Origin of the sequence: Gordonia neofelifaecis NRRL B-59395, assembly GCF_000192435.1 — a bacterium.
Lineage (GTDB): Bacteria > Actinomycetota > Actinomycetes > Mycobacteriales > Mycobacteriaceae > Gordonia > Gordonia neofelifaecis.
Window position 1 is genome coordinate 1 of record NZ_AEUD01000003.1, and the last position, 57,671, is coordinate 57,671.

Annotated in this window: 54 protein-coding genes and 1 tRNA gene (1 of these 55 running past the window's edge); 46 read left to right on the top strand and 9 right to left on the bottom strand. The window is 68.4% G+C overall.

All coding sequences use genetic code 11. The annotated features are described in order from the left end of the window. Positions 1-57: 57 nt before the first annotated feature. The 4 genes from SCNU_RS04110 to SCNU_RS04125 form a co-directional block, all read right to left on the bottom strand. Positions 58-130: transfer RNA gene (locus tag SCNU_RS04110), tRNA-Gly, on the bottom strand. A 452-nt stretch (positions 131-582) separates the two neighbouring features. Further along, positions 583-1,545, bottom strand: a complete 963-nt coding sequence (locus tag SCNU_RS04115; protein ID WP_009678096.1) for an alpha/beta hydrolase — start codon at positions 1,543-1,545, stop codon at positions 583-585. A gap of 205 nt (positions 1,546-1,750) precedes the next feature. Continuing rightward, positions 1,751-3,610, bottom strand: a complete 1,860-nt coding sequence (locus SCNU_RS04120; RefSeq protein WP_009678097.1) for an ABC transporter ATP-binding protein — start codon at positions 3,608-3,610, stop codon at positions 1,751-1,753. Then, on the bottom strand, positions 3,607-5,367 hold the full coding sequence (locus tag SCNU_RS04125; RefSeq protein ID WP_040517605.1) for an ABC transporter ATP-binding protein: 1,761 nt from the start codon (positions 5,365-5,367) through the stop codon (positions 3,607-3,609). Before SCNU_RS04125 ends, SCNU_RS04120 begins: the two co-directional genes overlap by 4 nt. Before the next feature lie 187 nt (positions 5,368-5,554). On the opposite strand from SCNU_RS04125, the gene SCNU_RS04130 reads away from it, so the two are divergent. From SCNU_RS04130 to pdxS, 8 genes are all read left to right on the top strand, one after another. After that, complete coding sequence (locus SCNU_RS04130) at positions 5,555-6,916, top strand: glycosyltransferase 87 family protein (protein WP_238526319.1); 1,362 nt, start codon at positions 5,555-5,557, stop codon at positions 6,914-6,916. Between the two features lie 97 nt (positions 6,917-7,013). After that, positions 7,014-9,032 (top strand): threonine--tRNA ligase, encoded by a 2,019-nt coding sequence (gene thrS, locus SCNU_RS04135; RefSeq protein WP_420795017.1) that lies wholly within the window; start codon positions 7,014-7,016, stop codon positions 9,030-9,032. Positions 9,033-9,045: 13 nt separating this feature from the next. Then, positions 9,046-9,573: an ATP adenylyltransferase gene (locus SCNU_RS04140; protein WP_009678101.1), complete on the top strand. Its 528-nt coding sequence runs from the start codon at positions 9,046-9,048 to the stop codon at positions 9,571-9,573. A gap of 8 nt (positions 9,574-9,581) precedes the next feature. After that, a complete protein-coding gene (pgsA, locus tag SCNU_RS04145; RefSeq protein WP_009678102.1) occupies positions 9,582-10,286 on the top strand; it encodes a phosphatidylinositol phosphate synthase in 705 nt (234 codons plus the stop codon). 2 nt (positions 10,287-10,288) lie between these two features. Further along, positions 10,289-11,224, top strand: coding sequence for a phosphatidylinositol mannoside acyltransferase (locus SCNU_RS04150; RefSeq protein ID WP_009678103.1), 936 nt, complete (start codon positions 10,289-10,291; stop codon positions 11,222-11,224). Positions 11,225-11,228: 4 nt separating this feature from the next. Beyond that, positions 11,229-12,353: a glycosyltransferase family 4 protein gene (locus SCNU_RS04155; RefSeq protein WP_009678104.1), complete on the top strand. Its 1,125-nt coding sequence runs from the start codon at positions 11,229-11,231 to the stop codon at positions 12,351-12,353. 39 nt (positions 12,354-12,392) lie between these two features. Beyond that, positions 12,393-12,908 carry a LemA family protein gene (locus tag SCNU_RS04160; RefSeq protein ID WP_009678105.1) on the top strand — a complete coding sequence of 172 codons (516 nt, stop codon included), beginning with the start codon at positions 12,393-12,395 and terminating at the stop codon, positions 12,906-12,908. A 92-nt stretch (positions 12,909-13,000) separates the two neighbouring features. Beyond that, on the top strand, positions 13,001-13,906 hold the full coding sequence (gene pdxS, locus SCNU_RS04165) for a pyridoxal 5'-phosphate synthase lyase subunit PdxS (RefSeq protein ID WP_009678106.1): 906 nt from the start codon (positions 13,001-13,003) through the stop codon (positions 13,904-13,906). Positions 13,907-14,033: 127 nt separating this feature from the next. Here the strand turns inward: pdxS and SCNU_RS20560 are convergent, their stop codons facing one another. Then, the gene (locus tag SCNU_RS20560) at positions 14,034-14,186 is read right to left on the bottom strand and encodes a hypothetical protein (protein WP_175284066.1); all 153 of its coding nucleotides are present in this window, start codon (positions 14,184-14,186) and stop codon (positions 14,034-14,036) included. Positions 14,187-14,591: 405 nt separating this feature from the next. Here SCNU_RS20560 and SCNU_RS04180 point away from each other — a divergent pair, with 405 nt between their 5' ends. The 3 genes from SCNU_RS04180 (at position 14,592) to SCNU_RS04190 (ending at position 16,714) form a co-directional block, all read left to right on the top strand. Further along, positions 14,592-15,413, top strand: a complete 822-nt coding sequence (locus tag SCNU_RS04180) for a PP2C family protein-serine/threonine phosphatase (protein WP_009678108.1) — start codon at positions 14,592-14,594, stop codon at positions 15,411-15,413. After that, complete coding sequence (locus SCNU_RS04185; protein ID WP_009678109.1) at positions 15,410-16,144, top strand: hypothetical protein; 735 nt, start codon at positions 15,410-15,412, stop codon at positions 16,142-16,144. The genes SCNU_RS04180 and SCNU_RS04185 overlap by 4 nt, the downstream gene beginning before the upstream one ends. Before the next feature lie 105 nt (positions 16,145-16,249). Further along, positions 16,250-16,714: a response regulator transcription factor gene (locus tag SCNU_RS04190; RefSeq protein ID WP_009678110.1), complete on the top strand. Its 465-nt coding sequence runs from the start codon at positions 16,250-16,252 to the stop codon at positions 16,712-16,714. Between the two features lie 13 nt (positions 16,715-16,727). Here the strand turns inward: SCNU_RS04190 and SCNU_RS04195 are convergent, their stop codons facing one another. Continuing rightward, complete coding sequence (locus SCNU_RS04195) at positions 16,728-18,695, bottom strand: acyl-CoA dehydrogenase family protein (RefSeq protein WP_009678111.1); 1,968 nt, start codon at positions 18,693-18,695, stop codon at positions 16,728-16,730. A 53-nt stretch (positions 18,696-18,748) separates the two neighbouring features. Here SCNU_RS04195 and SCNU_RS04200 point away from each other — a divergent pair, with 53 nt between their 5' ends. The 12 genes from SCNU_RS04200 (at position 18,749) to SCNU_RS04255 (ending at position 31,241) form a co-directional block, all read left to right on the top strand. Further along, positions 18,749-19,603, top strand: coding sequence for an acyl-CoA thioesterase (locus SCNU_RS04200; protein WP_009678112.1), 855 nt, complete (start codon positions 18,749-18,751; stop codon positions 19,601-19,603). Next, a complete protein-coding gene (gene pdxT, locus SCNU_RS04205) occupies positions 19,600-20,211 on the top strand; it encodes a pyridoxal 5'-phosphate synthase glutaminase subunit PdxT (RefSeq protein WP_009678113.1) in 612 nt (203 codons plus the stop codon). The genes SCNU_RS04200 and pdxT overlap by 4 nt, the downstream gene beginning before the upstream one ends. Before the next feature lie 53 nt (positions 20,212-20,264). Beyond that, positions 20,265-21,020, top strand: a complete 756-nt coding sequence (locus SCNU_RS04210) for a YebC/PmpR family DNA-binding transcriptional regulator (protein ID WP_009678114.1) — start codon at positions 20,265-20,267, stop codon at positions 21,018-21,020. A gap of 103 nt (positions 21,021-21,123) precedes the next feature. Continuing rightward, positions 21,124-21,714, top strand: a complete 591-nt coding sequence (gene ruvC / locus SCNU_RS04215) for a crossover junction endodeoxyribonuclease RuvC (RefSeq protein ID WP_040517616.1) — start codon at positions 21,124-21,126, stop codon at positions 21,712-21,714. Between the two features lie 43 nt (positions 21,715-21,757). Beyond that, positions 21,758-22,351 (top strand): Holliday junction branch migration protein RuvA, encoded by a 594-nt coding sequence (gene ruvA, locus SCNU_RS04220; protein ID WP_040517717.1) that lies wholly within the window; start codon positions 21,758-21,760, stop codon positions 22,349-22,351. Then, a complete protein-coding gene (gene ruvB / locus SCNU_RS04225; protein WP_009678117.1) occupies positions 22,348-23,442 on the top strand; it encodes a Holliday junction branch migration DNA helicase RuvB in 1,095 nt (364 codons plus the stop codon). The genes ruvA and ruvB overlap by 4 nt, the downstream gene beginning before the upstream one ends. Before the next feature lie 76 nt (positions 23,443-23,518). Next, positions 23,519-23,941, top strand: coding sequence for a preprotein translocase subunit YajC (yajC, locus tag SCNU_RS04230; RefSeq protein ID WP_009678118.1), 423 nt, complete (start codon positions 23,519-23,521; stop codon positions 23,939-23,941). 9 nt (positions 23,942-23,950) lie between these two features. After that, positions 23,951-25,585, top strand: coding sequence for a protein translocase subunit SecD (secD, locus tag SCNU_RS04235; protein WP_009678119.1), 1,635 nt, complete (start codon positions 23,951-23,953; stop codon positions 25,583-25,585). Then, positions 25,582-26,670, top strand: coding sequence for a protein translocase subunit SecF (gene secF / locus SCNU_RS04240; protein ID WP_009678120.1), 1,089 nt, complete (start codon positions 25,582-25,584; stop codon positions 26,668-26,670). The genes secD and secF overlap by 4 nt, the downstream gene beginning before the upstream one ends. Beyond that, complete coding sequence (locus tag SCNU_RS04245) at positions 26,667-28,367, top strand: ABC transporter substrate-binding protein (RefSeq protein ID WP_009678121.1); 1,701 nt, start codon at positions 26,667-26,669, stop codon at positions 28,365-28,367. The genes secF and SCNU_RS04245 overlap by 4 nt, the downstream gene beginning before the upstream one ends. Beyond that, positions 28,364-28,933, top strand: coding sequence for an adenine phosphoribosyltransferase (locus SCNU_RS04250; protein WP_009678122.1), 570 nt, complete (start codon positions 28,364-28,366; stop codon positions 28,931-28,933). Before SCNU_RS04245 ends, SCNU_RS04250 begins: the two co-directional genes overlap by 4 nt. Before the next feature lie 13 nt (positions 28,934-28,946). After that, entirely contained in the window at positions 28,947-31,241 is a 2,295-nt protein-coding gene (locus SCNU_RS04255) for a RelA/SpoT family protein (protein WP_040517619.1), read from the top strand. Between the two features lie 439 nt (positions 31,242-31,680). Here SCNU_RS04255 and SCNU_RS04260 read toward each other — a convergent pair whose 3' ends face one another. Next, positions 31,681-32,349, bottom strand: coding sequence for a peptidylprolyl isomerase (locus SCNU_RS04260; protein WP_009678124.1), 669 nt, complete (start codon positions 32,347-32,349; stop codon positions 31,681-31,683). Here SCNU_RS04260 and SCNU_RS20745 point away from each other — a divergent pair. Genes SCNU_RS20745 through hisS form a run of 3 tightly spaced genes read left to right on the top strand, consistent with a single transcriptional unit; the run spans position 32,348 to position 34,763 of the window. Next, on the top strand, positions 32,348-32,794 hold the full coding sequence (locus SCNU_RS20745; RefSeq protein ID WP_009678125.1) for a hypothetical protein: 447 nt from the start codon (positions 32,348-32,350) through the stop codon (positions 32,792-32,794). The genes SCNU_RS04260 and SCNU_RS20745 overlap by 2 nt on opposite strands. 17 nt (positions 32,795-32,811) lie before the next feature. Then, a complete protein-coding gene (locus SCNU_RS04265; RefSeq protein WP_009678126.1) occupies positions 32,812-33,495 on the top strand; it encodes an MBL fold metallo-hydrolase in 684 nt (227 codons plus the stop codon). Next, positions 33,492-34,763: a histidine--tRNA ligase gene (hisS, locus tag SCNU_RS04270; protein WP_009678127.1), complete on the top strand. Its 1,272-nt coding sequence runs from the start codon at positions 33,492-33,494 to the stop codon at positions 34,761-34,763. The genes SCNU_RS04265 and hisS overlap by 4 nt, the downstream gene beginning before the upstream one ends. 99 nt (positions 34,764-34,862) lie before the next feature. Here the strand turns inward: hisS and ypfJ are convergent, their stop codons facing one another. Beyond that, positions 34,863-35,744: a KPN_02809 family neutral zinc metallopeptidase gene (ypfJ, locus tag SCNU_RS04275; protein WP_040517621.1), complete on the bottom strand. Its 882-nt coding sequence runs from the start codon at positions 35,742-35,744 to the stop codon at positions 34,863-34,865. 117 nt (positions 35,745-35,861) lie between these two features. Here ypfJ and aspS point away from each other — a divergent pair, with 117 nt between their 5' ends. The 11 genes from aspS (at position 35,862) to aroB (ending at position 49,477) form a co-directional block, all read left to right on the top strand. Then, positions 35,862-37,679 carry an aspartate--tRNA ligase gene (gene aspS / locus SCNU_RS04280; protein ID WP_009678129.1) on the top strand — a complete coding sequence of 606 codons (1,818 nt, stop codon included), beginning with the start codon at positions 35,862-35,864 and terminating at the stop codon, positions 37,677-37,679. 8 nt (positions 37,680-37,687) lie between these two features. Continuing rightward, complete coding sequence (locus SCNU_RS04285; RefSeq protein WP_009678130.1) at positions 37,688-38,833, top strand: phosphotransferase; 1,146 nt, start codon at positions 37,688-37,690, stop codon at positions 38,831-38,833. A 27-nt stretch (positions 38,834-38,860) separates the two neighbouring features. Beyond that, positions 38,861-40,222: a replication-associated recombination protein A gene (locus SCNU_RS04290; RefSeq protein WP_009678131.1), complete on the top strand. Its 1,362-nt coding sequence runs from the start codon at positions 38,861-38,863 to the stop codon at positions 40,220-40,222. A gap of 67 nt (positions 40,223-40,289) precedes the next feature. Next, a complete protein-coding gene (alaS, locus tag SCNU_RS04295; RefSeq protein ID WP_009678132.1) occupies positions 40,290-42,992 on the top strand; it encodes an alanine--tRNA ligase in 2,703 nt (900 codons plus the stop codon). Next, on the top strand, positions 42,989-43,417 hold the full coding sequence (gene ruvX, locus SCNU_RS04300; RefSeq protein WP_009678133.1) for a Holliday junction resolvase RuvX: 429 nt from the start codon (positions 42,989-42,991) through the stop codon (positions 43,415-43,417). The genes alaS and ruvX overlap by 4 nt, the downstream gene beginning before the upstream one ends. Before the next feature lie 30 nt (positions 43,418-43,447). Then, positions 43,448-45,256, top strand: a complete 1,809-nt coding sequence (locus tag SCNU_RS04305; RefSeq protein WP_009678134.1) for an endolytic transglycosylase MltG — start codon at positions 43,448-43,450, stop codon at positions 45,254-45,256. Then, entirely contained in the window at positions 45,247-46,092 is an 846-nt protein-coding gene (locus SCNU_RS04310) for a shikimate dehydrogenase (protein ID WP_009678135.1), read from the top strand. Before SCNU_RS04305 ends, SCNU_RS04310 begins: the two co-directional genes overlap by 10 nt. 72 nt (positions 46,093-46,164) lie before the next feature. Next, positions 46,165-46,566, top strand: a complete 402-nt coding sequence (locus SCNU_RS04315; RefSeq protein WP_009678136.1) for an A24 family peptidase — start codon at positions 46,165-46,167, stop codon at positions 46,564-46,566. A gap of 40 nt (positions 46,567-46,606) precedes the next feature. After that, the gene (gene aroC / locus SCNU_RS04320) at positions 46,607-47,821 is read left to right on the top strand and encodes a chorismate synthase (protein WP_040517625.1); all 1,215 of its coding nucleotides are present in this window, start codon (positions 46,607-46,609) and stop codon (positions 47,819-47,821) included. Then, positions 47,818-48,345 carry a shikimate kinase gene (locus tag SCNU_RS04325; RefSeq protein ID WP_009678138.1) on the top strand — a complete coding sequence of 176 codons (528 nt, stop codon included), beginning with the start codon at positions 47,818-47,820 and terminating at the stop codon, positions 48,343-48,345. Before aroC ends, SCNU_RS04325 begins: the two co-directional genes overlap by 4 nt. Before the next feature lie 22 nt (positions 48,346-48,367). Beyond that, the gene (gene aroB / locus SCNU_RS04330) at positions 48,368-49,477 is read left to right on the top strand and encodes a 3-dehydroquinate synthase (RefSeq protein ID WP_009678139.1); all 1,110 of its coding nucleotides are present in this window, start codon (positions 48,368-48,370) and stop codon (positions 49,475-49,477) included. A 91-nt stretch (positions 49,478-49,568) separates the two neighbouring features. Here aroB and SCNU_RS04335 read toward each other — a convergent pair whose 3' ends face one another. After that, positions 49,569-50,060: a B-4DMT family transporter gene (locus tag SCNU_RS04335; protein WP_009678140.1), complete on the bottom strand. Its 492-nt coding sequence runs from the start codon at positions 50,058-50,060 to the stop codon at positions 49,569-49,571. 24 nt (positions 50,061-50,084) lie between these two features. On the opposite strand from SCNU_RS04335, the gene SCNU_RS04340 reads away from it, so the two are divergent. The 9 genes from SCNU_RS04340 to carB all read left to right on the top strand — a co-directional run. Then, a complete protein-coding gene (locus SCNU_RS04340) occupies positions 50,085-51,248 on the top strand; it encodes a M24 family metallopeptidase (RefSeq protein ID WP_009678141.1) in 1,164 nt (387 codons plus the stop codon). Positions 51,249-51,269: 21 nt separating this feature from the next. Beyond that, positions 51,270-51,836, top strand: a complete 567-nt coding sequence (gene efp, locus SCNU_RS04345) for an elongation factor P (RefSeq protein ID WP_009678142.1) — start codon at positions 51,270-51,272, stop codon at positions 51,834-51,836. Positions 51,837-51,855: 19 nt separating this feature from the next. Then, entirely contained in the window at positions 51,856-52,305 is a 450-nt protein-coding gene (gene nusB, locus SCNU_RS04350) for a transcription antitermination factor NusB (RefSeq protein WP_009678143.1), read from the top strand. Between the two features lie 84 nt (positions 52,306-52,389). Continuing rightward, positions 52,390-52,953: a bifunctional pyr operon transcriptional regulator/uracil phosphoribosyltransferase PyrR gene (pyrR, locus tag SCNU_RS04355; protein ID WP_040517627.1), complete on the top strand. Its 564-nt coding sequence runs from the start codon at positions 52,390-52,392 to the stop codon at positions 52,951-52,953. Further along, positions 52,950-53,945, top strand: a complete 996-nt coding sequence (locus SCNU_RS04360; protein ID WP_009678145.1) for an aspartate carbamoyltransferase catalytic subunit — start codon at positions 52,950-52,952, stop codon at positions 53,943-53,945. Before pyrR ends, SCNU_RS04360 begins: the two co-directional genes overlap by 4 nt. Next, positions 53,945-55,282 (top strand): dihydroorotase, encoded by a 1,338-nt coding sequence (locus SCNU_RS04365; protein WP_009678146.1) that lies wholly within the window; start codon positions 53,945-53,947, stop codon positions 55,280-55,282. The genes SCNU_RS04360 and SCNU_RS04365 overlap by 1 nt, the downstream gene beginning before the upstream one ends. Then, on the top strand, positions 55,279-55,857 hold the full coding sequence (locus tag SCNU_RS04370) for a PH-like domain-containing protein (RefSeq protein ID WP_009678147.1): 579 nt from the start codon (positions 55,279-55,281) through the stop codon (positions 55,855-55,857). Before SCNU_RS04365 ends, SCNU_RS04370 begins: the two co-directional genes overlap by 4 nt. Next, positions 55,857-57,050 carry a glutamine-hydrolyzing carbamoyl-phosphate synthase small subunit gene (gene carA / locus SCNU_RS04375; RefSeq protein WP_009678148.1) on the top strand — a complete coding sequence of 398 codons (1,194 nt, stop codon included), beginning with the start codon at positions 55,857-55,859 and terminating at the stop codon, positions 57,048-57,050. Before SCNU_RS04370 ends, carA begins: the two co-directional genes overlap by 1 nt. Beyond that, on the top strand, positions 57,050-57,671 hold the beginning of the coding sequence (gene carB / locus SCNU_RS04380; protein ID WP_009678149.1) for a carbamoyl-phosphate synthase large subunit. The gene runs 2,729 nt beyond the window's last position; only the first 622 of its 3,351 coding nucleotides appear in the window; it begins with the start codon at positions 57,050-57,052; its stop codon lies off the right edge, out of view. The genes carA and carB overlap by 1 nt, the downstream gene beginning before the upstream one ends.

Consider the following 57,671-nt stretch of genomic DNA (forward strand, 5'->3'; position numbering starts at 1 on the left):
GCACGGCTTTGCAGGCCGTTGCCTCACCACTCGGCCACGCCACCAAGTGAAACTCAGAGCGGATGACGGGATTCGAACCCGCGACCCTCACCTTGGCAAGGTGATGCGCTACCAGCTGCGCTACATCCGCATACCGGCGAGCTGCCTTGTGGGCGTTGCTCACCAGCGAGAAGAACATTAGCCGGATGAGTGTGGAGATGACAAATCGGCAGGTCATCGAGTTACAAGCATGTGATTCCGCTGGTAGGGCGGTGATCGCCGGCCCACGGGTGCAGTGAACGACTGGGTGGAAGGGCTGCGAATCGGGCGGGGAACCGCCGGATCGAACAGTCAGGCAGGGGATTTGGTGCGACCGCCGATCGGTGTGTAATCTGTTTTCTCGTGCGACTGACGCAGTCGTTCATAACTGCATACGGTCCCGTGGCTCAGTGGAAGAGCGTGTCGGCGCGAGTCGTCCGCGGCGGAGGCGGCGCGAGCCGCGCGCGCATCGACCGCCGCACACCGCGCCGGGACCACAACAAGAATCCGGCGCCTGCATCTGCAGGCGCCGGATTCTTTCGTTCTACTCAGTGAGCCGGCGGCTCACGCTCCGATGCCGCGCGCGATCTGCGGCCACGACTTGTGGAGCTGATCCTGCCAGTAGCGCCACGAGTGCGTGCCGGCCGGAACGCGGTCGTACGTGGCCGGGATGTGGAGTGCGGCCAGCTTGGAGGCGAGCTGATCGGTGCACTGGCGCGTCGCCGCCTCGATGACGCCGCCGACGACGACCTGATCGGCGAGCACGGCAGGCTTGGAGACGGCCTGCGGGTTGTCGTACTGGCCGGGCAGGCCGGTCGCGGCGCTCAAGTAGAGCGAGACGCCGCGCAGCTTGGCGGCGTTCACCAGCGGATCGTTCTGACGCCACAGCGGACCGTTGTACGGGCCCCACATGTTGCGGGCGTCCGCACCGCCGCGGGTCTCGACGACCAGGCGGATGTAGTCCTGGCCCGGCTGCGTCGACGTGGCGGCGCAGCCGCTGTAGGCGGCGACGGTCCGGTACAGGCCCCGGTGGGCGATCGCCAGGTTCAGCACCGACGTCGCCGACGACGAGATGCCCGCGATCGCGTTGCGGCCGTTGGTCGAGTACTTGCCGTTGATCGCTGCGGGCAGTTCCTTGCCGAGGAACGTCGACCACTTGTTGACGCCCAGCTTCTCGTCCCGCTTGATCCAGTCCGCGTAGTAGCTGAATGCGCCCTGGTTGGGGATGACGACGTAGGCGTTCTTATTGGCGAAGAACTTCACCACGTCGGTCTTGCCCTGCCAGTTGGCGTTGTCCTCGCCGCCGCCCGCCCCGTTCAGGAGATAGAAGACGCCCGCGGGCTTAGCGCGGTTCTTGGGGAGGAGGACGGTCACCGGGATGTCGCGGTTCATGGACGCCGAATGCACGACGATCTCGGCGGTGGTGCCGGGAGCGGCGTTCGCCGGCGCGAGCGGGGCGACCGCCGTGCCGACGGCCAACGCCGCCACCGCGGCGACCAGGGCTTTGAGGGAGGGAGTTCGAATCACGATGTGAGGGGTTCCTGTCCTGTGTCAGGCGCACGCCCGAAACGATCGGCTCACCGGAAGCGGCCGTATGGGGGACTACAGGCCTCCCGCCTCCAGCGAATCGGAATCGAAGCGAAACGAGATGAGCCGTCGATGTCGGGATTGCGCTATGTGGCTTGCAACATAGTTGCACATCCAAACGTGTCAGATCATGGCATGTGTGGATTCAGGCCGGATCGGCCGCGCCGTGCGGACTGCCGTACAGCCGCGCGAACTCGCCTCCGGCAGCGAGCAGTTCCCGTGCGGTGCCCTGTTCGATGATCCGGCCGTCGGCGAGGACTGCGATGCTGTCGGCCGTCGCCAGCGTCGAGTAGCGATGCGTCACGATCAGCGTGGTGGTCCGGTTCCGCAACGCCTCCAGACCGCGGCCGATCACGAGCTCGGTGCGCGGGTCGGCGGCACTCGTCGCCTCGTCGAGGATCAGGATGTGCGGATCGGCCGCCAGGGCCCGCGCGACGGTGATCAACTGCTTCTCGCCGTCGCTGAGGAGTCCGGTGTCGCCCGAGACCTCGGTGTCGCGACCACTGGGCAGACCGCTCAGCAGGGACTCGATCATGTCGTCGTCGACTGGCCTGCCGTGCTGGACGCCGTAGTCGATGTTCTCGCCGGCGGTCCCGGTGAACAGCCACGGGTCCTGGGCGACGACCGCCATCTGCGACCGGACCTGCGACCGGCTCATGTCGGCGATGTCCTCGCCGTCGATCAGGATCCGACCGCCGGTCGGATCGACGAATCGCTGCAATAGTCCGGTGAGTGTCGTCTTGCCGGAGCCGGTGGCGCCGACCAGCGCGGTGGTGCGGCCGGCGGGCAGCTCCAGGTCGACGCCGTGCAGGACCGGGGCGCCGTCGTCGTACGCGAAGCGGACCCCACGGAACGACACGGTCGGCGGCAGACGATGACGGGCATGCTCGTCGACCGGGGCGTCGTCGACGGCGGGCGCACTCTCCTCGGTGCTCGCCAGGAACTGCCGGACCCGGCCGAAGGAGATGAATCCGGACTGCAGTTTCGGCATGGTGCTCGTCAGCTCGGACATCGGCGCCGCGAGCTGCTGGGTGTACATCACCACGGCCTGCAGCGTGCCGAGCGTGACGGCACCGTCGAGCATCTTCAGCGCGCCGAGCACCGCGATCACCACGAAGACGATCGCATTGCAGAAGGTCAGCACCGGCGTGATGGAGCCGCTCCACGCCTGTCCGCTCCGTGTGGCCTTCTCGAGTCGCCGGTTGAGTTCGTCGAATTGACGCGTCGTCTGACGGTGGCCGTCGTAGGCGGCGATCATGTCGTGTGCCCCGTAGACGTCTTCCACGTGTGCGGTGATCGACGCGGTGGTCCGCCACTGGCGTTCCATGTGCGGTTTGGCATAGCGCAGCACGACCACTGCCACCCCGGCGGTCACGGGGATCGTCGCGAAAGCGATCAGCGCGAAGAAGGGGGAGAGCAGCAACAGGGCGACCGCCACCGCGATCACGGTGAGGAACAGCACCGGCAACTGCACGAAGAGCGGCCCGATCACCGTCGCGAGATTGTCCACGTCGACGGTCATCGCGTTCAGGACCTCGCCGCGCCGACGGCCCTCCAGCCGGGTCAGCGGGAGTCGATGGATCTTGCGCTCGACGCGTTCGCGGATTCCGCGGATGGCGCGCTGCACCGCGGTGTTGACCAGCAGTCCGCTGCTGATCCGGCTGACCGCCACGACGACGATTGCCACGACCGCGACGGCGGGCGCGGGCCCCAGCTGGGACCAGTCGATACCGGTCCCCGGCACCGCGCCGGACGTCTGAGCGATGTTGGCGAGATCCTCCTGTCCGGTCGCCCGCAACTGTTCGACGGCCTGCTCGTGCGTGATCCCGGCGGGCAGCTTGGCGCTGACCACCCCCGCGAAGATCACATCGGTGATCCGCGCGAGGAAGTACGGCACCGACACCGTGGCGAGCGCTGCGACGACGGCGAGCAGCAGGGCGAACACGAGACGGCGGTCGGCACCGAGGAACCGGCGGAACTCGCGTATGCCGCGAAGGAGCTTCACTGGGACACCACCGGACTCTGGGCGTCGGCGAACTCCCGGTAGACGGCGCATCGGGGGAGGAGCTCGGCGTGCGTGCCGTGGTCGACGATGCGCCCGCCGTCGAGCACCGCGATGAGGTCGGCGGACCGGACGTTCTCGACCTGTTGATCGGCTACCAGGATCGTCGTCTCCGGCAGCGCCGCACGCAGGCCACGCATCACCGCGTCCGCGGTACTGCGATCCATCGCCGAGAACGCGGAGTCCAGGCAGAGGATGCGGGGTCGGCGCACCAGGGCTCGCGCGATCGCGAGACGTTGGCGCTGACCGCCCGAGAAGTTGGCGCCGCCTTGGGCGACCTCGGCGTCGAGCCCGCCCCGGTCGGCGATGGTGGACGCCAGTTGCGCGGTCTCGAGCGCCCGCCAGATCTCGTCGTCGGAGCGCGGCTCGTCGCCGGTGTCGCGGAGCCGGAGATTGGAGTCGACCGTGCCCGCGACGAGCGACTGCCCCTGTCCGACGAAGGCGACTGCGGCGCGCAGGTCGCGTAATCGCCACCGGTTCAGCCGCAGCCCGCCGGCCTGCACGCTGCCGGAAGTCGGGTCGAGCAGGCGGGGCGTCAGCGCCAGCAGCGACGACTTTCCGCTGGACGTGCCGCCGATCACTGCCGTGACGGTCCCCGGCCGGCAGGTCAGGGAGGCCGAATCGACGGCGGGGTGGGTCGCGCCCGGATATTCGACGGTGGCGGAACTGAAGACCAGGGGCAGTGGGCCGACCACCGCGCCGTCGCCGTCGTCGGTCAGCCCGGTCGGTCGATCGAGGACGTCCGCGAGTCGCTGCGCGCTTGCCCGCGCACGCGGGAGCATCGCCGCCAACGCGATGAAGACGGTGATGCCCGCGACGATCTGCATCAGGTAGCCGGTGAACGCGGTGAGCCCGCCGATCGTCAGCCGGCCGTTCTCGATCAGATGTGCGCCGAACAGGCTGGTGGCGACGCTCGCGAGATTCGCGATCAGGAGCACCCCGGGCAGCAGCATGAGTTGAATGCCGCCGACTCGGCGGACCAGCGAGGTGAGGTCGCGATTGGCCACGGCGAAGCGTTCACTGGCGGAACGCTCGCGGCGGAAGGCCCGGATGATCCGGGTTCCACCGAGCTGCTCGCGGAGCACCCGGTTGACGCTGTCGACCGAACTCTGCACCTGCGACGCGAGCGGCGTCACCAATACGACGAACAGGCCCACGCCGATCGTGAGGACCACTGCGGCCACGACGATGACCGGGGCCAGTCGCACCGATTCGCGGAGGGAGAGCACGATCGCGCCGATCGTCACCAGCGGGGCGCCGACGGCGACGCTCGTCGTGATGAACACCGCCTGTCCGACCACCGCGCTGTCCAGCGAGGTTCGCGTCAGCAGGGTGGGCGTGCCGAGGTCGTGATACGCCCCGGTCGAGAACTCGGCCGTTCGCTGGTAGACGGCCTTCCGCAGGTGCGCGGCCGTGCCCGCCGACAGGGCCGCGCCGAGTGCGATCGCCGCCACCGACGCGAGCAGACCGCCGACGGCCACGGCCAGCATGATCGCGCCCATCCGCTCGATGTAGGGGACGTCGCCCGCGATCACGCCGTTGTCGATGATGAGCGCGTTGAACGTCGGCTGCGCCAGGCTGGCCGCCATGGCCAGGATCTGGGCGACGACGACGCCCGCGACGACCGGTACCCGCGTGCGCATCGACGATGCGGCGAGCCGAACGAGAGCCGCGCCCGGTGTCGCTCGCCCATGCCTCACGCCGTCGGACTCCCTTCTCGCGCAACGGTGATTGTCTCCGGGTGCCAGTATGGCGACCGGCGCCCGCACGAGGGGCCGGACGGGCCGAACTCGACGGGGAACGGCACGGGAGAAGACAAAACGCACTGTCCCGACACTCGCGCGCTCCGTCACAGACGTGCAGGTCGGACCGACGTATCATCACCGAGTGAAAATCAGCGGGGCGCAGACGCGCTCGGTGAAAACGTCGATGGTGGTCCTGGCTGCGGTCGGGGCGGCGCTGATCGTCGCCTGGAACATCTGGGTGGCGCCCTTCGGGCATCCCGTCTACGGACTGTTCAACATGGGCATCGACACCCGCGTGTACCGCGGCGGCGCGTCCGCGGTCTGGTACGACCTCCCGCTGTACGACCTGCCCGTCTACCAGGTGTGGCAGTTCACCTACACGCCGTTCGCCGCGATCGTCCTGGTCCCGCTGGCGTGGATTCCGCAGCACTCGGCTCAGTTCTGGTGGGACGTCGGCAATGTCGTCTGCCTGCTGGCGCTGGTCGGCGTGTCGCTGCGCTCGCTGCGATTCCGGATAGACGGGCGGTTCATCGCGTTCACGATTCTGTTCGCGATCGCGGTGGTCGGGCTGGAGCCGGTGCACACCACGCTCTGGAACGGGCAGATCAACCTGGTGCTGGCGCTGCTGGTGATCGGCGACCAACTCCGCCGCAGCGACCGGCTTCGGGGCGTGGGCATCGGACTCGCGGCGGGTATCAAGCTGACTCCGATCTTCTTCGCCGCATACCTGGCGCTCACCAGGCAGTGGCGAGCCGCGGTCACCGCGGTCGCGACGTTCGGGGCGACGATTCTGATCGGCTTGGCGGTCCTCGGTTCGGAGGCCTGGGGATTCTGGACCGGCAGTCTGTCGCAGACCGGCCGCATCGGCCCGCTCGACCATCCGGCGAACCAATCGTTGAACGGCTTCTTCGCACGCCTCGTTCCGATGGGGTTGGGGCATACGCCGAGCTGGCTCTGGATTCCGACCGGGCTGGTCGTCGGCCTGCTCGGCCTGTGGGCGGCGCTGGCCGCTCATCGCGCCGGTCAGGAACTGCTGGCGCTGAGCATCACCGGAATGACCTCGTGCGCGGTCTCGCCGTTCTCCTGGGGGCACCACTGGGTGTGGGTGGTCCCGTTGCTGCTGATCGCGGTCGTGCACTGCTTCGACGCGGTCGACCGCAGGCGACCGGCGACCTGGCTGTGGTGGCTGGCGCCGGCCACGATCGTCGCGCTGACCTTCACGTGGTGGCACCGGGTCACCTTCACCGGGCCGGGTGGCCGGGAGGAGATCAAACTGACCTTCGGCGTGTTCCGATTCCTGCGGGCGCCGGTCGGGCCGTCGTGGGAACTGCCGCTGCGTCTGGCGGGGAGCGGTGCCTACGTCCTGTTGCTGCTGATCACGATCGCGGTCACTCTGTGGATGTGCGATGGGAAGCGCGCGATACGATTCAACGCGACCGCGTTGCGTGATCGTACGACGCGCAGCACGTCGCACGCAGCAGCAAGCCCCGTCGACACCGAATAGAGGAATCACGACCGTGCCCGACAACGTCGCGTCCGCTGAAAGAGTCCGCCTGCCCGAGACCGTCCGGGTTCCTGCGGGCACTACCGCGGGCGCCGCCATGCGGGATGCGGATCTGCCGGACGGTTACGAACTCCCGAACAAGGGTCCGCAGGCCGTCGTCGTGGTGCGTGAAGCGGACGGCACGCTGCGCGACCTCTCGTGGGTACCGGATGTCGACGCGCACGTCGAGCCGGTGACCGCGGACTCGGAGGACGGCCGCAGTGTCATCCGGCATTCGTGCGCGCACGTGCTCGCTCAGGCGGTGCAGGAGCTGAACCCGCAGGCGCACCTGGGCATCGGCCCGCCCATCACCGACGGCTTCTACTACGACTTCGAGGTGGCGGACCCGTTCACCCCCGAGGACCTCAAGGCCCTCGAGAAGCAGATGAAGAAGATCATCAAGTCGGGTCAGCGGTTCTCGCGTCGCGTCTACGAGTCGAAGGACGCTGCGCGCGACGAGCTCGCGAACGAGCCGTTCAAGCTCGAGCTGATCGACGACAAGGGCGCGGCCGACGACGCCGAGATCATGGAGGTCGGCGGCGCCGAACTGACCGCCTACGACAACCTCAACCCGCGGACCGGCGAGAGAGTGTGGGGCGACCTGTGCCGCGGCCCGCACGTGCCGACGACCAAATACATCGCCGCATTCAAGCTGACCCGCAGCTCCGCGGCCTACTGGCGTGGCGACCAGTCGCTGGCCGACCTGCAGCGCGTGTACGGCACCGCCTGGGAGTCGACCGAGGCGATGGACGCCTACCTCGACCGGCTCGCCGAGGCGGAGAAGCGCGACCACCGGCGCCTGGGCGCGGAGCTGGACCTGTTCAGCTTCCCCGACGAGCTCGGCTCGGGTCTGCCCGTGTTCCATCCGAAGGGCGGCATCATCCGCAAGGAGATGGAGGACTACTCGCGCGAGCAGCACGCGGCGGGCGGGTACGAGTTCGTCAACACCCCGCACCTGACCAAGAGCACCCTCTTCGAGGTGTCCGGGCACCTCGACTGGTACGCCGACGGCATGTTCCCGCCGATGCACCTCGACGCGGAGTACAACGAGGACGGCACGCTTCGCAAGCCCGGCCAGGACTACTACGTCAAGCCGATGAACTGCCCGATGCACAACCTGATCTTCGGGTCGCGTGGACGCAGCTACCGCGAGCTGCCGTTGCGGCTGTTCGAGTTCGGCTCGGTGTACCGGTACGAGAAGTCGGGCGTGGTCCACGGACTCACGCGTGCCCGCGGCTTCACTCAGGACGACGCGCACATCTACTGCACGCAGGAGCAGGTGGTCGAGGAGTTGACCACCACCCTGAACTTCGTGCTGCAACTGCTCAAGGACTACGGGCTCGACGACTTCTACCTCGAACTGTCGACCAAGGACCCCGCCAAGTACGTCGGCTCCGACGAGGTGTGGGACGAGGCCACCGAGACACTCCGGCAGGTCGGGGAGTCGTCCGGTCTCGAGCTCGTGCCGGACCCCGAGGGTGCGGCGTTCTACGGTCCGAAGATCTCGGTGCAGGTGAAGGACGCGCTCGGCCGCACCTGGCAGATGTCGACGATCCAGCTCGACTTCAACCTGCCGGAGCGGTTCCAGCTCGAGTACACCGCGACAGACGGCACCAAGAAGCGTCCGGTGATGATCCACCGCGCGCTGTTCGGCTCCATCGAGCGGTTCTTCGGTGTGCTGACCGAGCACTACGCGGGTGCGTTCCCGGTGTGGCTGTCGCCGGTTCAGGTCGTCGGCATTCCGGTCGCCGAGGCCTTCGCCGACCACCTGCAGAACGTCGTCAGCCGACTCAAGGGCCGCCGCGTGCGCGCCGAGGTCGACTTCTCCGACGACCGGATGCAGAAGAAGATCCGCAACCACACCACCGCCAAGGTGCCCTTCATGCTGCTCGCCGGCGAGCGGGACGTGCAGGCCAACGCGGTCAGCTTCCGGTTCCGGGACGGGACGCAGCTCAACGGCGTGCCCGTGGACGAGGCCATCGTCGCCATCGACGAGTGGGAGGAGTCGCGTCGCAACGACTCGCCGACCGCGGAGACGATGCAGGCCTTCCTCGACGCCGCACGCAAGCGACGATGAGGGAGCAGCGGCGATGACCGACCCCGATCACCTGCAGCGGCTGTGGACGCCGCATCGCATGAGCTACATCACCTCCGCCATGCCCGAGCGGGCGGTGGACGGCGGTGAGCTCACCGGGCATCCGTTCCTGGACATTCCGCGGATGTCGGACGAAGACGGGCTCATCGTGGCCCGAGGTGAGACGGTCTACGCGGTGCTGAACCTGTACCCGTACAACCCCGGTCACGCGATGATCGTGCCGTATCGGCAGGTGGCCGACCTCGAGGATCTGACCCCCGAGGAGAGCCTGGAGCTGATGGCGTTCACTCAGCGGCTGATCCGGGTCATCAAGTCGGTGTCCCGGCCGGACGCGTTCAACGTCGGACTCAACCTGGGCGCCCCGGCGGGCGGCTCGCTGTCGGAGCACCTGCATCAGCACGTCGTTCCGCGCTGGACCGGGGACTCGAACTTCATCACCGTCGTGGGGGACACGAAGGTGCTCCCGCAGCTCCTCCAGCAGACACGCGCGCTGCTGGCGGAGGCGTGGGACGAACTTCTTTAAGGACGGACATGCTCAGCATTCTCGGACGGGCCTCGGTCTCCAAGGTCACCTTGCCGATCGGCCGCGCGCTCATCCGCACCGGACTCACCCCGGACGCGATGACGATCATCGGCACCGTGGTCACAGTCGGCGCGTCGATCGCCCTGTTCTCGCAGGGCTACCTGTTCGCCGGCGCCCTGGTGACCTGGGCGTTCGTCATGTTCGACATGCTCGACGGCGCGATGGCCCGCGCCCGGGGCGGCGGCACGCGCTTCGGCTCGGTCCTCGACGCGACCTGTGACCGGATCGCCGACGGCGCGATCTTCGGTGCGCTCGCCTGGTGGGCGGCGTTCACGCGGCCGCACGAGCTGCTGCTGATCGCCACCCTCATCTGCCTGGTGACGTCGCAGGTGATCTCGTACGCGAAGGCGCGGGCGGAAGCCGCCGGACTCTACGGCGACGGCGGTCTGATCGAGCGACCGGACCGACTGATCATCGTCCTCGTCGGCGCCGGGTTCACCACGTTCCCGGGTCTGAACTGGTGGTGGGCCATCCACGTCGCGATGTGGGCCCTCGCGGTGCTGTCGGTGATCACGGTGGGTCAGCGCATGTGGTCGATCTACTGCTCGCCCGGAGCCCGCGATCTCATTCCGACCGCGGCACCCGAAGCCGACACCGGGGCCGACACCGAGGCCCCCGACGCCGGTGATGCCGGATCCGGCGAGGAGGCCTGAGCATGTTCGGCAAGGTGACCGAGTACGCCGCCGACCTGGGCTACCGGGCGGGTTGGGCGGCGGTGCGCTGGGCGCCGGAATCGGTGGCCCGCAACGTCTTCGACGCCGTCGGAACGTTCGCCGGACGACGCGGCGGGGGACCGGAGCAACTCCGGCGGAATCTCGCCCGCGTCATCGGCACGTCGCCCGAAGAAGTGCCCGCGGAACTCGTCGAACAGGCGATGCGGTCGTACGCGCGGTACTGGCGCGAGGCGTTCCGGCTGCCGACGACCGATCCCGCCGACATCGTGGCGAGCGTGCGCATGTCGGAGCACGACCGCCGGGTGGTCGACGAGGTCTGCACATCCGGTAGGGGCGTCGTGATGGCCCTGCCGCACTCGGGGAACTGGGACATCTGCGGCGTGTGGCTGGTCGCGCACTACGGGAAGTTCGCGACCGTCGCCGAACGGCTCAAGCCGGAGTCGCTGTTCGACCAGTTCGTCGAGTATCGGGAGTCCCTCGGATTCGAGGTCTTCCCGCTCACCGGCGGCGAGGAGCCGCCGTTCAAACTGCTCGCGGACCGGCTGCGAGCGGGCGGCATCGTCTGCCTGATGGGTGATCGCGACCTGTCGCACAGCGGCGTGCCCGTCGAACTGTTCGGCGAGCGGACCCGGATGCCCGCCGGCCCGGCCAAACTGGCGATCGACACCGGTGCCACGCTGCTGGCGGTGCATCACAGTTATCCCGACGCGGACACCTCGCTCATCCGGTGCGGCACCGTCATCGACACCTCGGGCGGTGTCGCCGCCGCGACCCAGGCACTGGCGGATGCCTTCGCGGAAGGCATCGCCGCCGCGCCGGCCGACTGGCACATGCTGCAGCCGCTCTGGGAGAGCGACTGGTCGCAGGCCCGCCGCGACCGACTCGGCGTGACAGATCCCGGCGTGACGAAGGAGTAGACGCGTGAAGATCGGCATGATCTGCCCGTACTCGTTCGACGTACCCGGCGGCGTGCAGGCGCACGTGATCGAGCTCGCCGAGGTGTTCATCAAGCGCGGTCACGAGGTGCGCGTGCTCGCGCCCGCCGGGCCGGACGTTCGGATGCCCGACTACTTCGACTCGGCGGGGCCGGCGCTCGGGATCCCGTACAACGGCTCGGTGTCACGAGTCACCTTCTCGCCCAAGGCATATCACCGACTGCGCCGGTGGATCGAAGTCAACTCCTTCGACGTCCTCCACGTCCACGAGCCCAATGCGCCGAGTCTGTCGATGCTGTCGCTGATGGTGGCGACCGGCCCGATCGTCACCACCTTCCACACGGCGACCACGAAGTCGTTGTGGCTCACCGCCTTCGATTCGATGCTGCGTCAGTATCGGGAGCGGATCTCCGGCAAGATCGCGGTCTCCGAGCTCGCCCGTCGATGGCAGATGGAGTCGCTCGGCAACGATGCGGTCGAGATCCCCAACGGCATCGACGTCGCATCGTTCGCCGAGGCGGAGCCGCTCGACGGCTTTCCGGCGCCCGGGCGGACCGTGATGTTCCTCGGCCGGTACGACGAGCCGCGGAAGGGCATCGACATCCTGATGCGCGCGCTGCCGCACATCGTCGAGCAGTTCCCGGACGTCACGGTGCTGGTGGTCGGCGGCGGCGACGAGAAGGCCCTGCTTCGTCGGGCCCGCGATCTGGCCGGGCACCTGCGGTTCCTGGGCATGGTCGACGACGAGACCAAGGCCCGTGCCCTGGCCAGCGCCGACGTGTACGTGGCGCCGAACCTGGGCGGCGAGAGCTTCGGCATCGTGCTCGTCGAGGCGATGGCCGCCGGGGCGGCCGTCGTCGCCAGCGACCTCATCGCCTTCCAGCGTGTGCTCGACGGCGGCGCCGCCGGTCGCGTGGTGGAGACCGGTTCGCCGGTCGCCCTGGCGGAGGCGGTCGTCGAACTGCTCGGTGACGAGACCGGTCGCCAGGATCTCATCGCCCGCGGGCGTGCCCGAGCCGAGCTCTACGACTGGAGTCACGTCGCCGATGAGATCCAGCGGGTGTACGACACGGTGACCCTCGGGGCGGGTCCCGTGGTGGTGTCGGACTAGTGGCGTCGGAGTGATGGTGTGGCAGCAGCAGGGGAGCAGATGACCTATCCGGAGATCGCCTGGATCGTCGTCGGTGCAGTGGCCGGCGCGGCGCTGATCTGGCTCGGGATCCTCGCGGCGACGCGGGCGACCCGGTTGGACCGGCTGAACGTCCGCGTCGACCTGGCCTACGAATCCCTGGTGGCCGGGCTGGAACGGCGTGCGGTGGTGGCCCGGGCCATCGCCGCGACCGATCCCGACTCGACCGGCATGCGGGATCTCGCGGATGCGGCGACCGCGGCCGAGGCGGCGTCCCGCGAGGACCGCGAGGCGGCGGAGAACCGGCTGTCGGTGGCGCTGGCCGCAGTGGCGAGTGACGACCGGCCGAAGGCACTGGTGGCCGAACTGGCCGATGCGCAGACTCGCGTGACGATGGGGCGACGCTTCTACAACGACGCCGTCCGCGACGCGCGGGCGCTCGGCGGGCGGCGGATGGTCAGGTGGCTCCGGCTCGGCGGCCACTCGCGACTTCCAGAGTATTTCGAGATCACCGAGCGGGTGAGCGGGGCGGTCTGACATGATGTTCTGCTCACCCGCCTTGGTCCGGTCCGAGCGGATCGGGTTTACTTGTGGGGACATTCGACACCACTGAACAGGGAGATCAATCAGTGTCCACTGAGGCTCAGAACGCACCGGCGACCGGCACCGCACGCGTCAAGCGCGGCATGGCCGAAATGCTCAAGGGCGGCGTCATCATGGACGTGGTCACCCCGGAGCAGGCGAAGATCGCCGAAGACGCCGGCGCCGTCGCCGTCATGGCCCTCGAGCGCGTTCCCGCCGACATCCGTGCGCAGGGCGGCGTGTCGCGGATGAGCGATCCGGACATGATCGACGGCATCATCGAGGCAGTCTCGATTCCGGTGATGGCCAAGGCCCGCATCGGTCACTTCGTCGAGGCGCAGATCCTGCAGAGTCTCGGCGTCGACTACATCGACGAGTCCGAGGTCCTGACCCCGGCCGACTACGAGAACCACATCGACAAGTTCTCGTTCACGGTTCCCTTCGTCTGTGGTGCGACGAACCTCGGTGAGGCCCTGCGCCGCATCAACGAGGGCGCGGCGATGATCCGCTCGAAGGGTGAGGCCGGCACCGGCGACGTCTCGAACGCGACCACCCACATGCGTCAGATCCGCCAGCAGCTGCGCCGGCTGTCGTCGCTGCCGGAGGACGAGCTCTACGTGGCCGCCAAGGAACTGCAGGCGCCGTACGACCTCGTCGTCGAGGTCGCGAAGGCGGGCAAGCTTCCGGTCACGCTGTTCACCGCAGGAGGCATCGCCACCCCGGCCGACGCCGCGATGATGATGCAGCTGGGCGCCGAGGGCGTGTTCGTCGGCTCGGGCATCTTCAAGTCGGGCAACCCGGAGCAGCGTGCGGCCGCCATCGTGAAGGCCACCACCTTCTACGACGACCCCGATCAGCTCGCGAAGGTCTCGCGCGGTCTGGGTGAGGCGATGGTCGGCATCAACGTCGACGAGATCCCCGAGCCGCACCGACTCGCCGAGCGCGGTTGGTGACGCACATCTGACCACTGGAACCGGCCCACGCTGCAGAGATAGCAGCGTGGGCCGGTTTTTTCGGAGATGTTGCCTGTGGTGAAGTGCCGTGCGCTCGGAGCCGACGAAGGCCTCGGAGTAACAACAACTAGCCGAGCGCGTTGATCGCGAGGATGTCCAGGTGGCACAGTGCCTGGCAACAGCACCGCTCGCTTCGGCCGAGTCGGTCTGGCGAGCCGGCGTCGGTGTATGCGGCGATCACCGGAAGGATGCCGGCGACGATGAACTCGGTGGTGCCCATCAGGAACACCTGTTCACCACACGAGGGAGTCTCGGCTGGTGGGGGTACTCGGAGGGACTCTTACAAGCAGCAGTACAGCCCGCCGCGATCGGTGTGATCGATCTAGAGGCGAATCGCACCCTGGGCGCCCATCACCAACAGCACGATGCCGACGACTTGCACGGCGATCCACTCGCCCATGCTTCCCTCCTGTTCTGGCGGACACCTTGCCAGACTCGGAGTAATCGGCACGACCGCGGCGGTGAAGGGCTGCGGATTGGGCACAGAGCGTGCCAACGTACACTGAGGCCCTGTGCTCCCGTGCTACGTTCCTGGCCGGACCACGGATGCCGGCGTCCTCGGCTCGTCGAGCGAAGTCGGCTCGAGAGACGAATTGTTCGCTGGCACTGATCGCAGGGGAGCACGATGGACGAACCGAAGATTCTGCGCGACGAGGCGCTCACCGGCCGAGACGAGGTCGGGGGAGTAGTCGTCGACTGGTCTGTGGTCTGTCACGTCGGGCGGGTGCGCGAGGCGAACGAGGACGCCGCACTCGCGGTCCCGGGACGCTACATCGTCGCCGACGGAATGGGCGGGCACGACAGCGGTGAACTCGCCAGCGAGGCCGCCTTGCTGACGCTCGCCGAAGCACCTGTCGGGGAGAGCTTCGCGGACACCCGCCGTGACATCGGCGAACTCCTCGAACAGGCTCAGGATCGCATCGGCGAGTTCGGCACCGAGACCGGCCGGCGCGCGGGCACCACCGCCACGGGCGTCGTTCTCGCACTGGACGACGGCGTGCCCAACTGGGTGGCGTTCAACATCGGCGACTCCCGCACCTACCTCTACTCCGCGGGAGAGTTGCGTCAGGTGAGCGTCGACCACTCGCAGGTCCAGGAACTCGTCGACGCCGGATACCTGACTCCGGAGCAGGCCCGCATCGACCCGCGGCGCAACGTCATCACCCGAGCGCTCGGCGCGGGCATGGCGGTTCCGGTCGCCGACTACTTCGCATTCGAGGCCGCCGACGGTGACGTGGTACTGCTGTGCTCGGACGGTCTGGACGGTGAACTGAACGACGATGAGATCGCGGTGATCCTCGAGGCGTCCCCGGACAACGAGGTCGCCGCGGCGGCGCTGGTCGAAGCAGCACTCGAGTCGGGGGCGCACGACAACGTGACCGTCGCCGTGCTGTCGGTGTCTCTGCCCGCAGAGCCGGGTGCGGTGGACGAGACCGCGAGCCAGTGACGGTGCAGCCGGAAGCGACCACCACGTTCGTCGAGTACTGCGGCGAGCGACTGCCTGTGCTCTCCGGAAAGCCGTTCTACATCGGCCGCGAGGCCACCCTGACTGTCGACGACAATCCGTACCTGCATCGTCGATTCCTGGTCCTCCACGACGAGAACGGCATGTGGTGGCTCACCAACCTGGGCACCCATCTGTCCGCGACCGTCACCGCCGCAGACCTCGGCTTCACCGCGACCCTCGGACCCGGAGCCCGGATGCCGTTGGTGTTCGGCCGCACGAGCATCGTCTTCACCGCCGGACCGACCACGTACGAGGTGCAGGTTCAGGCCGGCTCGCCCAATGTGTCCGCGCCGACGGTCGAACGGTTCGTCGGCGGCGACACCACCCGGGGCGTCCCGAACTTCACCGAGAGCCAGCGCTTGGCGATGCTGGTCCTCGCCGAGGCGATCCTCAAGCGGGACGGCACGGGTGCGAGTGCCATCCCGAGTTCGGCGCAGGCGGCCGCGCGGCTCGGCTGGTCGTTGACCAAGTTCAACCGCAAGCTCGACAACGTCTGCGACAAGCTCGACATGATCGGCGTCAGCGGAATGCGTGCCGGGGGCGGGAAGCTGGCGAGCAACAGGCGTCTGCGTCTCGTCGAGTACGCGCTCTCCACACGGGTGATCAGTCGAGCGGATCTGCCGCTGCTCGATGCGGAGTACGCGCGGAATCAGTCCTCTGACCAGCAGTGATGCCATGGGGAGTTCTACCCATCGACGGAAGTGACGGACGGCAATAGCGTTCTGGACAACAGCAGCGGAACGCACCCGTTCCAGCGCCGAAGAAGGGACCAGAACATGACCGCCATCGCCATCGCCAGCCCCGTCGCCGCCGCCGCTCGCCCCCGCTACACCCGCGGTCCGGCCACGGCCAGCACCGGTGCCGCCTCGGCCGTCGACCGTCGCCGTCGCGAGGCCCTCGCTCGCCTGAGCGCGCGAGTGATGCCGCTGCCCGGCCAGCCGCTGTACGCGGTGCCGGCTCCCGTCGCCGCCGCCGTCGAGGAGTCCCCGGCGACCGAGACCGCAGCCAAGCTGCCGCAGCCGACGCTCACCGACCGCGAGGTCGAGGTGCTGCGCACCTGGCTGATGCTCGACTCCAAGCCCGCGGTGGCCGAGGCCCTCTTCATCTCGCTGGGCACCGTCAACACCCACCTGACCCGGATCCGCGCGAAGTACGCCGAGCTCGGCCGCCCGGCCTCCACCAAGGCCGCGCTCGTCGCCCGCGCGATTCAGGACGACATCGTCGACATCGACGAACTCTGAGCCACCCCGGCCGCTACTGATCCATCATGGGCACGTCGAGGCAGACCTCGGGTACACCGAACGCGTCGACCAACGTCTGCGCGTGCGGTCGGAGGTCGGCGCAGAGCTCGTTCACGCCGCGGCGGATCGCCTTGGCTCGTTCGACGCTGACGTGCCGGTGCATGAGGAACCACGCGAGGTCCTGCTCGAGGAGCGAGTACACGAACAGGTTGCGGACCTGTTTGAGCAGACTCCGGGTCTCCGGGTCGTCGACGCGGCCGATCGCATCGACGAAGCTCTCCAGCACGATCCGGTCGATGTGCGCCGCACCGACCTTGATCAGATGGTCCTGAGTGTCGGTGAAGACCTCCAGCGGGTCGGCGTCGTCGTCGCGGGCCCGTCCCATCCGGGCCGCCGCGGTTCGCGTCAGGTGGTCCTCGCGGTTGCGGAGCAGGCGCAGCTGGGTCCCCGGATGGGTGAGCGCGCTGTTCTCCGGATCCTCATCGGATCCGTCCAGCAGCGTCTGCACCACCTGGCGTGCCGCAGTCTTCTCCAGCGCCACGCTGCGCGCCGTGTCGGCGACGAACTTGACCCAGCCGACCGCGTCGAGGCCGCGGACGTCGTCGGCGTACGAGGTGAGCTGCTCCTTCGCCACGAGCTGGGTGAGTACCAGATTGTCGCCCTCGAACGTGGTGAAGACGTCGATGTCGCCGCGGAGCAGCGGTAGCAGGTTCTCCGACAGATAGCCCGCGCCACCGCACGCCTCACGTGCCTCGGAAATCGCCCGCTGCGCGAGGGCGGTGTGCCCGGCCTTGATCGCGGCGGCCTTGGTCTCGAGGACTCGGACGGCCTCCGGATCGACGTCGTCGGGGTCCGCGGTCTGCAAGTCGTGCAGTTCGGCGGTGACCTCGTTCTGGGCCAGCGCGAAGGCATAGGCCCGAGCCACCAGGGGCAGCAGTCGTCGCTGGTGCGTCCGGTAGTCGAGCAGCAGGAGTTCGCCGTCGCCGCCGGGTGCCTGGAACTGCCGTCGGACCAGCGCGTAGTTCACCGCGAGAGCCAGCCCGAAGCGGCCGGCCGCGCCCGCCGACGCGCCGACGGTCACCCGTCCCCGGATCAGCGTGCCGAGCATCGTGAAGAACCGGCGGTTGTCGGATTCGATCGGACTGGAGTAGGTGCCGTCCGCATCGACGTCGGCATACCGATTCAGCAGGTTCTCGCGCGGGATGCGCACGTGGTCGAACATGATGCGACCGTTGTCGACCCCGGGCAGGCCGCCCTTGTACCCGCAGTCGGAGGTCGTGACACCGGGGAGGTCGTCGCCGGCCGCGTCGCGGATCGGGACCACGAGGCAATGGACGCCGCGACCGGTCGCCTCCTCGTCCGGACCTGCGGTGATCAGCTGGGCGAACACCGCCGCGTACCTGGCGTGCTCGGCGGCTCCGCCGATGTAGTCCTTGCGCGAACTCGGTGTGGGCGAGTGGATCTCGAACTCTTCGGTCTCCGGGAGGTAGGTGGCCGTGGTCTCCAGCCACTGGACGTTGGAGCCGTGCCCGGTCTCCGTCATCGCGAAGCAGCCGAGGACGTCGAGGTCGATCAGCCGGCGCACATAGGCGTCGTGATGACGCCGGGTGCCGAGGTTCTCGATCGCGCCGCCGAACAGACCCCATTGCACACCGGCCTTGACCATCAGGGAGAGATCGCCGTAACCGAGGGTCTCGATCGCGGTGACCGCGCCGCCGACGTCGCCGGTTCCGCCGTGCTCGGGTCGGAACCCGGACGCGGGGAACCCGAGTTCCACCATGTCCTTCATCTGGGCGAGGACCCGGTCGCGGTACTCCTCGAGTCCGAGCCCGGTGCGGGGGAGCAGAGCCTGCTGCTGGATCTGGGCGCGGACGAGGTCGCGCGCGGCGGACCAGCGGCCGTCGAGAACCGTCTGCAGTCGTGCCGCGAGGGCGGTCGTGTCGTCGATGATGGTCGGGTCCGGAGCGGTCTCGGCACTCATACGAGCGACCCTACCTGCGCGGCGACGTCGGACGGGGATGCGATAATCGGCGGGTGGCGAGCATTGAAGAGATCCTGGCCGTCGAACGCATCGACAACGACATCTATCGCGGTGGCTCGTTCCCGAGTCAGCTGCGCAGGACATTCGGGGGCCAGGTCGCCGGTCAGGCGCTGGTCTCGGCGACCCGCACCGTCGACCGCGAATACGCCGTCCATTCGTTGCACGGGTACTTCCTACGTCCCGGTAAACCGGACAAGCCCGCGGTGTTCATGGTCGATCGGATCCGTGACGGGCGGTCGTTCGTGACGCGCCGGGTGACCGGTGTCCAGGACGGCGAGGCGATCTTCTCGATGTCGGCGTCGTTCCACATCACCGACGATCACGGGCCGGATCACCAGGATGCGATGCCGAAGGTGCCGGATCCGGACTCGCTTCCGGACCGCCGGGACACGGCCACCGAGAGTCAGAAGATGCTCCTCGCCGAGTGGGCGAACTTCGACATCCGGATCGTCGACCAGTCGGAGACCGCCCGGATGCCGGGACTCGCAGCACAGCAGCGGGTCTGGTTCAAGTACAAGAACTCGCTGCCGGACGATCACCTGCTCCACGTGTGCACGCTGGCCTACATGAGCGATATGACGCTGCTCGGTTCGTCGATGACCGTGCATCCGGACGCGCGCACCCAGAACGCGTCGCTGGACCACGCGATGTGGTTCCTGCGGCCGTTCCGCACCGACGACTGGCTCCTGTACGACCAGACGTCGCCGTCGGCGGGCGGTGGTCGTGCGCTGACGCAGGGCCGGATCTTCGATCGCTCGGGGCGACTGGTCGCGGCGGTGACGCAGGAGGGCCTGACGAGGTCGGTCGACTCCGACTCCGCGGCATCGATCATGAGGCAGGCGCAGTGAGCATTCGGATCGGAGTGCTGGCGCTGCAGGGCGACGTCCGCGAGCATCTCGCGGCCCTGGCCGAATGCGGGGTCGAGGCGATCCCGGTGCGCCGCGAATCGGAGTTGGACTCGGTCGACGGACTGGTGCTCCCGGGCGGCGAGTCGACCACGATGAGCAGGTTGCTCGGCGTGTTCGATCTGTACGACCCGCTGGTGAAGCGGCTGCGCGACGGTCTGCCCGCCTACGGCTCGTGTGCGGGCATGATCATGCTGGCCTCGAAGATCCTCGACACCCGTCCGGACGCGCGGCACCTCGACGCGCTCAACGTGACCGTTCGTCGCAACGCCTTCGGCAGGCAGGTCGAGTCGTTCGAGACCGACCTGGCGTTCACCGGGATCACCGATCGACCGGGCGCCGATCCCGTGCGCGCGGTGTTCATCCGCGCGCCGTGGGTGGAGGAGACCGGGCCGGGCGTCCAGGTGCTCGCGCGCGTCGAGGAGGGGCCCGCGGCCGGACGCGTCGTCGCCGTGCGGCAGGGGAACGTCCTCGCGACGTCGTTCCATCCGGAGGTCACCGGGGACGTGCGGGTGCACAAGTTCTTCGTCGATATGGTTGCCACAGCGTAGAATCTGCCCGGTGCCCTGACGGGCGCCGACGACTTTCAGAAGGGACCACCACAATGAGCGGCCACTCCAAATGGGCCACCACCAAGCACAAGAAGGCTGTCATCGATGCCAAGCGCGGCAAGATGTTCGCCAAGCTGATCAAGAACATCGAGGTGGCGGCCCGCACGGGTGGTGGTGATCCGGCCGGCAATCCGACGCTGTACGACGCTATCCAGAAGGCGAAGAAGTCGTCGGTTCCGAACGACAACATCGAGCGCGCCCGCAAGCGCGGCGGCGGTGAAGAGGGTGGCGGCGCCGACTGGCAGACCATCATGTACGAGGGCTACGGTCCGAACGGCGTCGCCATTCTGATCGAGTGCCTCACCGACAACCGGAACCGCGCGGCCACCGACGTCCGTGTCGCGATGACCCGCAACGGTGGCAACATGGCCGATCCGGGATCGGTGTCCTACCTGTTCACCCGCAAGGGAGTGGTGACCCTGGAGAAGGGCGACCAGACCGAGGACGACATCCTGATGGCAGTGCTCGACGCCGGCGCCGAAGAGGTCACCGACCTGGGCGAGACGTTCGAGGTGGTCAGTGAGGCGGGCGATCTCATCGCCGTCCGCACCGCGCTCCAGGAGGCGGGCATCGACTACGACTCCGCCGAGCCCGACTTCCGTGCCTCCGTCGAGGTCGCCGTCGACGCCGACGGTGCACGCAAGGTGATGAAGCTGATCGACGCGCTCGAGGACTCCGACGACGTCCAGAACGTCTACAGCAATGTCGACATCAGCGACGAGGTGCTCGCCGAGCTCGAGAACGACTGATAGAGTCTCGAACAAGTGTTCTCCCTGCTGTGCAAGCAGCGGGAATGCCGCCGTCGTACCCGATCGGGTACGACGGCGGCCTTGATCGGAAGGTGAGCCGCGAGTGCGAGTCATGGGCGTCGACCCCGGTCTCACCAGATGCGGGATCGCGCTGGTCGAGTCGGGAGCCGGCCGCAAGGTCACCGCGCTCGACGTCGACGTGGTCCGCACTCCGGCCGACATGGACCTCGCCGAGCGACTGCTCGCGATCCACGTCGGAGCGGTGCATTGGCTCGACACACACGGTCCCGACGTGGTGGCGATCGAGCGGGTGTTCGCGCAGCGGCAGGTGAGTACCGCGATGGGCACCGCTCAAGCCGCAGGCGTCATCGCACTGGCTGCGGCGCAGCGCGAGATCCCGGTGCGATTCCACACACCCAGCGAGGTGAAGGCGGCGGTCACCGGCTCGGGCCGGGCTGACAAGGCCCAGGTCACCATGATGGTCACTCGCATTCTCGGCATGCAGACGCCGCCCAAGCCCGCGGACGCCGCGGACGCGTTGGCGCTGGCGATCTGTCACTGCTGGCGCGGACCCGTGAACGACCGGATGGAAGAGGCCGCGAAGCGGGCCCGGGAGGCGCAGAACCGTCACCGCGCTCGACTGAAGGCCGCGCAAGAGGAGGCCCGCGTCGTGCTGGGCGGAAAGAAGGCCTGATGACGACGAACACGGTGAACGAGCGCGTGCTGTGGGGGTCGCGGTGATCGCCTCGGTCTCGGGCGAGGTGATCGACATCGCGCTCGATCACGCGGTGGTCGAGTGCGCGGGTGTCGGCTACAAGGTGTTGGCCACGCCGCCCACCCTCGGCTCATTGAAGCGCGGCGGACACGTCCGGCTGCTCACCTCGATGATGGTCCGCGAGGACTCCATGACGCTCTACGGATTCACCGACCCCGAGGCGCGCGACCTGTTCGGACTCCTGCAGACGGTCACGGGCGTGGGCCCCCGACTGGCGATGGCGACGCTCGCGGTCCTGGAACCCGACAGTCTGCGCCGTGCTCTGGCCGAATCCGACGCGAAGGCGCTCACGACCGTGCCGGGCATCGGCAAGCGAGTCGCGGAACGACTCGTCGTCGAACTCCGGGACAAGGTGACGGCCGGCTCTGCGGGCGCAGTGCCCGGTGCGCCCGTCGCGGCCGGAGCCGGCGCACAGGTCACCGAAGCGCTCGTCGGCCTCGGCTTCACCGAGGGCGCCGCACAGAAGGCGGTCGCCGCGGTCCTCGCCGACGACCCCGGAGCGGACTCGTCGTCGCTGCTGCGCTCGGCTCTCACCGCACTCGGACCGCGGCGATGAGCTCGGAAGACTACGAGGCGGGGGAGTTCGAGGCGGGGGAGTTTCTGACCGCCGGGCCGCTGGACGGAGATCGGGATCTCGACGCCAGTCTGCGTCCGTCGGACCTCGGCTCGTTCATCGGTCAGCCACGAGTGCGAGAACAGCTGGAGCTGGTTCTCCACGCGGCCCGTGCGAGAGGCCGGACGCCCGACCACATCCTGCTGTCCGGACCGCCCGGTCTCGGCAAGACCTCGCTAGCGATGATCATCGCCGCCGAGATGGGCGCGGCGATCCGGATCACCTCCGGGCCCGCGCTGGAACGAGCGGGCGATCTGGCCGCGATGCTGTCGAATCTGGTCGACGGCGACGTCCTCTTCATCGACGAGATCCACCGCATCGCCCGGCCCGCCGAGGAGATGCTCTATCTCGCGATGGAGGACTTCCGGGTCGACGTCGTGGTCGGCAAGGGTCCCGGCGCCACCTCCATCCCACTCGACGTCGCACCGTTCACCCTGGTCGGAGCCACCACCCGATCCGGTGCGCTCACCGGGCCGCTGCGGGATCGCTTCGGTTTCACCGCCCACATGGAGTTCTACGAGACGGGCGAACTGGTTCGGGTGATCAAACGCTCTGCGACGATCCTCGGGATCGCGATCGACGACGACGCGGCGTCCGAGGTGGCGGGCCGATCCCGCGGCACGCCGCGCATCGCGAACCGGCTGTTGCGCCGTGTGCGCGATTATGCGGAGGTCCGCGGCGACGGTCGCGTGGATCTGGCGGCGGCTCGCGCGGCGCTGGCCGTCTACGACGTCGACGAGCTCGGGCTGGACCGGCTCGACCGAGCGGTTCTCGGCGCCTTGGTCCGCGGCTTCGGCGGCGGCCCGGTGGGTGTGTCGACGCTCGCCGTCGCCGTGGGTGAGGAGCCGGCGACCGTCGAGGAGGTGTGCGAGCCGTTCCTGGTCCGTGCGGGCATGATCGCGCGCACGCCGCGTGGGCGGCTCGCGACGGCGTCGGCGTGGCACCATCTCGGACTGACCCCGCCCGAGGGCGCCATCGATCGAGTGCACGGCGTCCGGGCGCGCGAAGACGCGCCCGGAACACTGTTCGACTGACCGGCGGGTCGCGAATCGTGACGCGACCGGCACCTGTTCGAGGTCGGTCCGCAGTCGGCCTGGCACACTGGTCCCCATGGAATCGTTGATCCTCCCGTTGATGCTGGCCTTGATGGCGGGCTTCATGTTCTTCAGCATCCGGAATCAGAAGAAGCGCGCCGCCGCTATGAACGAGATGCAGAGTTCCCTCGAGCCGGGCGCCCGGGTGCAGTTGCACTCGGGGCTGTTCGCCACTGTGGTCGACGCCGGCGACGGCGGCAATGAGGTCGTGAAACTGGAACTGGCACCCGGTGTCGTGACCGAGTGGAATCGCCTGGCCATTCGCGAGGTGGTCTCGCCCGAGGATGACGCGGTGGACGCCGACGGCAGCGACGCCGACGGCACCGACGCGGGTGTCGCAGACTCGGACACCTACGCGGTCCCCGCCGAGGATCCGCAGCTCGAGAAGTCCACGCTCGACAGTCAGAAGAACGACGACGAGAAGAACGAAGAGAAGTAGACGGCCCACGTGACTAAGCCCAATTCACGCGCCGCCGGCACCAAGCTGCGGCCCGAGGTCGCGCCGTGGAAGCCGCTCACGGTCTTCTTCGTCGTCCTCGGCATCATCTATGCGCTGGTGTTCTTCACCGGCGGCGGTAGTCCTACCCCCAAGCTCGGCATCGATCTCCAGGGTGGCACCCGCGTCGTTCTGACGGCGCGCACCGACGACGGCAGGGCGCCGTCGGCGGACCAGCTCGATCAGGCCCGCCAGATCATCGACCAGCGTGTCAACGGTCTCGGCGTCGGCGGCTCGGAAGTCGTCGTCAACGGCAACACCATCGTCATCACGGTGCCCGGCGACGACGGCAAGCAGGCGCGGGCGTTGGGACAGACGGCCCGGCTCTACATCCGCCCGGTCGTCGAGCAAGCGCCGGCCACGCCGCAGAAGCCGGACCCGAACGCCAAGAAGGTCGCGGACATGACTCCGGACGAGCAGACGGCGGCCATCGACGAGCAGCGTGCGCTTCGACAGGCGCCCGCGAATGCCGACAAGGCGACCCTCGACCGGCTTCGCGCCGAGATGGGCAAGCTCGACTGTTCGGCGTCGGCGAACGATCCCCTCGTCGGCCACGATCGACCCAACGAGTACCTCGTCGCGTGCGGCGAGAAGGACGGGATGGTCTATCTCCTGGAGCCGATGCTGATCGACGGCCGGGACATCGCCAACGCGAAGGCGGGACAGAACCAGACGGGCGCGTGGACGGTCAACGTCGACTTCAAGGGCGACGGAAAGAAGACCTGGGCCGAGTACACCGGCAAGCACGTCGGCACCCAGACCGCGGTCACACTCGATACGCGGGTACTGAGCGCGCCGTCGATCAATCAGCAGATCATCGGCACCACCGAGATCAGCGGCAGCTTCACGCAGGATGAGGCCGATCAGTTGGCCAACGCCCTCAAGTACGGCTCGCTCCCGCTGTCGTTCGCGGTGTCGGACGCGCAGACCGTCTCGGCGACGCTCGGCCTGCACTCGCTGCAGGCCGGCCTGATCGCGGGTCTCGTCGGCCTGATCCTGGTCCTGATCTACTCGCTGATCTACTACCGAGCGATGGGCTTCATCTCGGTGCTGTCGCTGATCCTGGCGGGCGCCATGGTCTACGGCATCATCGTGCTGCTCGGTCGCTGGATCGGCTTCACGCTCGACCTCGCGGGCATCGCCGGTCTGATCATCGGCATCGGCATGACGGCCGACTCGTTCGTCGTGTACTTCGAGCGCATCAAGGATGAGATGCGGGAGGGCAGAACCGTGCGTTCGGCCGTCTCGCGCGGCTGGCAGAGTGCACGCCGGACGGTCTGGACGGGCAATGCGGTCAGTTTCATCTGTGCCGCGATCATCTACATGCTCGCGGTCGGCGCGGTCCGCGGCTTCGCGTTCACGCTGGGTCTGACCACGCTGATCGACATCGTCATCGTCTTCCTGGTCACCCATCCGCTGGTGGTTCTGGCGAGCCGTAACAAGTTCCTGTCACGGCCGTCCGTCAACGGGCTCGGCGCAGTGTCGGAGGTGGCTCGGGAACGGCGCAAGGCTGCGGTCGCGGCGCGTACGTCCGGAGCAGAGGCCGGCGGATCAGACGCCGACGCAGCAGAGGGGGAGTCCCGGTGAGCGACAAGAAGACGTCGGACACGACGACCTCAGACCAGCAGTCCGCAGACAAGAAGCCCGCAGAGTGGGCCGACGCCGATTACGTCGCGGCGAAGAACCAGTCGTTCTTCTCCCGTCTGTACTCCGGCACCGGCGCGTTCGACGTCGTCGGCAGGCGCCGTCGTATGTGGTACGTGATCTCGGGCGTGATGATGGTGATCTGCATCCTGTCGATCGCCATTCGCGGGTTCACGTTCGGCATCGACTTCGAAGGCGGCACGCAGGTGTCGTTGCCCGCGCGCGGGGACGTCACGACCAGCGAGGTCTCGAAGGTCTTCAGCGACACGCTGGGCAAGGACCCGCAGTCCGTCCAGCAGGCGGGCAGCGGCAACTCGGCGACGATCCAGGTGCGCACCGAGACGCTGACAGTCCAGGAGGGGGGTCAGCTCACACACGCGCTCGGCGAGGCGTTCAAGCCTGAGGTCACCTCGGCGGACGTGAGTGTGTCCGACGTCAGTTCCACCTGGGGCAAGGAGATCACGCGCAAGATGCTGATCGCCCTCGCCGTGTTCCTGGTGGTGGCCTTCATCTACATCGCGATCAGATTCGACAAGGAGATGTCGATCGCCGCGATGGCCTCGCTCATCTTCGACCTCGTGGTGACCGCGGGCATCTATTCGCTCGTCGGATGGGAGATGACGCCCGCCACGGTGATCGGCCTGCTGACGATCCTGGGCTTCTCCGTGTACGACACGGTGGTCGTCTTCGACAAGGTCGAGGAGAACACCAGATCGGTGCTGGCGACGACCCGCCGAACCTACGCCGAGCAGACCAACCTCGCCGTGAACCAGACGCTGATGCGCTCGATCAACACGACGGTGATCTCGATCCTGCCGATCATCGCGCTGATGGTCGTCGCCGTGTGGATGCTCGGTGTCGGCACCTTGAAGGATCTGGCACTGATCCAGCTGGTCGGCGTGATCGTCGGCACCTACTCGTCGGTCTTCCTCGCCTCGCCGCTGCTGGTGACGATGAAGGAGCGGACCACCGACATCAAACGCCACACGGCGAAGGTCCTCGCACGCCGAGAGCGGGTCTCCGCATGATCCGCCCGCGGCTGCGCCGTGCCGCAGCGTTGCTCGCGGTGGGTGCGGCCGCGGGTGGCCTTCTCGTGGCGTGCGGCGGCGACGACCGATCCGACGTCGACTATCTCGTCGACGCCCGCGTGTCGTCCTACAACGTGAACACCGTCGACGGACACGCGGACGGCGCGCTGATGGCGCTCTCGCGGGTGCTGCCCGGCTTCAACATCGTCGGTCCGGACGGACAGATCATCGCCGACCGTGACATCGGCACGGTGACTCCGCAGCCGGGCGGCGGCCTCACGCTGCGCTACGACTTCAATCCGGCCGCCGTCTACTCCGACGGCACCAAGCTCACCTGCGACGATCTGTTCCTCGCGGCCACCGCGATGAGCGGGACGACGCCGGGCTTCGCGGCGGCCACCAATGCCGGCTACCGCGACATCGCGAGCGTCGACTGCCGCCCCGGGGAGTCCTCGGCCACGGTCGCCTTCGCCAAGGGCCGCGAGTACGGGCAGTGGAACGAACTGTTCGGCGCGGGCACGTTGCTGCCTGCGCACGTCGTCGCACGGCTGGCGGGCGTCCCGAACGTAGTCGATCCGATCCGCTCCGGCGACAAGGCGGCGATCGCCAAGATCGTCAAGGCCTGGAACACCGCGTTCGACATGTTGCCCGGGGCGGCGATCGACGAGAAGACGTTCGTGTCGGCGGGACCGTACCGGGTCGAGTCGTACTCGGTCGACGGCGGTCTCAAGCTGATCGAGAACGACAAGTGGTGGGGCGCCCGGCCCACGTCCGACACGATCACGGTCTGGCCGCGCGGCACCGACGGCGACACCGCGCTGGACGGATCCAAGGCGACCGTGATCGACACGGCAGACCTGGCGCTCGGCGATCGAGTGTCGGGACGGGCGTCTGCGACCACCCCCGTCGACCGGTCGACTCTCCGCGAAACGGCACCGCTCTCGGTCACCCAACTCGTGTTCGAGGGCAGGGGAGTCGCCGCCGACCCGCTCGTTCGCAAGGCTCTGGCCTCCTGCATGCCGCGCGACTCCCTCGCCCGCCGATACGGTGCGAACGGCATCGTGTGGAACCTGCGGACCGCGTCGCCGTCCGACCCGCTCGGTCCGTCGTTGAACGTTCAGTACGGGCGCAGGTACCCGCGTTCGGATGTGCCGCGTGCCAAGGACCTGCTGTCGCAGCGGGCGGTCAGCGACACCGGGCGCCGGGCGAAGCCCACCGTGCGCATCGGGTATCTGGCGAAGTCGCCGGAGAACGCCGACGTCGTCAAGATGATCTCCGATGCCTGTACCCCCGCCGGTTTCACCATCGAGGACGTCTCGTCGCCCGAACTGTCGGTGAACTCCCTCGGCACGGACGTCGACGCGCTGCTGCTGTCCGACGGGAGCTTCGCGGCGTCGAGCACGGCTTCGGGATTCCCGGAGGCATTCGCCCTGTACGGTGGCGACCCGCTCAATCTGTCGAAGTTCCGGAACGCCCAGGTCAGCGAGGCGATCACCGCACTGGCCGCCACACGCAGCGACAGCGCTCGGCTTCCGCTCCTGCGCACCATCGAGACGGTCGCCTGGGATGAGCTTCCGACCATCCCGCTGTACGGCACGGTGCGGGCGCGCGAGTCGTCGTTGGTGACGCACGTGGTGCCCGGGCTCGGCGTCTCGGGAACGGGCTGGAACATGGACCGCTGGGGAGTCTCGGGGTGACGATCGACGACGGCGCGGACGTGCGCTTGGCCCGCGCCCGGGCCGCGATCGATGAGCACGCCCGACTGGTGCCCGACTTTCCCTCGCCGGGAGTCGAGTTCAAGGACCTGACGCCGGTGCTGGCCGATGCCGACGGACTGGCCGCCGTCGTCGACGCACTCGCGCACGCCTGTGCCGGCGCCGAACTGGTGGCCGGAATCGACGCGCGCGGCTTCCTCCTCGGAGGTGCGGTGGCCCGACAGCTCGGGACCGGGCTGGTGGCGGTGCGGAAGGGCGGAAAGCTGCCGCCGCCGGTGATCGGCGTCGACTACCAACTCGAGTACGGGACCGCGCGACTGGAGATCCCGGCCGACGGCATCGACCTGGCGGGTCGACGGGTGGCGGTGATCGACGACGTTCTCGCAACCGGCGGGACGGTGGTTGCGGCGACGCGTCTGCTCGAGCAGGCGGGCGCGAGAGTCGACACGATCGCGGTGATCATGGAGCTCGCGGGCTTCCCGGGGCGGGCCATGATCTCGGCGGGCGCCGGACCTGGCGTTCGCGTGCATAACCTCTGTCTGGGCTGAGTACCATCGCGTTATGAGCGATCCCGATACCAAGCGCCCGGACGACGGTTCTCCGCTGAGTTCGCGCCGCGTGCGTGCGCGCTTGGCCCGCCGGATGACGGCACCGCCGCGCAGTGGCGTGGCGCCGGTCCTGGAGCCGCTCGTCACCCTGCACCGCGAGGTGTATCCGAAGGCCGACGTCGCCGTGCTGCAGCAGGCGTACTCCGTCGCCGAGGAGCATCACTCCGGCCAGTTCCGGAAGTCCGGCGACCCCTACATCACCCATCCGCTCGCGGTCGCGACCATTCTGGCCGACCTCGGGATGGATACGACGACGCTGGTCGCCGCGTTGCTGCACGACACGGTCGAGGACACCGGCTACTCGCTGGACCAGTTGGAGGCGGACTTCGGCACCGAGGTCGCGCATCTCGTCGACGGCGTCACCAAGCTCGACAAGGTGGCACTGGGCAGTGCCGCGGAGGCCGAGACCATTCGCAAGATGATCATCGCGATGGCGCGCGACCCGCGCGTGCTGGTGATCAAGGTCGCCGACCGGCTCCACAACATGCGCACCATGCGTTTCCTGCCGCCGGAGAAGCAGGCGCGTAAGGCTCGCGAGACACTCGAGGTCATCGCGCCGCTCGCGCACCGGCTCGGCATGGCGACCGTCAAATGGGAGCTGGAGGACCTCGCGTTCGCGATCCTGCACCCGAAGAAGTACGAGGAGATCGTCCGGCTCGTCGCCGATCGGGCGCCCAGCCGCGACACGTACCTGGCCCGCGTGCGGTCGGACCTGAACACCGCACTCGGTGCGTCGCGGATCACCGCGACCGTCGAGGGGCGGCCGAAGCACTACTGGTCGATCTATCAGAAGATGATCGTCAAGGGTAAGGACTTCGACGACATCCACGACCTCGTCGGGATGCGCATCCTCTGCGACGAGGTGCGTGACTGCTATGCGGCGATCGGCGTCGTGCACTCGCTGTGGCAGCCGATGGCGGGCCGATTCAAGGACTACATCGCACAGCCGAGTTTCGGCGTGTACCAGTCGCTGCACACCACGGTGATCGGACCGGAGGGCAAGCCGCTGGAGGTGCAGATCCGGACGTTCGAGATGCACCGGACGGCCGAGTTCGGCATCGCGGCGCACTGGCGGTACAAGGAGGGCCGAAAAGGTAAGGGCCGCAAGGCGACCGATGTCGCCGAAGTGGACGACATGGCGTGGATGCGGCAGCTGCTGGACTGGCAGCGAGAAGCGGCCGACCCCGGCGAGTTCCTGGAGTCGCTGCGGTACGACCTCGCCGTCAAGGAGATCTTCGTCTTCACGCCGAAGGGCGACGTGATCACGCTGCCCGCGGGATCGACGCCGATCGACTTCGCCTATGCGGTGCACACCGAGGTGGGGCATCGCTGCATCGGTGCCCGCGTGAACGGCAGGCTCGTCGCGCTGGAGCGTGCCCTGGAGAACGGTGAGGTCGTCGAGGTCTTCACGTCGAAGGCGGAGAACGCCGGTCCGAGCAAGGACTGGCAGAACTTCGTCGTCTCGCCGCGCGCGAAGGCCAAGATTCGGCAGTGGTTCGCCAAGGAGCGTCGCGAGGAGGCGCTCGAGGCGGGCAAGGAGGCGATCATCAAGGAGGTCCGCCGCGGCGGACTCCCGGTGCATCGGCTGCTGTCGGGTGAGTCGGTCAACGCCCTTGCGAAGGAGTTCGGCTTCGCGGACGTCGACGCCCTCTACACCGCGGTCGGTGAGAATCACGTCCCGGCCGGGCGCGTGGTGCATCGCCTCGTCGCGATGCTCGGCGGGGTGGACGCCGCTGAGGAGGAGATCGCGAACCGGGCGACGCCGTCGTCGACGACCCGGCGCAGGCAGAGCGGCGACAGCGGTGTGGTGGTCGAGGGTATCGACAACGTCCTGGTCAAACTCGCGAAGTGCTGCACTCCGGTGCCGGGCGACGAGATCCTCGGGTTCGTCACCCGCGGCGGCGGAGTGAGCGTTCATCGCGCGGACTGCACCAACGCCGACGACCTCCGCGGCCAGCCCGAGCGGCTCATCCAGGTGAGCTGGGCGCCGAACCCTTCGTCGGTGTTCCTGGTCGCGATCCAGGTGGAGGCGCTGGACCGTCACCGGCTGCTCTCCGATGTGACCCGGGTGCTCGCCGACGAGCGGGTCAACATCCTGTCGGCCTCGCTGACCACCAACCGCGATCGTGTCGCGGTCAGCAAGTTCACCTTCGAGATGGGCGACCCCAAGCACCTCGGTCACGTCCTGAACGTGGTCCGCAATGTGGAAGGCGTCTACGACGTGTACCGGGTGACCTCCGCCGCCTGAGGCGTCTGGTCTCCATGCGCCTCGTCACTTCGTTCCTCGGCTTACTCGACCGGCCTGGGCAGGAATCGGGTGCCCTTTGACTCGGTGCGGGAGTGTCTTCCGGGTGCGCGAGTGACCCTTAGATTCGGTGCGGCATTTCTTCAGGGTGACCCTATCGGTTCGGGGCGGCGCGTTCTTCAGGTGGTCGAGTGGCCCCCGATGAGTCCGTCGGCGCCTCCTTCAGGGCGATCGAGTAAGTGGAGGAGCGAAGCGACGGAGCGCATCGAGATCGGTCTCGTGACCTAAGCGTCCCCGTGACGGCTGTTGGTGGACTATGTGTCCACGACGTGCGCTGAGGGGGACGGGTAGGTCGGGTGCCGGGGTCTCGATGCGACGAAGCGCATCGAGATCGGCACTGTGGCCGGATCTCGATGCGCTCGGAGTGGATTTCGCGCTCGGGCTACTCGTCGATCGAGGTGGTCTCGATGACCATCGGGGTCTTCGGGAAGCCGTTGGTGTCGGTGCCGATCGGGCCCGGATCGATGCCGCCCGCGACCACCTTGTCGACGATCTTCATGCCGGCGTCGTCGACGGTGCCGACCACGGCGAGCGTCGGAGAGAGCTGAGTGTCCTTGGTCACGATGAAGAACTGGGCGCTGCCGGTGTTCGCGACGCCGGACTGCTCATCGTTGCGATTGGCGATCGCCACCGTCCCGCGGGGATAGATGACCGGAGGAGTCATGCCCATCTGCAGCATCTGAGGGCTGATCTCGCCCTCCTTGAGATCGGTGGGATTCTCGTCGGGGCTGCTCCAGCCCGGGGATCCCGCACCGGTTCGAGTCGGATCGCCGCACTGCAGGATGTGCAGCTGGTCGCTCTGCGCGAGGCGATGGCAGTCGGTGCCGTCGTAGTAGTGATTGTCCGACAGCGAGACGATCGCATTGACGTTGCACGGAGCCTCGGAGCGGTCGAGCGTGATGGGCACGTCGCCGAGGTTCGTGTTCAGGGTCCAGCCGACGGTTCCGGTGTTGAGCGTCCGGCTCGGCGGCATGGGGGAGGTGCGTGCTTTCTTACTGCCCTCGCGCATGAACTCCAGCAGGTCGAGCGCACACTCGACACTCCGTGCCATGGACTGCGACTGGGGACGCCCGAGCGACATCACCTGGGACCTGCTCCTCGACGGACTTCAGGGTCTTGTCCCAGTTGTCGTCGGCCTTGGTGTAGGTGCACTCGGTGTGCCGCTCGTCGTCCCAGTGCTTGTAGTAGAAGTAGCCGCCCACGGCGACGGCCGCGAGGACGACGACACTGCACACGGAGATGATCGTGATCCGTCGCCGGCGAGCGGCGAGACGTTCGCTCTCGAGCCGTTCTTCCAGCTTACGGCGGGGGGGGGGGGGGCGGAGCCGTCGATCGAGCGACTGCTGCTAGTCGCACGGCCCGGTGTCGGCGGCGCGGCCGCGGCGTGTGGAACGGGACACTGTCAGTACAGCGGGCCCCATGCTATCGCAGCGTTCATCGGGACCGATGAGACAATAGTGCCCGACGTGTCGTCCAGGCAGACCGCCGGACGCTGACGAGGAGGTGCACCACCGTGCTGATCGCCGGGTTCCCCGCTGGCATGTTCCAGACAAACTGCTATCTGGTGGCCGAAGACCGCGGCAGCGACGCCGTGATCATCGATCCCGGACAGGACGCGGCCCCGCGCGTCCGCGAGGCACTCGCTGAGTACGACCTGACACCGGTCGCCGTCTTCCTCACCCACGGCCACCTCGATCACACGTGGAATGCCACCGAGCTCGCCGATGAGTTCTCGATTCCGGTCTACATCCACGCCGACGACCGGCCGATGCTCACCGACCCGGGCATGGGCCTGGGCAGCGCGCTGTCATCGATGATCGGCGACATGACGTTCGTCGAGCCCGAGAAGGTGATCGAGTTCGTCGACGGCGAGGACGTCGACGCGGCGGGGATCCGGTGGGCGGTCGACCACGCGCCGGGACACTCGCGCGGCAGCGTGCTGCTGTCGCCGGACGCGGCGGAGGTCTGCTTCTCCGGCGACGTGCTGTTCAATGGATCGATCGGGCGCACCGACCTGCCCGGCGGCAGTCACCAGCAACTGCTCGACTCGATCGCGGCCAAGCTGATGGGCCGCGACGACGACCTCGTGATCCTCCCGGGTCACGGACCTCAGACCACGATCGGCGCCGAGCGGGCGTCCAACCCGTTCCTGCTCGACCTCCCCGACGCGAACAAGAAAGGACGTTTCGGACTGTGAGTGGAGAATTTGCGGCGCCGAAAGGCATCCCGGACTACTTCCCACCGGCCTCGGCCGACTTCCTCGCGGTACGGAACGCGCTGACCGGAGCGGCGCATCGTGCGGGCTACGGGCACATCGAGCTGCCGATCTTCGAGGACACCGCGCTGTTCGCGCGCGGCGTCGGCGAGTCGACCGATGTCGTGAGCAAGGAGATGTACACCTTCGCCGACCGCGGTGGGCGATCGGTGACTCTCCGCCCGGAGGGCACCGCGGGCGTCATGCGCGCGGTCATCCAGCATGGACTCGACCGCGGGCAGCTTCCGGTGAAGCTCTGTTACGCGGGTCCGTTCTTCCGCTACGAGCGGCCCCAGGCGGGACGCTACCGGCAGCTGCAGCAGGTCGGCATCGAGGCCATCGGCGTAGACGACCCGGCCCTCGACGCCGAGGTGATCGCGGTGGCGGACGAGGGATACAAGCGTCTCGGACTCTCCGGCTACCGGCTCGAACTCACCTCGCTGGGCGACGACACCTGCCGGCCCCAGTATCGGGAGGCGTTGCAGCAGTTCCTCTTCGGTCTCGACCTCGATGACGCGACGCGTGCCAGGGCGGAGATCAATCCGCTCCGCGTGCTCGACGACAAGCGTCCGGAGATCAAGGAGGCGACGGTGAACGCCCCGCTGATGCTCGATCACCTCAGCGAGTCCGCACGCGATCACTTCGAGCAGGTCCGCAGCCACCTCGACCGGCTCGGCGTCGACTACGTGATCAACCCGCGACTGGTGCGCGGGCTGGACTACTACACCAAGACGACCTTCGAGTTCGTTCACGACGGTCTCGGCGCGCAGTCGGGAATCGGCGGCGGCGGCCGGTACGACGGCCTCATGCGGCAGATCGGCGGCAAGCAGGAGCTCTCGGGCATCGGTTTCGGGATCGGCGTCGACCGCACGGTTCTCGCACTGGAGGCCGAAGGCGTGTCCGTCGCAGGCGAGGGGCGCGTCCAGGTCTTCGGCGTTCCACTCGGCGTGGCGGCGAAGAGCGAATTGGTCGCTGTCGCAGCGCAGCTGCGCGCCGCGGGCGTCAGCGTCGACCTGGCGTACGGCGACCGCGGACTCAAGGGTGCGATGAAGGCCGCGGACCGTTCCGGTGCGCGACTGGCACTGGTCCTCGGCGACCGCGAACTCGAGGAGCGGACGATCGAACTCAAGGACCTGTCGAACGGCGAGCAGCGGAAGGTGAGCCTCGACGAGGTCGTGCCGACGGTGGTCGCCGCGCTGGCGACCGCATAACGCAGGACCCGCTCCCCGAACCTGCATCCGCGGACGTCCGGACATCCGCGGCTGCAGGTTCGGGGAGCGGCTGTCGCCGGCAGCGTGCCGGCGGGCTGTCTACAGATCGTTCGTCGAGAACGTGTCGCAGCGGCGTGGATCGCCGCCGTTGTAGCCGATCTGGAACCAGCGCACGCGCTGGTCGGCCGAGCCGTGTGTCCAGCTCTCGGGATTCGAGCGGGATCCCTGGATGGTGTCGTCGCCGATCGCCTTCGCGGTCGTGATGACCGATTGGATCTGCTCCTGAGTCAGGGGCTCGAGCATCGCGTCCGGTCCCTTGTCTGCGTGGTACGCCCACACGCCGGCCAGGCAGTCGGCCTGCAGTTCGATCCGCACCGAGCCCGCATTGCCCATGCGCTGGCCCTTCGCGAGGACGCCGGTCAGGTTCTCGACGTGGTGGCCGAACTCGTGGGCCACCACATACTCCTGGGCGAGCGGGCCGTCCGAGCCGCCCATCCGCTTGAGGTCGGCGAAGAACGACGGATCGAAGTACGCCGTCTGGTCGGCGGGGCAGTAGAACGGGCCCATGGCCGACGACGCGGCGCCGCATCCGGTGCGGATGCTGCCGCTGAAGATCGTGGTCGCGGGCTGCGTGTAGCCGTTCATCTGCTTCGACCACACCTTGTTGAGACTGTTCGTCGTCGCGACGATGCGGCAGACGTCGTCGGTGTTCGCCGACTCGGTGGTCGTGCAGGCGTCGATCCGCTGCTGCAGTGCCGCGTTGCCTCCGGATCCGGGTGCGCCGGGTGCGGCCTGCTGGCTCGATGAATCGCCGCCGAGGATGTCGCCGGGGTTGAGCCCGAAGAGCAGCGCGACGATGGTGACGATCAACCCCACCCCGCCGCCCAACGCGATCCTGCCGCCGCCGAAGCCGCCCCCGCCGCCGGAGCCGCCTGCCGAGACCCCGCTTGTGTCGAGCGAGCCGCCCCCCTGAAAAGTCATGTGCTCAGACTAGCCGCGGACACCGGGCGACTGTCGCTTTGTCAGTGGGGATCCGTAGAATCGGCGGGAACAGCTTGAAACCTGGCAGCTTTGTGCTGCGCAGAAGGAAGGAACCCAGTGCTCCGCACTCATTTCGCCGGATCGTTGCGTCGTGAGGACGCCTCGCAGACCGTCACCGTCGTCGGATGGGTGGCGCGTCGGCGCGACCACGGTGGGGTCGTGTTCATCGATCTCCGGGACTCGTCCGGTCTGGTGCAGGTGGTGTTCCGCGACGAGCAGGTCGCCGAGGCCGCTCACCGTCTGCGCGCGGAGTACTGCGTCCAGGTCACAGGGCAGGTCGAGGCGCGCCCCGAGGGCAGCGAGAACGCTGCGCTCGCCTCCGGCGAGATCGAGATCAACGCCCGTGAACTGGTGGTGCTGAACGAGTCGGCGCCGCTGCCGTTCCAGCTCGACGAGCAGCCCGGTGAAGAGGCGCGCCTGCGTCACCGATACCTCGATCTGCGCCGTGAGGGCCCGGCGAAGGCGATCCGGCTGAGGTCACAGGTCAGCGCCGCCGCACGCAGCGTGCTGGGATCGCACGACTTCGTCGAAATCGAGACTCCGACGCTGACCAAGTCGACGCCCGAGGGCGCCCGCGACTTCCTGGTGCCCGCGCGTCTGCAGCCGGGCTCGTTCTATGCGCTGCCGCAGAGCCCGCAGCTGTTCAAGCAGCTGCTGATGGTGGCGGGCATGGAGCGGTACTACCAGATCGCGCGCTGCTACCGCGACGAGGACTTCCGCGCCGATCGTCAGCCCGAGTTCACCCAGTTGGACATCGAGATGAGCTTCGTCGACGAGGACGACGTGATCGCGCTCGCCGAGGAGATCCTCGTCGCGCTGTGGAAGCTGATCGGCGTGGAGCTCACCACCCCGATCCCGCGCATGACCTACGCCGATGCGATGCGCCGATTCGGCAGCGACAAGCCCGACCTGCGCTTCGACATCGAACTGGTGGAATGCACGGAGTTCTTCGCCGACTCGCCGTTCCGCGTGTTCCAGGCACCGTATGTCGGTGCCGTCGTGATGCCGGGTGGAGCATCGCAGCCGCGTCGCCAGCTCGACGCGTGGCAGGAGTGGGCGAAGCAGCGTGGAGCTCGCGGTCTGGCGTACGTGCTGGTCCAGGAGGACGGCACGCTCACCGGCCCCGTCGCCAAGAACATCTCCGACGCGGAGCGCGACGGCATCGCCGCCCACGTCGGCGCGCAGCCGGGCGACTGCATCTTCTTCGCCGCCGGTCCCGTCAAGGCGATGCGCGCACTGCTCGGCGCGGCGCGCGGCGAGATCGCGAACAAGCTGGGCCTCATCAAGGAAGGCGACTGGGCGTTCACCTGGGTCGTCGACGCGCCCCTGTTCGAGCCCGCCGACGATGCGACCGCCGCGGGCGACGTCGCGGTGGGCTCGGGTGCCTGGACCGCGGTGCACCACGCGTTCACCTCGCCGAAGCCGGAGTCGCTGGACAAGCTCGAGTCGAACCCGGGTGAGGCCTTGGCGTACGCGTACGACATCGTCTGCAACGGCAACGAGATCGGTGGCGGATCCATCCGTATCCATCGTCGCGACGTCCAGGAACGCGTGTTCAAGATCATGGGCATCGGTGAGGAGGACGCGCAGGAGAAGTTCGGCTTCCTGCTCGACGCCTTCTCGTACGGCGCCCCGCCGCACGGCGGCATCGCCTTCGGCTGGGACCGCATCACCGCGCTGCTGGCGGGCGAGCCGTCGATCCGCGAGGTCATCGCGTTCCCGAAGTCGGGCGGCGGCATCGATCCGCTGACCGACGCACCGGCGCCGATCACCGCGGAACAGCGCAAGGAGACCGGAATCGACGCGAAGCCGCAGAAGCCGGGCGAGAAGCCCGCCGATGCGAAGGCCGCGGACGCGAAGGCGTCCGAAGCCTGAGGAACATCATGACCGTAATCGCTGACGATCGGATCACGTCAGTTCTCGAGGCCGCCGAGGGTGTGCTGGCGAAGCGGGCGGGCACTTCGGTGCAGCTCGACGGGCCGGAGGACCTCGGCGGCACCGGCCGCTCCACCGTCATCCGGGCGCGCGTCCTGGACAATCCGGTGTCGCTGGACCGAACCGTCGTCGTCAAGGCATTCGACGAGCACACGCCGGCGTCCCAGGTGCTGCGCGAGATCGCGTCGTACCGCTACGCCACCGCGCTGCCCACCCAGTCGCGACCGGGGCCGCAGCTGTTGGCCTCCGAGCTGGAGGCCAGGGTGCTGGTCCTGACCGATCTCGGGCACGGGCGGTCGATGGTCGAACTGCTCGGCTCCACCGATGCCGACGAGGTGAAGCGCGGTGTCAGCGCGTGGGGCCAGGCACTCGGCCGGATGCACGCGGCCACGCTCGGCGGTGAGGACGACTTCCGCGTTCTGCTCCGCGTCAGCGGAAAGGACCGCGGCGCCAAGGCTTCCCGGATCACCGCGTCGGACGGCGGGATCGGCGAGGAGGCCGCCGCCTCGGTCGCCGCCTACGACGAGATCCTCAGCCGGATCGACGTCGAGCTCCCGGACGGCTCGCGCGAGTTGCTGACGAGCAGCCTCGAGCTGTTCGACGAGGGCGACTTCCGGGCGTTCAGCCCGGCGGACGTCGGGCCGGAGAACATCCTGCTCAACGGCGACGGCGTCCAGTTCATGGACTACGAATGGGGCGAGTTCCGGGACGCGACGCTCGATGTCGCGTATGCCCTGGCCACGTTCCCGGCGCGGTTGTCGGTGGACGTGCTGGGCGAACGCCCCGACCTCGAGACGGCGCTGGGCGACGCATGGCGGGGCGAGGTGAATCCGCTGTGGCCCTCGATCAGCGATCGCGGACTGGCCCAGCAGATCTTCGCCGCGCGGGCGCTCTGGGTGTGGCTGTCGACGTACTGGCTGATCCGCGGCGATTCGAGCGACCACGACTGGGCGCTGCACACGACGGACGCCCGGGTGGTGCTGTCCCGGTGGGCCGACCTCGCCGACGCCGGTGAGGCGTACGAGGTGGGCGGCGCGTTCATCGAGGCGGCGGACCGCATGCAGGAGGCCCTGCGCATCTACTGGTTCGGGTGATCCGGTGCCTGCGGGGGTTGATTCTCGGTGACCGACGGTTTGTTCGCGGCCGACGGCGAGTCCGTGTCGGATGCGGCGAGCGTGGACGGCAAGCCCGCGCCGCCGCTCGCGGTGCGGATGCGTCCGTCGTCGCTCGACGAGATCGTCGGTCAGCAGCATCTGCTCGGTGATCGGTCCCCGCTGCGGCGGCTGATCGCCGGGTCCGGTGCGGCCTCGGTTCTGCTGTACGGTCCGCCGGGCACCGGTAAGACGACGATGGCGTCGCTCATCAGTCAGGCGACCGGCGGTCGGTTCGAGGCGTTGTCGGCGTTGTCGGCGGGCGTCAAGGAAGTGCGCGCGGTGATCGACGTCGCGCGACGGCGCCTGGCCCAGGGGCAGCAGACCGTGCTGTTCATCGACGAGGTCCATCGGTTCTCGAAGACCCAGCAGGATGCACTTCTCGACGCGGTCGAGAATCGGATCGTGCTGCTCGTCGCCGCGACCACGGAGAATCCGTCGTTCTCGGTGGTGGCGCCGCTGCTGTCGCGGTCGCTCGTGCTCCAATTGCGGTCCCTGACCGAGGAGGACGTCGAGGCGGTCCTGCGGCGGGCCGTCATTGATCCCCGCGGACTGAACGGTGCCGTGAGTCTGTCGGACGAGGCCGCACGGCATCTGGTGGCGGTGGCGGGAGGCGACGCCCGCCGCGCGCTGACCGCACTGGAGGCCAGTGCCGACGCGACCGAGGCCGGCGGCGTGATCGAGGTGGCCGACGTCGAGGCCGCGATCGATCGTGCCGCGGTCCGCTACGACCGCGACGGCGACCAGCACTACGACGTGACCAGCGCATTCATCAAGTCCATTCGCGGCTCGGACGTCGACGCCGCACTGCACTATCTGGCGCGGATGATCAGTGCGGGCGAGGATCCGCGGTTCATCGCGCGGCGGTTGATGATCCATGCGAGCGAGGACATCGGCATGGCCGATCCGATGGCGCTGCAGACCGCCGTCGCGGCGGCGCAGGTGGTGCAGATGGTCGGCATGCCGGAGGCCCAGCTGGCGCTCTCACAGGCGACGATTCACTTGGCCACGGCACCGAAGTCAGGAGCGGTCACCTCGGCTCTCGGCAAGGCGATGACCGATGTCGCCGCGGGCAAGGCGGGTAACGTCCCGGCGCATCTGCGCGACGGGCACTACGCGGGTGCGAAGAAGCTGGGGAACGCCGTGGGCTACCGATTTCCGCACGACGACCCGGACGGCGTCCTCGCTCAGCAGTACGCGCCGGACGAGTTGGTCGGCGTCGACTACTACGAGCCGACGGACCATGGCTTCGAGCGCGAGCTGGCGCCGCGGGTCGGTCGGCTGCGTTCGATCGTGCGCGGACTCACGTCCCGGGGACGCTCGCGCAGGTGACACGCCGGTGAGGCGTAAACTCGACTGTTGATTCTTATGCCCGACTTCTACGAAGGACACCGCCGCAGTGCAGACGCATGAAATCCGGAAGCGCTTCCTGGATCACTTCATCCGGGCCGGACACACCGAGGTGCCGAGCGCCTCGCTGATTCTCGACGATCCGAATCTGCTGTTCGTCAACGCAGGCATGGTGCCCTTCAAGCCGTACTTCCTCGGCGACCAGACGCCGCCGTACGACCGCGCCACCAGCGTCCAGAAGTGCGTTCGCACGCTGGACATCGAGGAAGTCGGCATCACCACCCGTCACAACACCTTCTTCCAGATGGCGGGCAACTTCTCGTTCGGCGACTACTTCAAGCGTGAGGCCATCACGTTCGCGTGGAAGCTGCTGACGGATTCGGTCGAGGACGGCGGCTACGGCATCGATCCGACCAAACTGTGGCCGACCGTGTACCTGGACGACGACGAGGCCGAGAGCATCTGGCGCGACGAGATCGGCGTTCCGGCGGAACGGATTCAGCGCCGCGGAATGGCCGACAACTACTGGTCGATGGGCGTTCCCGGCCCCTGCGGTCCGTGCTCGGAGATCTTCTACGACCGAGGCCCGGAGTACGGCGTCGAAGGCGGTCCGGAGGCCGACGAGGACCGGTATATCGAGATCTGGAACCTCGTGTTCATGCAGAACGAGCGCGGCGAGGGCACCAGCAAGGACGACTACGAGATCCTCGGTCCGTTGCCGAAGAAGAACATCGACACCGGCATGGGCATCGAGCGCGTGGCCTGTCTGCTTCAGGGCGTCGACAACGTGTACGAGACCGACTTGATGAAGCCGATCATCGATCTCGCCGCCGAACTGACCGGTCGCGCATACGGTGCGGGCAACCACGAGGACGACGTCCGGTTCCGCGTGATCGCCGACCACGCGCGCACCGCGGCGATGCTCATCGGTGACGGTGTGGTTCCGGCGAACGACGGTCGCGGCTACGTGCTGCGTCGGCTGTTGCGTCGCATCGTGCGGTCCATTCGGTTGCTGGGCGCCGGGAACGAAGTGAGCGGGCCCGATGGTCGGGGCGCCGCGAACCCGACGATGGAGCGGATCATCTCCGAGGTGATCGACGTGATGAGTCCGTCGTATCCGGAGTTGGAGCAGCAGCGCACGCACATCGTCTCGGTGGCGGTGGCGGAGGAGACCACCTTCGCGCGCACCCTGGCCGCGGGGTCGAAGCTGTTCTCGGAGGCGGCCGACGCCACCAAGAAGGCGGGCAGCTCGTCGATCAGCGGCACCGACGCGTTCACCCTGCACGACACGTACGGTTTCCCGATCGACCTGACCTTGGAGATGGCGGCCGAAGCGGGTCTCGAGGTCGATCGTGACGGCTTCAAGGAGCTGATGGGCGAGCAGCGCGCCCGCGCGAAGGCCGATGCAAGTGCGCGGAAGTCCTCGCACGCCGATCATTCGGTCTACCGCGAGTTCCTCGACCGCGGCGCCACCGAGTTCACCGGCTTCGACGAGCTGGTGTCGGAGGCACGGGTCCTCGGACTCGTGGCCGGCGGTCAGCGCGTGCGATCGGCGGCGCCGGGTACCGAGCTCGAGCTGATCCTCGACCGCAGCCCGCTGTATGCGGAGGCCGGCGGTCAGATGGCCGACCGCGGAACCATCACCACCGGTGACGGTGTGCGTCTGGCGGTCAAGGATGTGCAGAAGGTCGGTAAGAAGGTCTGGCTGCACAAGGTGGTCGTCGACGAGGGCGAGATCGTCGAGGGCGACGAGGTGCTCGCGTCGGTGGACGCCGGCTGGCGGCACGGCGCGACGCAGGGCCATTCGGGCACGCACATGGTGCACGCCGCCCTCCGCCAGGTGCTCGGACCGACTGCGACGCAGGCGGGTTCGCTCAACCGCCCGGGCTACCTGCGGTTCGACTTCCATGCGGGCACCGGTCTCACCGATGCGCAGCGTGACGAGATCGAGCAGATCGCGAATCAGGCGGTCGAGTCGAACTTCGCGGTCAACACCTTCGAGACCGATCTCGCGAAGGCGAAGTCGATGGGTGCGATGGCGCTGTTCGGCGAGAACTACGGTGACCGTGTCCGAGTGGTGGAGATCGGCGGCCCGTTCTCGATGGAGCTGTGCGGCGGCACGCACGTCGCCAGCTCGGCGCAGATCGGTCCGATCACCGTCATCGGCGAGTCGTCCGTAGGTTCGGGCACGCGTCGCGTCGAGGCGTATGTCGGCATGGACTCGTTCCGCTACCTCTCGCGCGAGCGCGCGTTGATGGCAGGCCTCGCGGCGTCCCTGAAGGTGCCCTCCGAGGAGGTACCGGACCGGGTGGAGCAGCTCGTCCTCAAGCTCAAGGAGGCGGAGAAGGCCGTCGAGTCGTTGCGCGCCGAGCAGGCTCGTGCCGCCGTGTCTGGGCTGATCGACGAGGGTGCCACCGTCGGCGACACGCTCGTCGTCGCCGCGCGGGTGGCCGACGGCGTCGACGCGAACGGTCTTCGCGGTCTGGTGACCGATCTGCGCGGACGTATCGCGGACCGCAATGCGGTCGTCGCACTGTTCTCCGCCGTCGACGGCAAGGTCCCGTTCGCGATCGGCACCACCGATGCGGCGCGGGGCTCGGGTATCAAGGCCGGTGACCTGGTGAAGGAGGTCGCGCCGATCGTCGCGGGTCGGGGCGGCGGCAAGCCGGACCTGGCGCAGGGTTCGGGAACCGACGCCGCGGGCATCGATGCGGCGCTGGTCCGACTGCGCGAGGTCGTCGGCGGCCGGTGATCGAGCCTCGCGGTCGTCGTATCGCCATCGACGTCGGAAGCGTTCGAGTCGGGGTCGCGGTCTGCGATCCCGACGGGATCCTGGCGACCCCGGTCGAAACGGTGCGACGCAGTAAGGACGGCGCGGACGTCGCCAGGATCGTCGATCTCATCACCGAGTACGACGCCGTCGGTGTGGTGATCGGCCTCCCGCGCACGCTGCGCGGCGAGGAGGGGCCGGCGGTCCGCGCCGCTCGGTACTTCGGCAGACAGCTGGCTTCCGAGGCCGAGGGCGTCTCGATCGAGTTCTACGACGAGAGACTCACCACAGTCACGGCGACGACCGCGCTGCGAGCGTCTGGAGTGAAGGCCAAAGACGCGCGTGCCGTCATAGATCAGGCTGCGGCTGTGGCTATCCTTCAGGGATGGCTCGACGCCCAACGATGAGCCGCCAGCCGATGAGGAGGATTCTCTCAAGTGTCTGACCACGACGACCCGCGCAGTGACGGACCCGGCGGACGACAGCCGTCCGACGGCGACCGGCGCAGGTACTTCGCGGAGTCGATGGGTTCCGGTCAGTCGGGGAACCGGCATCGACGCCGGCGCGCACCCGGCGATCCGACGACGACAGGGAGCATTCCGATCGTCCGGGTCGGTGATTCGCTGCCGGACCCAACCATCGAGTACCGGACACCAGAACCGCCGGCCGGTGAGCCGTCTCCGTATTTTCAGGTGCAGTACCGGCCGACGGAGGTCGAGGGCCTGAGCTTCACCGAGCCCCGGACCTCGCCGCGGTCCTACGATCCGCCGACCATCGTGAATCCGCCCGCGCGGCATCTTCAGGAGCCGCCGCCTCCGCCGCCGCAGTCGGAGCCGACCGGACTCTTCGACATCCTCGACGCGACGCACGACGAGCCGGTCGCGCAGGCTCCGACGTGGACCGAGCATGCGGGGGAGACGACCGGGGCGCACGCTCGGTACGAGGCGCCCGCGCCCGCGTACGAGACGCCCGCCTATGAGCCGGCCGGCCGCGCCGATCCGGTGTATGTGCCCGCGGCCGGTGCTGCGCCCGAGATCGACGTCGAGGACCACCCCGCCGTCGACTATTCGCCGATCGACGACGACATCGCCGATCGCCCGATGCCCGCGCGTAAGCGCAACCGCAAGGTCATCGTCAGCATCGTCGCGATCCTGCTGGTGCTGATCCTGGTGTTGGCGGGCTTCGCGCTGAAGGCGCTCGGCGTCTTCGATTCGAGTACCGACTACAGCAGCACCACCGGCCACGGTTCCGCGTTGGTCGAGGTGCAGAGTGACGCGACCGTTCGGGACATCGGTGACACCCTCACCGATGCGGGCGTCGTCGGCAGCCGGAAGGCCTTCGTCAACGCCACGGGCAACGACACGGTCGCCGCGGGCTTCTACAACCTGCCGAAGGGGATCTCGGCGCAGGCCGCCGTCGAGAAGATGCAGGGCAGCAGCAATCGCGTCGGATTCATGGTCGTTCCCGAGGGGCTGCAGCTCGACACCAAGGAGGGCGTCGACGGCAAGACGACGCCCGGCATCTTCCAGCGCATCTCCGATGCGACGACGGTGAAGACCGACGACCGCACGTACGGCGTGAGCGTCGAGGACCTGGTGAAGGCCGCCTCGACGGCCAGCGCGAGCGAACTCGGGATCCCGTCGTGGGCACTGGAGGCGTTCAATCGGCTCGGCCAGGATCACCGCCGCATCGAAGGACTCATCGCGTCGGGCGCGTGGGAGGACCTCGATCCGCGGATGAACGCCGTCGAACTGCTGCGCACGCTGATCACGAACTCGGACAAGCGCTTCACCGCATGGGGCCTGGAGTCGGACAACAACACCGGATTGACGCCGTATCAGACGCTGGTCACGGCGTCGATCGTCGAACGTGAGGCCCGCAAGGACGAGGACTTCCCGAAGGTCTCCCGCGTGATCCTGAACCGGCTCAAGGCCGATCAGCGCCTGGAGATGGACTCGACCGCGAACTACACGGCGAGGGTCACGAACATCGACGTCTTCGGTGACGCGTACAAGGACGAGAACGCCTGGAACACCTACCAGCACGATGGCCTGCCGATCACCCCGATCGGCGCGGTCGGCGAGCGGGCGCTGCACGCGACGATGAATCCCGCGCAGGGTGACTGGCTGTACTTCGTGACCGTCGACAAGGACGGCACGACGCTGTTCGCCAAGACCTTCGACCAGCATAAGAAGAACCGTCAGGTGGCCTGCGACAACAAGCTGCTGACCACCGGATGCGCATGACGGACGGCGCGGCGCGGGGGATCGGTCCGCGCAAGGCCGCGGTCCTGGGATCGCCGGTGACGCATTCGAAGTCACCCGCCGTGCATCGAGCCGCGTATGCCGCGCTCGGGCTGGACGGCTGGACGTACGACGCGATCGACACCGGCGCCGACGAGTTGGCCGCGCGGGTGGGTGGTTCGGGCCCGGAGTGGGTCGGGTTCTCGGTGACGATGCCCGGTAAGCTCGCCGCCCTCGCGTTCGCCGATGAGCGCACGCGCCGAGCGGAGCTCATCGGTTCGGCGAACACCCTGGTGCGGACCGCCGACGGCTGGCGCGCCGACTGCACGGACGTGGACGGCATGACCGGAGCGCTGGCCGCCGCCGGAGTGCCCGCCACCGCGGCACGCGCGGTGGTGATCGGGGCGGGTGGCACGGCCCTGCCGACGGTCGCGGCGCTCGCCGAGGCGGGCGTCGACGAGGTGTCGGTGGTCGCGCGCAGCGCGGAGCGGGCCGCCGGCGTCCTCGAACTCGCCGAGAAGCTGGGGATGTCGGCCCGGGTGATCGGGTTCGACGCGGACGCGGTGCTGCGGTCGGCCTGTGCGGAGGCTGATGTGACCGTCTCGACGGTTCCCGCGCCGGCCGCGGAATCGCTGATCCCCGCGGTGATCGGCACCGGGCGACTGGTCGACGTCATCTACGACCCGTGGCCCACTCCGCTCGCCGCAGCGGTCTCGGCGGCGGGCGGCACGGTGGTCGGCGGACTCGTGATGCTGCTGAACCAGGCGTACAGCCAGGTGGAGCAGTTCACCGGCCGCCAGGCGCCGAAGGCGGCGATGGCCGCGGCGGTCGGCCTGTAGTCACGCGGGCCACGCCTGCGCCTGTGGACGGCGCTCTGGTCTCCGGGTGCGTCGTCGGGGGACGCTCGCTGCATGCAATGGCTCCCGTTCATGCCGTGGCCGGCCGTCTCCTGGCTGGCGATCGTGGCCGTCGTCGATGCGCGCACCGGCCGGATCCCGAATACGCTCGTGATCCCGGCGGTCGTGCCGGCGGCGGGTGCGGCGCTCGCCGACACGCGAGTCGTCCTCGCCGTCGTGACCGCCACGGCTCCGTATCTGATCGCGTTCCTCGCGCGGAACTGCGGTGGCGGCGACGTCAAGCTTGCGGCGCCCTGCGGTGCGCTCGTGTCCGATCCGGCGTCGGCCGCGTTCCTGGTGGCCGCAGCGGCGGTGGCGTCGTTGGTCGCGTGCGCCGTCGCACGACGGCGGACGCTGCCGCACGGTCCGGCGCTGGCGGCCGCGACGGCCCTGATGACGGTGCTGAGGTACGGCTGATGCCGCGACGAGGTCCTGACTGTGCCATCGCTTCGCGCTTCTGGAAGAATTGCTCATTGTGTTGCGCTGGATAACTGCCGGAGAATCCCATGGCCCGGCCCTGGTGGCCCTTGTCGAGGGCATGGTCGCCGGAGTGGAGATCACCTCGTCCGATATCGCCGAGCAGTTGGCTCGTCGTCGACTGGGCTACGGCCGCGGTGCCCGAATGAAGTTCGAGGCCGACCAGGTGACCATGGTCGGCGGCGTCCGCCACGGACTCACCATGGGCGGCCCTGTGGCCGTGGAGATCGGGAACACCGAGTGGCCCAAGTGGGAGCAGGTCATGTCGGCCGATCCCGTCGACGCCGACGAGCTCGAGGGCAGTGCGCGCAATGCGGCGCTGACCCGTCCCCGTCCGGGCCACGCCGACTACTCGGGCATGCTCAAGTACGGCTTCGACGACGCCCGTCCGGTCCTGGAGCGGGCGAGCGCCCGCGAGACCGCTGCGCGCGTCACCGCGGGTACCGTGGCCCGCAACTTCCTGCGCCAGGTGTTCGGCATCGAGATCGTCTCGCACGTCATCTCGATCGGCGCGAGTGAGCCGTACACCGGTCCCACCCCCGCCTACCGCGATCTCGAGGCGATCGACGCCAGCCCGGTGCGTGCATTCGGCAAGGATGCCGAGCAGTCGATGATCGACGAGATCGAGGCCGCCAAGCGTGACGGCGACACCCTCGGCGGAGTCGTCGAGGTCATCGCCACCGGCGTCCCGATCGGGCTGGGCTCCCATGTGAGCGGTGAGTCGCGTCTCGACGCCCGACTCGCCGGCGCGCTGATGGGCATTCAGGCCATCAAGGGCGTCGAGGTCGGCGACGGCTTCGAAACGGCCCGCCGACGCGGCAGCGAGGCCCACGACGAGATGGTGCCGGGCGCGGACGGCGTGCTGCGTTCCACGAATCGTGCGGGCGGCCTGGAGGGCGGCATGACCAACGGTGAGAGCATCCGCGTGCGCGCCGCCATGAAGCCGATCTCCACGGTGCCGCGCGCCCTGTCGACCATCGACATGTCGACCGGCGAACCCGCCACCGCGATCCATCAGCGCAGCGACGTGTGCGCGGTCCCGGCCGCCGGGGTCGTGGCCGAGGCGATGGTGGCGCTCGTGCTCGCTCAGGCGGCGCTGGAGAAGTTCGGCGGCGACTCGGCCGCCGAGACCGCGGCGAACCTTCGCGGCTACCTCGACTCGATCGAGGCACGGCCGCCGCGACCGCAGCCGTGACCGCTCGGTCGGTCGTCCTCGTCGGGCCGATGGGCTCGGGCAAGTCGACCGTGGGCCGCGCCCTCGCGGAGGCGATCGGCGCGACGTTCATCGACACTGACGCCGAGATCGAGAGGCGTTGCGGCAAAACAATTCCGGAGATCTTCGCTACCGACGGGGAGACGGAGTTCCGGCGCGTGGAGGCGACCGTCGTCGCCGATGTGCTCGCGGGCGGCGGCGTGGTGTCGCTGGGCGGGGGAGCGGTGATGACCGAGGCCGTCCGGGCCGCGGTGAGCGGCCACGACGTGGTGTACCTGCAGATCTCCGCGGCAGCGGGTTTCGCGCGAGTCGCCGGGAGCGACCGGCCGCTACTCGCCGACGCCGATCCGGCTGCCCGGTACGCCGAACTGCTGGCTCGGCGTGAGCCGACGTATCGCGCGGTGGCGACCGTGGTGGTGGATGCCGATCGTGATCCGGCGACCGTCGTCGAGGACGTCCGGGTCGGCCTGCGAGACGGCCGCGAACCACGCAGTAAGAACCACTGAACAGGCAGAGGAGTGATCAGGGTTGACTGAACCGGTGAAGGTGGCGGTCCGAGCCGCCAGCCCCTACGAGGTGACGATCGGGCGCGGACTGCTGTCCGACGTCGCCGAGGCGGCCCAGGGCGCCGACCGCATCACCATCATCTACCAGCCGACGCTGAAGGCGACGGCCGAGCAGATCCGCGAGTACCTCGCCGAACGCGGGTTCGACGCGCATCGCGTCGAGATCCCGGACGCCGAAGAGGGCAAGGACCTGTCGGTCGCCTCGTTCTGCTGGGAGGTGTTCGGGCGCATCGGCATGATGCGGAACGACAAGGTGATCAGCCTCGGCGGTGGCGCGGCGACCGACCTCGCCGGATTCGCCGCGGCCACTTGGATGCGGGGCGTCGGGGTGATCCACGTTCCGACCACGCTGCTGGCGATGGTCGACGCCGCCGTCGGCGGCAAGACGGGGATCAACACCGACGCGGGAAAGAACCTGGTCGGCTCGTTCCATGAGCCCGACGCCGTGCTGATCGATCTCGCCACCCTGGAGACCGTGCCGCACAACGAGGTCGTCGCGGGCCTCGCGGAGGTCATCAAGACCGGGTTCATCGCCGATCCGGTGATCCTCGACATGATCGAGGCCGATCCCGCAGCAGCGCTCGACCCCAAGGGCGCAGTGCTGCCGGAGCTGATCCGTCGATCGGTCCAGGTCAAGGCGGATGTCGTGTCGGCGGACCTGAAGGAGTCGTCGCTGCGCGAGATCCTCAACTACGGTCACACCCTCGGACACGCGATCGAGCGCCGGGAGCGCTACAAGTGGCGTCACGGAGCGGCGATCTCGGTGGGCATGGTGTTCGCGGCGGAACTCGGCCGGCTCGCCGGTCGCCTCGACGACGAGACCGCGGACCGGCATCGACGGATCCTCGAACTCGTCGGCCTGCCGACGACCTACGACGAGGACGCGCTCGGCGAACTCCTCAAGACGATGGCCGGCGACAAGAAGAACCGTTCGGGCATGCTCCGCTTCGTGGTGCTCGACGGACTCGCGAAGCCGGGCCGCCTCGAGGCACCGGATCCGTCGCTGATCGCCGCCGCCTATTCGGCGGTCGCCTCGGGCGGCAAGCCCGGGGGCGCCCCGATCATGCTGTAGCCGAACCCTGCTGTACCCGAACGCCGGACACACGAATCGGGCCGGGAACCTGTGCGGTTCCCGGCCCGAGCCGTGTCAGTGGTTCGTGCAGTCAGGCGGTGGCCTGGAGCTGTTCGGTCTGCGCCTCGGCGGCCTCTTCTGCGGCGAGTTCGGCCTTACGCTGGTCGCGGCGGACGAAGAATCGTCCCAGGCTCACGCCGAAGAAGGCGGGCAGGTACACGATCAGCGTGATGAACGAGACGCCCGCGGTCATCTCGATCCAGAAGGACGCCTGACCGATGCCGTTGAGCCACAGGGTGCCGAGGATCCAGCAGACCAGGCAGGAGACGACCGCCGCGACCAGACCGGCCTTCAGCCAGCGCATCGTGAGATCCTCGTAGTCGTCGGGATCGGGGTGCGCGCGAGCGTCCCGGATTCCGTCGAAACCACCCCAGATCACGGCGACCAGGATCACCGCGATGATGGCCAGCCACCGGCCGAGCGGTGAGGACAGAGGTGCAGTGATGACGACGACACCGAGAATGATTCGGGCGGCGATGTGCACAATCGACATCACGGCGCCACGCAGAAGCCACGAACTCATGGGAGCACCATACCGGGGAGGAACATGTTCAACAACGCTGACATGCAGGAAGCGCGCGACGACGCGCAGGCCACGGCGGTGAACGCCGCCCGCCGTGCACGCGTGTCCACTGCGCTCGGAGCACGCACAGACACCGGCGGTGCAGACGCGATTCTGGTATCGAACCTGGTGAACGTGCGTTATCTAACAGGATTCACCGGAAGTAACGGAGCCGTCATCGTCTGGGCGGACGCCGACGACCGTCACGCCGACAGGATCTCGACCGACGGCAGATACGTGTCGCAGGTCGCTGCGCAGTCGCCGGACCTGGCCGCCGAGATCGCTCGCGACTGCCCGAAGGCGCTACTGGAGTACGCCCTGACCCGACGGCCCGGACTGCGCGTGGCGATCGAAGGCGATGCGATGTCCGTCTCGGAGTTCGCAGACCTGAAGCGGGTGGCCGAGGCGGGCGGCGCGGAGCTGGTTCCGGTGCGCGCCGTCGTCGAACGACTGCGCGAGGTGAAGGACCCGGCGGAAGTGGAGTTCATCACGTCGGCGTGCCGGATCGGCGACGACGCGCTCGCCGCCCTCATCGGGCGCGGGGCGATCGCGGCGGGCCGGACCGAACGCCAGGTCGCGCGCGATCTGGAGTGGGAGATGTTCGCGCTCGGCGCGGATGCGATCGCGTTCGAGACGATCGTCGCCGCCGGAGCGAACTCGGCGATCCCGCACCACCGGCCGACCGACGACGTGCTGCAGGCAGGTGACCTGGTCAAGATCGATTTCGGGGCGGTGTCCCGCGGGTATCATTCCGATATGACGCGCACGTTCGTGCTCGGCGAGCCACAGGACTGGCAGCGGGAGATCTACGAGATCGTCGCCTCGGCCCAGCGAGCCGGACGCGACGCGTCAGCCCCGGGCGCGGACCTGGCTTCGATCGACGCCGCGGCCCGCGACGTGATCGTGGCAGCCGGGTACGGCGACTATTACGTGCACGGCCTGGGGCACGGCGTGGGTCTGGAGATCCACGAAGGTCCGGGAATCGGAGCCGCGGCGAGCGGTACACTGCCTGTCGGCGCAACGGTCACCGTCGAGCCCGGAATCTATCTGCCCGGGCGAGGCGGTGTGCGGATCGAAGACACCCTGGTGGTCGCCGATGCCGGACCGCGATTGCTGACGACTACACCGAGGACGCTCCGCGTCCTGTGACATTCCGAGGAGACAACACATATGGCGTCGACCGCCGACTTCAAGAACGGCCTCGTCCTCAAGATGGACGGCGACCAGCTCTGGCAGATCCAGGAGTTCCAGCACGTCAAGCCGGGCAAGGGCCCCGCCTTCGTGCGCACCAAGATCAAGAACGTCCTCTCGGGCAAGATCGTCGACAAGACCTTCAACGCCGGCGTCAAGGTGGAGACCGCGACCGTCGACCGTCGTGACATGACCTACCTGTACAAGGACGGGTCCGACTTCGTCTTCATGGACGGCGAGACCTACGACCAGATCAACATCACGCCGGAGACCATCGGCGACGGCGCCCGCTTCCTCCTGGAGAACATGACCGTCCAGGTCGCCACCCACGAGGGAGCCCCGCTGTTCGTCGAGCTCCCGGTCACCGTCGAGCTGGTGGTCCAGCACACCGATCCGGGTCTGCAGGGCGACCGTTCGACCGGTGGCAGCAAGCCCGCGACGCTGGAGACCGGCGCCGAGGTCCAGGTCCCGCTGTTCATCAACACCGGCGACAAGCTGAAGATCGATTCGCGCGACGGCAATTACCTCGGTCGCGTCAACAGCTGACCGGAAAGCCAAGCATCACGTGAAGAAGCCCGGTACTCGCCACAAGGCGCGCAAGCGCGCGGTGGATCTGCTGTTCGAGGCGGAAGCCAAGAACGTCAAGGCCACCCAGCTGATCGCCGAACGGCGTGAGATCTACCCCAGCGACGACAGCGTCGGCACGATGTACGACTACACCGTGCGCGTCGTCGAAGGGGTCACTGTGGACGCCTCACAGGTGGACGCCGTGATCGAGTCGCATCTCGAGAACTGGAAGCTGCATCGGCTCCCGGCGGTCGACCGCGCCATCCTGCGGTTGGCCGTCTGGGAACTGCTGTACGCGAACGACGTCGACATCGACGTCGTCCTCGACGAGGCCGTCGAGCTCGCGAAGGAGCTCTCGACGGACGACTCGCCGTCGTTCGTCAACGGCGTCCTCGGCAAGGTCGCCGAACTCGCCCCGCAGGTTCGGGCGGCCGCTTCGGCGGAGTAGACTGCTTCACCGAGCGCAAGCTCCACTCGCGACAAGAGAATTTCCTTTAACGACCCGTCCAGTGAGGCGGAGAAGGAGGTCGACTTGGCTCCGCCGGTCGATGGTGCGCGCCCAGAGCGCGTATTGCTGGACGCTTCAGACGTCGGGCGCACCGTAGCGCGCATGGCGCATCAGGTCATCGAGAAGACCGCGCTGGACGCACCCGGTGCGCAGCGGGTCCTCCTCATCGGCATTCCCACCCGCGGCACCTCGCTCGCCGTGCGGCTGGCAGAGCGGATCGCCGAGTTCTCCGGAGTCCAGGTGCCGACCGGGTACCTCGACATCACGCTCTACCGCGACGACCTCCGCGACAAGCCGCACCGACCGCTCGAGCGCACGCTCGTCCCCGAGGGCGGCGTCGACGGCGCGCTGGTGATCCTTGTCGACGACGTCCTCTTCTCCGGCCGGACGGTGCGCGCGGCCCTCGACGCGCTGCGCGACCTCGGCCGCCCGTCCTCGGTACAGCTCGCGGTGCTCGTCGACCGCGGTCACCGCGAGCTGCCGCTGCGCGCGGACTACGTCGGCAAGAACGTGCCGACCTCGCGCGACGAGGACGTCGAGGTCCACCTGAACGAACACGACGGTGTCGACGAGGTGGTGCTGCGATGAAGCACCTGCTCTCCACCGCTGACCTGTCGCACGACGACGCGATCGACATCCTCGACGAGGCGCAGCGCTTCGAGCAGGCGCTCGCCGGCCGCGAGGTCCGCAAGCTGCCGACGCTGCGCGGCCGGACGGTCATGACGGTCTTCTACGAGAACTCGACACGTACCCGCGTCTCCTTCGAGGTGGCCGGGAAGTGGATGAGTGCGGACGTGATCAACGTCAGCGCCTCGAGTTCCTCGGTCAACAAGGGCGAATCGCTGCGGGACACCGCGAAGACCCTGCGCGCCGCCGGCGCCGACGCGCTGATCGTCCGGCACCCGGCATCGGGCGCGGCCGCCCAGATCGCTCGCTGGACCAACGACGGCACCGACATCACCGGACTGCCGACCACGGGTCCGTCCGTGATCAACGCCGGCGACGGCACGCACGAGCACCCGACACAGGCGCTGCTCGACGCGTACACCCTGCGCCAGCGTCTCGGCTCGCTGAACGGCCGGCGCATCGGCATCGTCGGCGACATCCTGCACTCGCGCGTCGCACGGTCGAATGCGCTGCTCCTCGCCACCCTCGGCGCCGAGGTCGTCCTCATCGCGCCGCCCACGCTGCTGCCGACCGGCGTCGAGACCTGGCCGGTCCGGGTGTCGACCAGCCTGGACGCCGAACTGCCCGCGCTCGACGCGGTGATGATGCTGCGAGTCCAGGCCGAGCGCATGAACGGCGGATTCTTCCCGAGCTCGCGTGAGTACTCGGTCCGCTACGGACTCAACAGCGCCCGGATGGCACTGCTCGGCGACGACGCCGTGGTGCTGCACCCCGGACCGATGCTGCGCGGCATGGAGATCGGCTTCGACGTCGCCGATCGATCCGAGGCCGCGGTGCTCGAGCAGGTCCGCAACGGCGTCCACGTCCGGATGGCCGTGCTGTTCCGGCTGCTGGCCGGCGCCGACGAGACCTTTCAATCGACAGCCAACATCCAGACTGGAGGAGAGCAGTAGTGGCCGCCACCGGTTCGGTGCTCATCAAGAACGTCCGTCCCTACGGTGAAGGCGAGCCCGTCGACGTCGCCGTCACCGCCGGAGTGATCACCGAGATCGGCCACGACCTCGCCGCGCCCGACGGCGCCGAGGTCGTCGAAGGCGGCGGCAACATCCTGCTCCCGGGTTTCGTCGACCTGCACACGCATCTGCGTGAGCCGGGCCGAGAAGACACCGAGACCGTCGAGTCGGGATCGCGGGCCGCCGCGCGCGGCGGCTACACCGCGGTCTTCGCGATGGCGAACACCGCACCCGTCGCCGACAATGCGACCATCACCGACCACGTGTGGCGGCTCGGCCGGGAGGTCGGCCTCGTCGACGTGCATCCGGTGGGTGCGGTGACGGTCGGGCTCGCGGGCGAGCAGCTCGCCGAGATGGGCATGATGGCCGACGGCGCCGCCAAGGTGAAGCTCTTCAGCGACGACGGCAAGTGCGTCCACGATCCGGTCATCATGAAGCGCGCGCTCGAGTACTCGAAGGGACTCGGCGTGCTCATCTCCCAGCACTCCGAGGACCCCCGGCTCACCGTCGGTTCCGTCGCGCACGACGGTCCGACCGCCGCGCGGCTCGGCCTGGCGGGCTGGCCGCGCGCGGCCGAGGAGTCGATCGTCGCCCGGGACGCACTCCTGGCCCGTGACGCGGGCGCTCGTGTCCACATCGCGCACGCGTCCACGGCCGGCACCGTCGAACTGCTTCGGTGGGCCCGCACGCAGGGCATCGAGGTGACGGCCGAAGTGACGCCGCATCACCTGCTGCTCGACGACTCGCGGCTGGAGACCTACGACGGCGTCAACCGGGTCAACCCGCCGCTGCGCGAGGAGAGCGACAAGCTGGCGCTGCGCGCCGCGCTCGCCGAGGGCGTCATCGACTGCGTCGCGACCGACCACGCCCCGCACGCCTCGCAGGAGAAGTGCTGCGAGTTCTCGCAGGCCCGTCCCGGCATGCTCGGGCTGGAGACCGCATTGTCGATCGTCGTGGAGACGATGGTGAACGCCGACCTGCTCGACTGGCGCGGCGTCGCCCGCGTGATGAGCGAACGACCCGCGCAGATCGTCGGTCTCGACGACCAGGGGCGTCCGATCGAGGTCGGCGAACCGGCGAACCTGACGATCGTCGACCCGGAGCAGGCGTGGACAGTCAAGGGGGAGGAGCTCGCCAGCCGATCGGACAACACGCCGTACGACTCGATGACGCTGCCCGGCACGGTGCTGACGACGCTCCTGCGCGGCCGGGTCACGGCTCAGCGCGACGGGCTGTCGAACGTCACGCCCAATGGCGGCGCGGGTGAGTGGCTGTGAACAACGTGCTGTACTACGTCGTGATCACGCTGATCGCGCTGGCCGTGTGGTTGACACTGGTCGCGTTGGTCGTCCGCGGATGGCGCAACCGCGGGCGCAGGCAGTCGGAGATCGTCGGCGAGCTGCCGGTCGCCCCCGCCGTCCTCGGTGAGCGCCTCCGCGGCCCGCACACCGGGCTGTACCTCGGCAGCACCCTCGCGCCCAGCTGGCAGAACCGCGTCGCCGTCGGCGACTTCGGCGACCGCGCGAGCGCGCAGTTGTCGGCGTACCCGGACGGTCTGCTGATCGAGCGGTCGGGGGCGTCGCAGATCTGGATCCCCGAGGAGTCGATCGTCGCGGTCCGCACCGAGCGCGGGCTCGCGGGTAAAGCGATGAGCCGCGACGGCGTCCTGGTGATCCGATGGACGCTGCCGACCGGCACCCAGGTGGATTCGGGCCTGCGCGCCGACGACAAGTCGATCTACCCGGAGTGGGTCGAGGCCTACGACGAGATCACCGAACAGGCCTTCCGCGAGCTCGAAGCCGCGGATGAACTTCAATCCCGCACCAAGAAGACGAAGAAGAGAGACAAGTGATGAGCAGAGCGGTACTGGTGCTGGAGAACGGACAGGTATTCACCGGCCAGTCATTCGGAGCCACCGGACAGACCTTCGGCGAGGCGGTGTTCTGCACCGCGATGACCGGCTATCAGGAGGCCCTGACCGATCCGAGCTACCACCGGCAGATCCTGGTCGCGACGGCACCGCAGATCGGCAACACCGGCTGGAACACCGAGGACAGCGAGAGCCTGCTCGGCAAGCGGTCCGCCGTCCGGTGGTCCGCCGACTTCATCGACCACAAGGACCCGGGTCAGATCTGGGTCTCGGGCTACGCGGTCCGCAACCCGACACGTCGCGTCTCCAACTGGCGAGCGGGCTCCTCGCTCGAGGACGAGATGATCGGCCAGCACATCGTCGGCATCGCGGGCATCGACACCCGCGCCGTGGTCCGCGTCCTTCGTGACAGCGGCGCGATGCGCGCGGGCATCTTCTCCGGCGACGCCGTCGGCACCGTCGACGACATGGTCGAGACCGTGCGGTCGCAGCCGTCGATGGCGGGTGCGGACCTCTCCGCCGAGGTCAGCACCACCGAGCCGTATGTGGTCGAGGCCGCGGGCGGAGAGGCCCGGTTCAAGGTCGCAGCGCTCGATCTCGGCATCAAGGCGAACACCCCGCGCATGCTCGCGGCCCGCGGTGTCGAGGTCCACGTGCTTCCGAGCACCGCGACCTACGACGACATCCGCGCGATCGGCGCCGACGGCTTCTTCCTCTCGAACGGCCCCGGCGACCCGATCACCACCGACCGCGTCGTCGGACTGACCAGCGAGATCATCGACTCGGGTCTGCCGACGTTCGGCATCTGCTTCGGCAACCAGATCATGGGCCGCGCCTTCGGTCGCAGCACCTACAAGCTGAAGTTCGGCCACCGCGGCATCAACATCCCGGTGCTCGACACCGCCACCGGCCGCGTCGCGATCACCGCGCAGAATCACGGATTCGCCCTCGAAGGCGAGGCGGGCGAGGAGTTCGACACCGACCTCGGTCGCGCTCGCGTCTCGCACGTCTGCGCCAACGACGGCGTCGTCGAGGGTGTGGAACTGATGTCCGGCAAGGCGTTCTCGGTCCAGTACCACCCGGAAGCCGCGTCGGGACCGCACGACGCCGCCAACCTCTTCGACAAGTTCGTCCATGTCATGGAAACCTCCGCAATGGAAGGAAGCCGCTCGTAATGCCGCGCCGTACAGACCTCTCCCACGTTCTGGTGATCGGGTCCGGCCCGATCGTCATCGGCCAGGCCTGCGAGTTCGACTACTCGGGCACCCAGGCATGCCGCGTCCTCAAGGCCGAAGGCCTGCGGGTCTCGCTGGTCAACTCGAACCCGGCCACGATCATGACCGACCCGGAGTTCGCCGACGCCACCTACGTCGAGCCGATCACGCCGCAGTACATCGAGAAGGTCATCCAGACCGAGGCCGCCGCGGGCCATCCGATCGACGCCGTCCTCGCGACGCTCGGCGGACAGACCGCACTCAACGCGGCCGTCGGCCTGCACGATCAGGGGATCCTCGCCAAGTACGACATCGAGCTGATCGGCGCGGACTTCGACGCCATTCAGCGCGGCGAGGACCGTCAGATGTTCAAGGACATCGTCACCAAGGTCGGCGGTGAGAGCGCGCGGTCGCGTGTGTGCCACACGATGGACGAGGTCCATGCGACGGTCGCCGAACTCGGCTACCCGGTGGTCGTGCGGCCGTCGTTCACCATGGGCGGACTCGGCTCCGGCATGGCCTACGACGAGGCCGACCTCGACCGCATCGCAGGAGGCGGTCTGGCCGCCTCGCCCACCGCGA

Bases quoted from the DNA above. Each gene is read 5' to 3' on its own strand.
- thrS (WP_420795017.1), top strand. From the start codon at position 7,014: ATGCGGGATGCGGATCTGCCGGACGGTTACGAACTCCCGAACAAGGGT.
- SCNU_RS04140 (WP_009678101.1), top strand. From the start codon at position 9,046: ATGACCGACCCCGATCACCTGCAGCGGCTGTGGACGCCGCATCGCATG.
- pgsA (WP_009678102.1), top strand. From the start codon at position 9,582: ATGCTCAGCATTCTCGGACGGGCCTCGGTCTCCAAGGTCACCTTGCCG.
- SCNU_RS04150 (WP_009678103.1), top strand. From the start codon at position 10,289: ATGTTCGGCAAGGTGACCGAGTACGCCGCCGACCTGGGCTACCGGGCG.
- SCNU_RS04160 (WP_009678105.1), top strand. From the start codon at position 12,393: ATGACCTATCCGGAGATCGCCTGGATCGTCGTCGGTGCAGTGGCCGGC.
- SCNU_RS20560 (WP_175284066.1), bottom strand. From the start codon at position 14,186: ATGGGCACCACCGAGTTCATCGTCGCCGGCATCCTTCCGGTGATCGCC.
- SCNU_RS04180 (WP_009678108.1), top strand. From the start codon at position 14,592: ATGGACGAACCGAAGATTCTGCGCGACGAGGCGCTCACCGGCCGAGAC.
- SCNU_RS04190 (WP_009678110.1), top strand. From the start codon at position 16,250: ATGACCGCCATCGCCATCGCCAGCCCCGTCGCCGCCGCCGCTCGCCCC.
- SCNU_RS04195 (WP_009678111.1), bottom strand. From the start codon at position 18,695: ATGAGTGCCGAGACCGCTCCGGACCCGACCATCATCGACGACACGACC.
- SCNU_RS04210 (WP_009678114.1), top strand. From the start codon at position 20,265: ATGAGCGGCCACTCCAAATGGGCCACCACCAAGCACAAGAAGGCTGTC.
- ruvB (WP_009678117.1), top strand. From the start codon at position 22,348: ATGAGCTCGGAAGACTACGAGGCGGGGGAGTTCGAGGCGGGGGAGTTT.
- yajC (WP_009678118.1), top strand. From the start codon at position 23,519: ATGGAATCGTTGATCCTCCCGTTGATGCTGGCCTTGATGGCGGGCTTC.
- SCNU_RS04245 (WP_009678121.1), top strand. From the start codon at position 26,667: ATGATCCGCCCGCGGCTGCGCCGTGCCGCAGCGTTGCTCGCGGTGGGT.
- SCNU_RS04255 (WP_040517619.1), top strand. From the start codon at position 28,947: ATGAGCGATCCCGATACCAAGCGCCCGGACGACGGTTCTCCGCTGAGT.
- SCNU_RS20745 (WP_009678125.1), top strand. From the start codon at position 32,348: ATGGACTGCGACTGGGGACGCCCGAGCGACATCACCTGGGACCTGCTC.
- SCNU_RS04260 (WP_009678124.1), bottom strand. From the start codon at position 32,349: ATGGCACGGAGTGTCGAGTGTGCGCTCGACCTGCTGGAGTTCATGCGC.
- ypfJ (WP_040517621.1), bottom strand. From the start codon at position 35,744: ATGACTTTTCAGGGGGGCGGCTCGCTCGACACAAGCGGGGTCTCGGCA.
- SCNU_RS04285 (WP_009678130.1), top strand. From the start codon at position 37,688: ATGACCGTAATCGCTGACGATCGGATCACGTCAGTTCTCGAGGCCGCC.
- SCNU_RS04310 (WP_009678135.1), top strand. From the start codon at position 45,247: ATGCGCATGACGGACGGCGCGGCGCGGGGGATCGGTCCGCGCAAGGCC.
- SCNU_RS04315 (WP_009678136.1), top strand. From the start codon at position 46,165: ATGCAATGGCTCCCGTTCATGCCGTGGCCGGCCGTCTCCTGGCTGGCG.
- SCNU_RS04335 (WP_009678140.1), bottom strand. From the start codon at position 50,060: ATGAGTTCGTGGCTTCTGCGTGGCGCCGTGATGTCGATTGTGCACATC.
- SCNU_RS04340 (WP_009678141.1), top strand. From the start codon at position 50,085: ATGTTCAACAACGCTGACATGCAGGAAGCGCGCGACGACGCGCAGGCC.
- efp (WP_009678142.1), top strand. From the start codon at position 51,270: ATGGCGTCGACCGCCGACTTCAAGAACGGCCTCGTCCTCAAGATGGAC.
- SCNU_RS04360 (WP_009678145.1), top strand. From the start codon at position 52,950: ATGAAGCACCTGCTCTCCACCGCTGACCTGTCGCACGACGACGCGATC.
- carA (WP_009678148.1), top strand. From the start codon at position 55,857: ATGAGCAGAGCGGTACTGGTGCTGGAGAACGGACAGGTATTCACCGGC.